This window comes from Staphylococcus sp. HMSC062H10, from assembly GCF_001836945.1.
Lineage (GTDB): Bacteria > Bacillota > Bacilli > Staphylococcales > Staphylococcaceae > Staphylococcus > Staphylococcus aureus.
Genome location: NZ_KV830972.1, coordinates 230,687 through 288,357 on the forward strand (window position 1 = coordinate 230,687; position 57,671 = coordinate 288,357).

70 protein-coding genes and 3 pseudogenes (2 of these 73 running past the window's edge) are annotated in these 57,671 nt (G+C 30.9%); 58 read left to right on the forward strand and 15 right to left on the reverse strand.

What is annotated here, in order from left to right:
- The 4 genes from HMPREF2658_RS03745 to hfq all read left to right on the forward strand — a co-directional run.
- Positions 1–729: the 3' end of a glycerol-3-phosphate dehydrogenase/oxidase gene (locus tag HMPREF2658_RS03745; RefSeq protein ID WP_001218594.1), read on the forward strand. It extends 945 nt beyond the left edge of the window; the window shows 729 of its 1,674 coding nt (coding positions 946–1,674); its start codon lies beyond the left edge, outside the window; its stop codon occupies positions 727–729.
- 149 nt (positions 730–878) lie between these two features.
- On the forward strand, positions 879–1,793 hold the full coding sequence (locus HMPREF2658_RS03750) for an alpha/beta fold hydrolase (RefSeq protein WP_070854205.1): 915 nt from the start codon (positions 879–881) through the stop codon (positions 1,791–1,793).
- 17 nt (positions 1,794–1,810) lie between these two features.
- Positions 1,811–2,746 carry a tRNA (adenosine(37)-N6)-dimethylallyltransferase MiaA gene (miaA, locus tag HMPREF2658_RS03755; protein WP_078152935.1) on the forward strand — a complete coding sequence of 312 codons (936 nt, stop codon included), beginning with the start codon at positions 1,811–1,813 and terminating at the stop codon, positions 2,744–2,746.
- Positions 2,747–2,760: 14 nt separating this feature from the next.
- Complete coding sequence (gene hfq / locus HMPREF2658_RS03760) at positions 2,761–2,994, forward strand: RNA chaperone Hfq (protein WP_000561355.1); 234 nt, start codon at positions 2,761–2,763, stop codon at positions 2,992–2,994.
- Positions 2,995–3,215: 221 nt separating this feature from the next.
- On the opposite strand, the gene HMPREF2658_RS03765 is transcribed toward hfq, so the two are convergent.
- A complete protein-coding gene (locus HMPREF2658_RS03765) occupies positions 3,216–3,692 on the reverse strand; it encodes a glutathione peroxidase (protein WP_000448081.1) in 477 nt (158 codons plus the stop codon).
- Between the two features lie 111 nt (positions 3,693–3,803).
- On the opposite strand from HMPREF2658_RS03765, the gene hflX reads away from it, so the two are divergent.
- The 4 genes from hflX (at position 3,804) to glnA (ending at position 8,270) form a co-directional block, all read left to right on the forward strand.
- Positions 3,804–5,042 (forward strand): GTPase HflX, encoded by a 1,239-nt coding sequence (gene hflX / locus HMPREF2658_RS03770; protein WP_000068609.1) that lies wholly within the window; start codon positions 3,804–3,806, stop codon positions 5,040–5,042.
- Positions 5,043–5,060: 18 nt separating this feature from the next.
- A complete protein-coding gene (locus HMPREF2658_RS03775) occupies positions 5,061–6,299 on the forward strand; it encodes a methionine gamma-lyase family protein (RefSeq protein ID WP_054194559.1) in 1,239 nt (412 codons plus the stop codon).
- Between the two features lie 243 nt (positions 6,300–6,542).
- Entirely contained in the window at positions 6,543–6,911 is a 369-nt protein-coding gene (locus tag HMPREF2658_RS03780; RefSeq protein WP_000624945.1) for a MerR family transcriptional regulator, read from the forward strand.
- An 18-nt stretch (positions 6,912–6,929) separates the two neighbouring features.
- On the forward strand, positions 6,930–8,270 hold the full coding sequence (gene glnA, locus HMPREF2658_RS03785; RefSeq protein ID WP_054194560.1) for a type I glutamate--ammonia ligase: 1,341 nt from the start codon (positions 6,930–6,932) through the stop codon (positions 8,268–8,270).
- A gap of 39 nt (positions 8,271–8,309) precedes the next feature.
- Here glnA and HMPREF2658_RS03790 read toward each other — a convergent pair whose 3' ends face one another.
- The 4 genes from HMPREF2658_RS03790 to HMPREF2658_RS03805 form a co-directional block, all read right to left on the reverse strand.
- Positions 8,310–9,017, reverse strand: a complete 708-nt coding sequence (locus tag HMPREF2658_RS03790; RefSeq protein ID WP_000146714.1) for a phage integrase SAM-like domain-containing protein — start codon at positions 9,015–9,017, stop codon at positions 8,310–8,312.
- A gap of 52 nt (positions 9,018–9,069) precedes the next feature.
- The gene (locus tag HMPREF2658_RS03795) at positions 9,070–9,765 is read right to left on the reverse strand and encodes an Ltp family lipoprotein (protein WP_001183755.1); all 696 of its coding nucleotides are present in this window, start codon (positions 9,763–9,765) and stop codon (positions 9,070–9,072) included.
- A gap of 11 nt (positions 9,766–9,776) precedes the next feature.
- Positions 9,777–10,160: a hypothetical protein gene (locus tag HMPREF2658_RS03800; RefSeq protein ID WP_000554409.1), complete on the reverse strand. Its 384-nt coding sequence runs from the start codon at positions 10,158–10,160 to the stop codon at positions 9,777–9,779.
- A 146-nt stretch (positions 10,161–10,306) separates the two neighbouring features.
- Positions 10,307–10,672, reverse strand: a complete 366-nt coding sequence (locus HMPREF2658_RS03805) for a helix-turn-helix domain-containing protein (RefSeq protein WP_001083979.1) — start codon at positions 10,670–10,672, stop codon at positions 10,307–10,309.
- 161 nt (positions 10,673–10,833) lie between these two features.
- Here HMPREF2658_RS03805 and HMPREF2658_RS03810 point away from each other — a divergent pair, with 161 nt between their 5' ends.
- The 24 genes and pseudogenes from HMPREF2658_RS03810 to HMPREF2658_RS14840 all read left to right on the forward strand — a co-directional run bounded on the left by HMPREF2658_RS03810 (position 10,834) and on the right by HMPREF2658_RS14840 (position 23,831).
- Complete coding sequence (locus HMPREF2658_RS03810) at positions 10,834–11,046, forward strand: DUF739 family protein (RefSeq protein WP_000842951.1); 213 nt, start codon at positions 10,834–10,836, stop codon at positions 11,044–11,046.
- A 47-nt stretch (positions 11,047–11,093) separates the two neighbouring features.
- Complete coding sequence (locus HMPREF2658_RS03815; protein WP_000789021.1) at positions 11,094–11,375, forward strand: hypothetical protein; 282 nt, start codon at positions 11,094–11,096, stop codon at positions 11,373–11,375.
- A 170-nt stretch (positions 11,376–11,545) separates the two neighbouring features.
- Positions 11,546–11,707, forward strand: coding sequence for a DUF1270 family protein (locus tag HMPREF2658_RS03820; RefSeq protein ID WP_000072840.1), 162 nt, complete (start codon positions 11,546–11,548; stop codon positions 11,705–11,707).
- A gap of 86 nt (positions 11,708–11,793) precedes the next feature.
- Entirely contained in the window at positions 11,794–12,111 is a 318-nt protein-coding gene (locus HMPREF2658_RS03825) for a DUF2482 family protein (protein WP_000786995.1), read from the forward strand.
- On the forward strand, positions 12,101–12,367 hold the full coding sequence (locus HMPREF2658_RS03830; RefSeq protein ID WP_000786635.1) for a hypothetical protein: 267 nt from the start codon (positions 12,101–12,103) through the stop codon (positions 12,365–12,367). The genes HMPREF2658_RS03825 and HMPREF2658_RS03830 overlap by 11 nt, the downstream gene beginning before the upstream one ends.
- Positions 12,368–12,371: 4 nt before the next feature.
- Positions 12,372–12,908 carry a host-nuclease inhibitor Gam family protein gene (locus tag HMPREF2658_RS03835; RefSeq protein ID WP_001004328.1) on the forward strand — a complete coding sequence of 179 codons (537 nt, stop codon included), beginning with the start codon at positions 12,372–12,374 and terminating at the stop codon, positions 12,906–12,908.
- On the forward strand, positions 12,909–13,688 hold the full coding sequence (locus tag HMPREF2658_RS03840; RefSeq protein WP_000818736.1) for an ATP-binding protein: 780 nt from the start codon (positions 12,909–12,911) through the stop codon (positions 13,686–13,688).
- A 26-nt stretch (positions 13,689–13,714) separates the two neighbouring features.
- Positions 13,715–14,263 (forward strand): hypothetical protein, encoded by a 549-nt coding sequence (locus tag HMPREF2658_RS03845; RefSeq protein ID WP_054194561.1) that lies wholly within the window; start codon positions 13,715–13,717, stop codon positions 14,261–14,263.
- Between the two features lie 13 nt (positions 14,264–14,276).
- Complete coding sequence (locus tag HMPREF2658_RS03850; protein ID WP_000929467.1) at positions 14,277–15,215, forward strand: DnaD domain protein; 939 nt, start codon at positions 14,277–14,279, stop codon at positions 15,213–15,215.
- Positions 15,216–15,506, forward strand: coding sequence for an SAV1978 family virulence-associated passenger protein (locus tag HMPREF2658_RS03855; RefSeq protein WP_000945229.1), 291 nt, complete (start codon positions 15,216–15,218; stop codon positions 15,504–15,506). It begins immediately after the preceding gene.
- A 14-nt stretch (positions 15,507–15,520) separates the two neighbouring features.
- The gene (locus tag HMPREF2658_RS03860) at positions 15,521–15,679 is read left to right on the forward strand and encodes a hypothetical protein (RefSeq protein ID WP_000714365.1); all 159 of its coding nucleotides are present in this window, start codon (positions 15,521–15,523) and stop codon (positions 15,677–15,679) included.
- Positions 15,680–15,684: 5 nt separating this feature from the next.
- Entirely contained in the window at positions 15,685–15,996 is a 312-nt protein-coding gene (locus tag HMPREF2658_RS03865) for a hypothetical protein (RefSeq protein ID WP_000860977.1), read from the forward strand.
- On the forward strand, positions 15,989–16,519 hold the full coding sequence (locus HMPREF2658_RS03870) for a MazG-like family protein (RefSeq protein WP_000185174.1): 531 nt from the start codon (positions 15,989–15,991) through the stop codon (positions 16,517–16,519). Before HMPREF2658_RS03865 ends, HMPREF2658_RS03870 begins: the two co-directional genes overlap by 8 nt.
- 141 nt (positions 16,520–16,660) lie before the next feature.
- Positions 16,661–16,756 (forward strand): annotated as a pseudogene (locus HMPREF2658_RS14570) (DUF1381 domain-containing protein); the annotation flags it as partial.
- A gap of 8 nt (positions 16,757–16,764) precedes the next feature.
- Positions 16,765–17,229, forward strand: coding sequence for a hypothetical protein (locus HMPREF2658_RS03875; RefSeq protein ID WP_000835356.1), 465 nt, complete (start codon positions 16,765–16,767; stop codon positions 17,227–17,229).
- 276 nt (positions 17,230–17,505) lie between these two features.
- The gene (locus HMPREF2658_RS03885; RefSeq protein ID WP_000653928.1) at positions 17,506–17,994 is read left to right on the forward strand and encodes a sigma factor-like helix-turn-helix DNA-binding protein; all 489 of its coding nucleotides are present in this window, start codon (positions 17,506–17,508) and stop codon (positions 17,992–17,994) included.
- 151 nt (positions 17,995–18,145) lie between these two features.
- Positions 18,146–18,574: a helix-turn-helix domain-containing protein gene (locus tag HMPREF2658_RS03890; RefSeq protein ID WP_000090969.1), complete on the forward strand. Its 429-nt coding sequence runs from the start codon at positions 18,146–18,148 to the stop codon at positions 18,572–18,574.
- A complete protein-coding gene (locus HMPREF2658_RS03895; RefSeq protein ID WP_070854206.1) occupies positions 18,561–19,835 on the forward strand; it encodes a PBSX family phage terminase large subunit in 1,275 nt (424 codons plus the stop codon). The genes HMPREF2658_RS03890 and HMPREF2658_RS03895 overlap by 14 nt, the downstream gene beginning before the upstream one ends.
- A gap of 12 nt (positions 19,836–19,847) precedes the next feature.
- Positions 19,848–21,295, forward strand: a pseudogene (locus HMPREF2658_RS03900) (phage portal protein).
- Positions 21,285–22,766: a minor capsid protein gene (locus tag HMPREF2658_RS14705; protein ID WP_001622381.1), complete on the forward strand. Its 1,482-nt coding sequence runs from the start codon at positions 21,285–21,287 to the stop codon at positions 22,764–22,766. The pseudogene HMPREF2658_RS03900 and the gene HMPREF2658_RS14705 overlap by 11 nt, the downstream one beginning before the upstream one ends.
- Positions 22,767–22,812: 46 nt before the next feature.
- The gene (locus HMPREF2658_RS14835; protein ID WP_001788720.1) at positions 22,813–22,944 is read left to right on the forward strand and encodes a hypothetical protein; all 132 of its coding nucleotides are present in this window, start codon (positions 22,813–22,815) and stop codon (positions 22,942–22,944) included.
- A 64-nt stretch (positions 22,945–23,008) separates the two neighbouring features.
- Positions 23,009–23,137, forward strand: a complete 129-nt coding sequence (locus tag HMPREF2658_RS03915; protein ID WP_031785399.1) for a hypothetical protein — start codon at positions 23,009–23,011, stop codon at positions 23,135–23,137.
- Positions 23,104–23,658 (forward strand): hypothetical protein, encoded by a 555-nt coding sequence (locus tag HMPREF2658_RS03920; RefSeq protein WP_054194562.1) that lies wholly within the window; start codon positions 23,104–23,106, stop codon positions 23,656–23,658. Before HMPREF2658_RS03915 ends, HMPREF2658_RS03920 begins: the two co-directional genes overlap by 34 nt.
- A gap of 50 nt (positions 23,659–23,708) precedes the next feature.
- Positions 23,709–23,831, forward strand: coding sequence for a hypothetical protein (locus tag HMPREF2658_RS14840; protein ID WP_000027069.1), 123 nt, complete (start codon positions 23,709–23,711; stop codon positions 23,829–23,831).
- Here the strand turns inward: HMPREF2658_RS14840 and HMPREF2658_RS14775 are convergent.
- Positions 23,818–23,964 carry a hypothetical protein gene (locus HMPREF2658_RS14775; RefSeq protein WP_000472580.1) on the reverse strand — a complete coding sequence of 49 codons (147 nt, stop codon included), beginning with the start codon at positions 23,962–23,964 and terminating at the stop codon, positions 23,818–23,820. The genes HMPREF2658_RS14840 and HMPREF2658_RS14775 overlap by 14 nt on opposite strands.
- A 412-nt stretch (positions 23,965–24,376) precedes the next feature.
- Complete coding sequence (locus HMPREF2658_RS03925; RefSeq protein WP_000622698.1) at positions 24,377–25,402, reverse strand: threonine aldolase family protein; 1,026 nt, start codon at positions 25,400–25,402, stop codon at positions 24,377–24,379.
- 269 nt (positions 25,403–25,671) lie between these two features.
- Between HMPREF2658_RS03925 and HMPREF2658_RS03930 the strand changes: the two genes are divergently transcribed.
- From HMPREF2658_RS03930 to HMPREF2658_RS03955, 6 genes and pseudogenes are all read left to right on the forward strand, one after another.
- The gene (locus tag HMPREF2658_RS03930; protein ID WP_000435070.1) at positions 25,672–25,869 is read left to right on the forward strand and encodes a hypothetical protein; all 198 of its coding nucleotides are present in this window, start codon (positions 25,672–25,674) and stop codon (positions 25,867–25,869) included.
- 56 nt (positions 25,870–25,925) lie between these two features.
- Entirely contained in the window at positions 25,926–27,407 is a 1,482-nt protein-coding gene (gene cls / locus HMPREF2658_RS03935) for a cardiolipin synthase (protein WP_001160618.1), read from the forward strand.
- A 171-nt stretch (positions 27,408–27,578) separates the two neighbouring features.
- Complete coding sequence (locus HMPREF2658_RS03940; RefSeq protein ID WP_001796717.1) at positions 27,579–28,481, forward strand: ABC transporter ATP-binding protein; 903 nt, start codon at positions 27,579–27,581, stop codon at positions 28,479–28,481.
- Positions 28,456–29,187, forward strand: a complete 732-nt coding sequence (locus tag HMPREF2658_RS03945; protein ID WP_070854209.1) for an ABC transporter permease — start codon at positions 28,456–28,458, stop codon at positions 29,185–29,187. The genes HMPREF2658_RS03940 and HMPREF2658_RS03945 overlap by 26 nt, the downstream gene beginning before the upstream one ends.
- A 3-nt stretch (positions 29,188–29,190) precedes the next feature.
- A pseudogene (locus tag HMPREF2658_RS03950) lies at positions 29,191–30,281 on the forward strand (sensor histidine kinase).
- Positions 30,278–30,880: a response regulator transcription factor gene (locus tag HMPREF2658_RS03955; protein ID WP_000623460.1), complete on the forward strand. Its 603-nt coding sequence runs from the start codon at positions 30,278–30,280 to the stop codon at positions 30,878–30,880. Before HMPREF2658_RS03950 ends, HMPREF2658_RS03955 begins: the two are co-directional and overlap by 4 nt.
- Before the next feature lie 112 nt (positions 30,881–30,992).
- Here the strand turns inward: HMPREF2658_RS03955 and HMPREF2658_RS03960 are convergent, their stop codons facing one another.
- The gene (locus HMPREF2658_RS03960) at positions 30,993–31,181 is read right to left on the reverse strand and encodes a hypothetical protein (RefSeq protein WP_001027140.1); all 189 of its coding nucleotides are present in this window, start codon (positions 31,179–31,181) and stop codon (positions 30,993–30,995) included.
- A gap of 138 nt (positions 31,182–31,319) precedes the next feature.
- On the opposite strand from HMPREF2658_RS03960, the gene HMPREF2658_RS03965 reads away from it, so the two are divergent.
- A complete protein-coding gene (locus HMPREF2658_RS03965) occupies positions 31,320–31,853 on the forward strand; it encodes a thermonuclease NucI (protein WP_000841351.1) in 534 nt (177 codons plus the stop codon).
- 142 nt (positions 31,854–31,995) lie between these two features.
- Here HMPREF2658_RS03965 and HMPREF2658_RS03970 read toward each other — a convergent pair whose 3' ends face one another.
- Entirely contained in the window at positions 31,996–32,850 is an 855-nt protein-coding gene (locus HMPREF2658_RS03970; RefSeq protein WP_000011823.1) for a hypothetical protein, read from the reverse strand.
- A gap of 330 nt (positions 32,851–33,180) precedes the next feature.
- Between HMPREF2658_RS03970 and HMPREF2658_RS03975 the strand changes: the two genes are divergently transcribed.
- Entirely contained in the window at positions 33,181–33,756 is a 576-nt protein-coding gene (locus tag HMPREF2658_RS03975; RefSeq protein WP_001803470.1) for a hypothetical protein, read from the forward strand.
- 53 nt (positions 33,757–33,809) lie between these two features.
- Here the strand turns inward: HMPREF2658_RS03975 and HMPREF2658_RS03980 are convergent, their stop codons facing one another.
- Entirely contained in the window at positions 33,810–35,192 is a 1,383-nt protein-coding gene (locus tag HMPREF2658_RS03980; protein ID WP_000868645.1) for an aspartate kinase, read from the reverse strand.
- A gap of 190 nt (positions 35,193–35,382) precedes the next feature.
- On the opposite strand from HMPREF2658_RS03980, the gene HMPREF2658_RS03985 reads away from it, so the two are divergent.
- From HMPREF2658_RS03985 to HMPREF2658_RS04000, 4 genes are read left to right on the forward strand one after another with little or no spacing between them, the layout of a single operon-like run.
- Positions 35,383–36,663, forward strand: a complete 1,281-nt coding sequence (locus tag HMPREF2658_RS03985) for a homoserine dehydrogenase (RefSeq protein ID WP_070854210.1) — start codon at positions 35,383–35,385, stop codon at positions 36,661–36,663.
- 5 nt (positions 36,664–36,668) lie between these two features.
- On the forward strand, positions 36,669–37,730 hold the full coding sequence (gene thrC / locus HMPREF2658_RS03990; protein ID WP_001255453.1) for a threonine synthase: 1,062 nt from the start codon (positions 36,669–36,671) through the stop codon (positions 37,728–37,730).
- A gap of 1 nt (position 37,731) precedes the next feature.
- Positions 37,732–38,646, forward strand: coding sequence for a homoserine kinase (thrB, locus tag HMPREF2658_RS03995; protein ID WP_000073173.1), 915 nt, complete (start codon positions 37,732–37,734; stop codon positions 38,644–38,646).
- A gap of 57 nt (positions 38,647–38,703) precedes the next feature.
- Positions 38,704–39,507 (forward strand): Cof-type HAD-IIB family hydrolase, encoded by an 804-nt coding sequence (locus HMPREF2658_RS04000; protein WP_070854211.1) that lies wholly within the window; start codon positions 38,704–38,706, stop codon positions 39,505–39,507.
- 291 nt (positions 39,508–39,798) lie between these two features.
- Here the strand turns inward: HMPREF2658_RS04000 and HMPREF2658_RS04005 are convergent, their stop codons facing one another.
- From HMPREF2658_RS04005 to HMPREF2658_RS04015, 3 genes are all read right to left on the reverse strand, one after another.
- On the reverse strand, positions 39,799–40,113 hold the full coding sequence (locus tag HMPREF2658_RS04005) for a hypothetical protein (RefSeq protein ID WP_000580201.1): 315 nt from the start codon (positions 40,111–40,113) through the stop codon (positions 39,799–39,801).
- Positions 40,088–40,192 (reverse strand): hypothetical protein, encoded by a 105-nt coding sequence (locus tag HMPREF2658_RS04010; RefSeq protein WP_001791424.1) that lies wholly within the window; start codon positions 40,190–40,192, stop codon positions 40,088–40,090. The genes HMPREF2658_RS04005 and HMPREF2658_RS04010 overlap by 26 nt, the downstream gene beginning before the upstream one ends.
- A 139-nt stretch (positions 40,193–40,331) precedes the next feature.
- Positions 40,332–41,786 (reverse strand): amino acid permease, encoded by a 1,455-nt coding sequence (locus tag HMPREF2658_RS04015; protein ID WP_000389946.1) that lies wholly within the window; start codon positions 41,784–41,786, stop codon positions 40,332–40,334.
- Positions 41,787–41,989: 203 nt separating this feature from the next.
- Between HMPREF2658_RS04015 and HMPREF2658_RS04020 the strand changes: the two genes are divergently transcribed.
- From HMPREF2658_RS04020 to HMPREF2658_RS04045, 5 genes are all read left to right on the forward strand, one after another.
- Positions 41,990–43,507: a catalase gene (locus tag HMPREF2658_RS04020; protein WP_000082546.1), complete on the forward strand. Its 1,518-nt coding sequence runs from the start codon at positions 41,990–41,992 to the stop codon at positions 43,505–43,507.
- A gap of 90 nt (positions 43,508–43,597) precedes the next feature.
- Complete coding sequence (gene rpmG / locus HMPREF2658_RS04025) at positions 43,598–43,747, forward strand: 50S ribosomal protein L33 (protein ID WP_001265708.1); 150 nt, start codon at positions 43,598–43,600, stop codon at positions 43,745–43,747.
- A gap of 452 nt (positions 43,748–44,199) precedes the next feature.
- The gene (gene rpsN / locus HMPREF2658_RS04030) at positions 44,200–44,469 is read left to right on the forward strand and encodes a 30S ribosomal protein S14 (RefSeq protein WP_001085655.1); all 270 of its coding nucleotides are present in this window, start codon (positions 44,200–44,202) and stop codon (positions 44,467–44,469) included.
- 156 nt (positions 44,470–44,625) lie between these two features.
- A complete protein-coding gene (gene guaC / locus HMPREF2658_RS04035) occupies positions 44,626–45,603 on the forward strand; it encodes a GMP reductase (protein WP_000688134.1) in 978 nt (325 codons plus the stop codon).
- Positions 45,604–45,624: 21 nt separating this feature from the next.
- Complete coding sequence (locus tag HMPREF2658_RS04045) at positions 45,625–46,641, forward strand: CAP domain-containing protein (RefSeq protein WP_169428106.1); 1,017 nt, start codon at positions 45,625–45,627, stop codon at positions 46,639–46,641.
- Positions 46,642–47,019: 378 nt separating this feature from the next.
- Here HMPREF2658_RS04045 and lexA read toward each other — a convergent pair whose 3' ends face one another.
- Entirely contained in the window at positions 47,020–47,643 is a 624-nt protein-coding gene (gene lexA / locus HMPREF2658_RS04050) for a transcriptional repressor LexA (protein ID WP_001208755.1), read from the reverse strand.
- A 142-nt stretch (positions 47,644–47,785) separates the two neighbouring features.
- Between lexA and sosA the strand changes: the two genes are divergently transcribed.
- From sosA to sbcC, 8 genes are all read left to right on the forward strand, one after another.
- On the forward strand, positions 47,786–48,019 hold the full coding sequence (gene sosA, locus HMPREF2658_RS04055) for a DNA damage-induced cell division inhibitor SosA (protein ID WP_000499648.1): 234 nt from the start codon (positions 47,786–47,788) through the stop codon (positions 48,017–48,019).
- Positions 48,020–48,154: 135 nt separating this feature from the next.
- A complete protein-coding gene (locus HMPREF2658_RS04060) occupies positions 48,155–48,394 on the forward strand; it encodes a DUF896 domain-containing protein (RefSeq protein ID WP_000071351.1) in 240 nt (79 codons plus the stop codon).
- A 120-nt stretch (positions 48,395–48,514) separates the two neighbouring features.
- Complete coding sequence (tkt, locus tag HMPREF2658_RS04065) at positions 48,515–50,503, forward strand: transketolase (RefSeq protein WP_000481440.1); 1,989 nt, start codon at positions 48,515–48,517, stop codon at positions 50,501–50,503.
- A gap of 277 nt (positions 50,504–50,780) precedes the next feature.
- Positions 50,781–51,023, forward strand: coding sequence for a YneF family protein (locus HMPREF2658_RS04070; protein WP_000246909.1), 243 nt, complete (start codon positions 50,781–50,783; stop codon positions 51,021–51,023).
- Positions 51,010–51,108 carry a hypothetical protein gene (locus HMPREF2658_RS04075; RefSeq protein WP_001789897.1) on the forward strand — a complete coding sequence of 33 codons (99 nt, stop codon included), beginning with the start codon at positions 51,010–51,012 and terminating at the stop codon, positions 51,106–51,108. Before HMPREF2658_RS04070 ends, HMPREF2658_RS04075 begins: the two co-directional genes overlap by 14 nt.
- Positions 51,109–51,201: 93 nt before the next feature.
- Entirely contained in the window at positions 51,202–51,669 is a 468-nt protein-coding gene (locus tag HMPREF2658_RS04080; protein WP_000966144.1) for a CcdC family protein, read from the forward strand.
- A gap of 123 nt (positions 51,670–51,792) precedes the next feature.
- Complete coding sequence (gene sbcD / locus HMPREF2658_RS04085) at positions 51,793–52,914, forward strand: exonuclease subunit SbcD (RefSeq protein ID WP_000691306.1); 1,122 nt, start codon at positions 51,793–51,795, stop codon at positions 52,912–52,914.
- Positions 52,915–52,917: 3 nt separating this feature from the next.
- Complete coding sequence (gene sbcC, locus HMPREF2658_RS04090; RefSeq protein ID WP_000803148.1) at positions 52,918–55,947, forward strand: exonuclease subunit SbcC; 3,030 nt, start codon at positions 52,918–52,920, stop codon at positions 55,945–55,947.
- A 70-nt stretch (positions 55,948–56,017) separates the two neighbouring features.
- Here sbcC and mscL read toward each other — a convergent pair whose 3' ends face one another.
- Positions 56,018–56,380, reverse strand: coding sequence for a large conductance mechanosensitive channel protein MscL (gene mscL / locus HMPREF2658_RS04095; protein WP_000910494.1), 363 nt, complete (start codon positions 56,378–56,380; stop codon positions 56,018–56,020).
- 203 nt (positions 56,381–56,583) lie between these two features.
- On the opposite strand from mscL, the gene HMPREF2658_RS04100 reads away from it, so the two are divergent.
- A protein-coding gene (locus tag HMPREF2658_RS04100) for a BCCT family transporter (RefSeq protein ID WP_001088978.1) crosses the window boundary here: on the forward strand, positions 56,584–57,671 show its 5' portion. It continues 559 nt past the right edge of the window; the window shows 1,088 of its 1,647 coding nt (coding positions 1–1,088); it begins with the start codon at positions 56,584–56,586; its stop codon lies beyond the right edge, outside the window.

A 57,671-nucleotide genomic window follows, 5' to 3' on the forward strand; every position in this document is an offset into this window, starting at 1 on the left:
TTAATCGATGCGATTAATTACATGTTCCCAAGTGTTAATGTTACAGATGAAGATATTGAATCAACATGGGCAGGAATTAGACCATTAATTTACGAAGAAGGCAAAGACCCTTCTGAAATCTCTCGTAAAGACGAAATTTGGGAAGGTAAATCTGGTTTATTAACAATTGCAGGTGGTAAATTAACGGGCTATCGTCACATGGCTCAAGACATCGTTGATTTAGTATCTAAACGCTTGAAAAAAGACTACGGTTTATCATTCAGTCCATGTAATACGAAAGGCCTTGCAATTTCAGGTGGAGATGTTGGAGGCAGTAAGAACTTTGATGCGTTTGTAGAGCAAAAAGTAGATGTAGCTAAAGGATTCGGCATTGATGAAGATGTTGCAAGACGTTTAGCATCTAAATATGGTTCAAATGTTGATGAATTGTTCAACATTGCGCAAACATCTCAATACCATGATAGCAAGTTACCATTAGAAATTTATGTAGAACTTGTTTATAGTATTCAACAAGAAATGGTATACAAACCTAACGATTTCTTAGTTCGTCGTTCTGGTAAAATGTACTTCAATATTAAAGATGTATTAGATTATAAAGATAGTATCATCGATATTATGGCTGATATGTTAGACTACTCACCAGCTCAAATTGAGGCTTATACCGAAGAAGTTGAGCAAGCAATTAAAGAAGCGCAACATGGAAATAATCAACCAGCAGTTAAAGAATAATTAATTTGTACAATCATAAACTGGTGTCCTGTTTTAAGGGCATCAGTTTTTTTGCATCTATTCAAAAGGACAATTGAAAGTATTTAATTCTATATGTATGATAATAATAAAAAGTGATTTTAAATAATTGTTATAAAAGGTGTGATACGATGGCTGAAAAACAATTTAAATTAACTGTACAAGATAACACGAATATTGAAGTTAAAGTGAATTTTACAGATGTAGATTCAAAAGGAATTATTCATATATTTCATGGTATGGCTGAACATATGGAACGTTACGATAAATTAGCACATGCACTTTCAAAGCATGGTTTCGATGTGATACGTCATAATCATCGAGGACATGGTATTAATATTGATGAATCAACAAGAGGGCATTACGATGATATGAAACGAGTTATCGGTGATGCCTTTGAAGTAGCGCAAACAGTGAGAGGCAATGTTGATAAGCCATATATTATAATTGGACACTCAATGGGATCCGTTATAGCTAGATTGTTTGTAGAAACATATCCGCAATATGTTGATGGTCTAATTTTAAGTGGTACTGGTATGTATCCATTATGGAAAGGATTACCAACCGTTAAGGTGTTACAACTGATTACAAAAATTTATGGTTCTGAGAAACGGGTTGAATGGGTTAACCAGTTAGTATCAAATAGTTTTAATAAAAAAATACGTCCATTACGTACACAAAGTGATTGGATTTCTAGTAATCCAACTGAAGTAGACAACTTTATTAAAGATCCATATAGTGGATTTAATGTGTCAAATCAATTATTATATCAAACAGCCTATTATATGCTACATACATCACAATTAAAAAATATAAAAGTGTTAAATCATGCCATGCCTATATTATTAGTTTCAGGATATGACGATCCTTTAGGTGATTATGGTAAAAGGATTTTAAAATTGGCGAATATATATAGAAAAGCCGGCATTAAAAATGTTAAAGTTAATCTTTATCATCATAAACGTCATGAAGTGTTATTTGAAAAAGATCATGACAAAATTTGGGAAGACTTGTTTAAATGGTTGAATCAATTTTATAAAAAATAAAGAAAGTGGAATTAAATATGAATAAAAATAAGCCTTTTATTGTAGTAATTGTGGGGCCAACTGCTTCAGGTAAAACAGAGCTTAGCATCGAACTCGCGAAGCGTATCAATGGTGAAATCATAAGCGGTGACTCTATGCAAGTCTACAAACATATGAATATTGGAACTGCAAAAGTAACACCTGAAGAAATGGATGGTATTCCACATCATTTAATTGATATCTTGAATCCTGATGATACATTTTCAGCATATGAATTCAAGCGATTAGCAGAAGATTTAATTACTGATATAACGAATAGAGGTAAAGTTCCAATCATAGCAGGTGGAACAGGCTTATATATTCAATCATTAATATATAATTATGAATTAGAAGATGAAACAGTTACACCTGCACAATTATCCGTAGTTAAACAAAAGTTATCTGCATTAGAACATTTAGATAATCAGCAACTACACGAATATTTAGCTCAATTTGACGAAGCTTCTGCCAAAAATATTCATCCAAACAATCGACAGAGAGTATTGCGCGCTATCGAATACTATTTTAAAACAAAAAAACTTTTAAGTAATCGTAAGAAAGTGCAACAATTTACTGAAAATTATGATACATTATTAATAGGGGTTGAAATGTCGCGTAAAACATTATATTCAAGAATAAATAAACGTGTTGATATTATGTTGGATCACGGATTATTTAGAGAAGTGCAACAACTTGTTGAACAAGGCTATGAATCTTGCCAAAGTATGCAAGCTATTGGATATAAAGAATTAATACCTGTGATTAACGGACAAATGATTTATGAAGATGCTGTCAATGATTTAAAGCAACATTCACGCCAATATGCAAAACGACAAATGACATGGTTCAAGAATAAAATGAGTGTTCATTGGTTAAATAAAGAAAATATGTCACTTCAAATGATGTTAGATGAGATTACAACCCAGATTAAGTAAAAGGAGTCCGACAGATGATTGCAAACGAAAACATCCAAGACAAAGCACTAGAGAATTTTAAAGCAAACCAAACTGAAGTAACTGTATTCTTTCTAAACGGTTTCCAAATGAAAGGTGTTATTGAAGAATTCGACAAGTATGTCGTAAGCTTAAATTCTCAAGGCAAACAACACTTGATTTACAAACATGCGATCAGCACTTATACAGTAGAAACTGAAGCTCAAGCATCTACTGAAAGTGAAGAATAAGTTGTAATCATATGGGCACGATTTAATGACTCGTGTACATAACGTTTGAAGTATGATAAATAGATATAGAAATAAAGTCATATGTGACATCAATTAAATGATGCTCAAATGACAAGATACAATAGAGGAATGTTTGTAATAAAAACGCTTCATATAAAGGTCGAGTCACTATATGATACGACTTTATATGAAGCGTTTTATTTGCTATGAGCTAGTATATTTTATAATAACTTTTCTATTTCTCTTTCGATTTGAACAGGTTTTTTTTGAGGTGCAAATCGTTTAACAACGTTACCTTCACGATCCACTAAAAACTTAGTGAAATTCCATTTGATTTTCTCATTAAAGAATCCATGTTGTGCCGCAGTCAAATATCTAAATAAAGGTAATTGTTGTTCCCCTTTTACGTCTATTTTTTGATGCATAGGGAAGGTAACACCATAGTTTAATTTACAGTTTTGAGCTGCTTCTTCGCCTGATCCAGGTTCTTGGCCACCAAATTGATTACAAGGGAAACCTAGAATTACAAACCCTTGATCTTTGTATTTCTCGTATAATGATTGCAAACCTTCGAATTGTGAAGTAAAGCCGCATTCGCTAGCTGTATTGACAATTAGCATAACGTCACCTTTATATGCATCTAATTTGTAAGTAACACCTTTATTTGTTTCTACTACAAAATCATAAATTGTCTCCATTGAATCATCCTTTCGATTTACTTAAAATGTACCATAAAATCGTGTAATAGTCTTTACTAAAACTCTATGATAGAATACTTTGAGTAGCATTTTATTAAGGAGATGTATAACATGGCTCAGCAACAAATTCATGATACTAAAAATAAACTAGAAAAAGCTGTCTTAGTCGGTGTACATGCTCAAGATGATAAGCAATTTAATTTTGAGTCAACGATGGAAGAATTATCATCATTATCAGAAACTTGCCAACTTGAAGTGTTGGGTCAAATTACTCAAAACAGAGATCGTGTAGATCGAAAATATTATGTTGGTAAAGGTAAAATTGAAGAAATTCAAGCATTTATTGAGTTCAAAGATATTGATGTAGTCATCACAAATGATGAATTAACGACTGCTCAATCCAAATCACTAAATGAAGCTTTAGGTGTAAAAATCATTGATAGAACCCAGTTGATTCTTGAAATATTTGCATTAAGAGCAAGAAGTAAAGAAGGTAAATTGCAAGTAGAGCTAGCACAACTTGATTATTTATTACCTAGATTCCAAGGCCATGGTAAAAGTCTTTCTCGTTTAGGTGGCGGTATTGGAACTAGAGGCCCTGGTGAAACGAAGTTAGAGATGGATCGTAGACATATTCGAACTCGTATGAATGAAATTAAACATCAATTGCGAACGGTAGAAGAACATCGCGAAAGATATCGAAATAAAAGAAATCAAAATCAGGTGTTTCAAGTAGCTTTAGTTGGTTATACAAATGCTGGTAAATCATCATGGTTTAATGTTTTAGCAAATGAAGAGACGTATGAAAAAGATCAATTATTTGCAACGTTAGATCCTAAAACACGACAAATTCAAATAAATGATGGATTTAATTTAATTATTTCAGATACTGTTGGTTTTATACAGAAACTACCTACGACGCTAATTGCAGCTTTTAAATCAACTTTAGAAGAGGCTAAAGGTGCAGATTTATTAGTACATGTCGTAGATAGTAGCCATCCTGAATACCGTACGCAGTATGACACAGTTAATGATTTAATCAAACAATTAGATATGAGTCATATTTCTCAAATAGTTATTTTTAATAAAAAGGACTTATGTGATCATGCATCAAATCGTCCAGCAAGTGATTTGCCTAATGTTTTTGTTTCATCTAAAAATGATGGTGATAAATTACTTGTTAAGACTTTATTTATTGATGAAATCAAAAGGCAATTAACTTATTATGATGAGGCAATTGCGACGAATAATGCAGATCGATTATATTTTCTAAAACAACATACATTAGTGACTGAACTTAAATATGATGAAATTGAAAATGTTTATCGTATAAAAGGGTTTAAAAAATAATAAAAGGACGAAATTCAAATGAAAGATATAAGTAAGATAGTAGCTGACGTCGAATCAACGTTAGCACCATATTTTAAAGAAATTGAAGAAACTGCATATATTAACCAAGAAAAAGTATTAAATGCATTTCATCATGTCAAAGCAACCGAAAGTGATCTACAAGGATCAACAGGATACGGGTATGATGATTTTGGACGTGACCATTTAGAAGAAATATATGCGCAGGCATTTAAAGCAGAAGATGCAATTGTTCGCCCACAAATTATTTCAGGTACGCATGCGATTACTATTGCATTACAAAGTTTATTAAAACATGGTGATGAATTAATTTATATAACGGGAAGTCCATATGACACTTTACTTGAAGTCATTGGTGTAAACGGAAATGGTATTGAAAGTTTAATGGAGCACGGCGTATCATATAAAGATATTGCACTTAAAGAAGGTAAGATCGATATTGAAAATGTGTTAGATGGGATTTCTGAGCGCACCAAAGTAATAGCGATTCAACGTTCGAAAGGCTATGATCAAAGACCTTCAATTCCTCTAGATGAAATTGAACAGGTGATTACTAGGTTGAAAGAAGTGCATCCTAATATTTTAATATTTGTGGATAACTGTTATGGGGAATTTGTTGAAAGACGTGAACCTATAGAATGTGGTGCCGATTTAATAGCAGGATCATTAATTAAAAACCCTGGCGGTGGTTTAGCTAAGATTGGTGGATACATTGCTGGTAGAAAAGATTTAATTGAACGATGTGGTTATAGATTGACAGCACCTGGTATTGGTAAAGAAGCGGGTGCATCATTAAATGCATTGCTTGAAATGTATCAAGGTTTCTTTTTAGCACCACACGTTGTCAGTCAGAGTCTTAAAGGTGCATTGTTTACTAGTTTATTTTTAGAAAAAATGAATATGAACACAACGCCGAAGTACTACGAAAAACGAACTGATTTAATTCAAACAGTTAAATTTAAAACGAAAGAACAAATGATTTCATTTTGTCAAAGTATTCAACACGCATCCCCAATTAATGCACATTTTAGTCCAGAACCGAGTTATATGCCTGGTTACGAAGATGATGTTATTATGGCAGCTGGTACGTTTATTCAAGGTTCATCGATTGAATTATCTACAGATGGACCTATTCGTCCTCCTTATGAAGCATATGTTCAAGGAGGATTAACATATGAACACGTTAAAATTGCTGTGACAAGAGCTGTTAATCAGTTGAAAGAACAAGGACTTATATAATAGATTAAATTTCACCCTAAATGATAATGTGTTTTGGGTGAAATTTTTTTACGAAGATTTATCAGATTATTTTTAAAAATTGAAAAAATATTTTAACTGTGGGTCGTTTTATGGCGTTTTAGAAGTCGAAATCGCAGTTATATCAATGTTTTAATCTTTATGTTAGAAAACCTGACATATTTTTGAAATCCTAAAAAAATTATGATAAGTTATTAACAAGTTCAAAAGTAGAGGAGAGGAACAATGATATCGAATGATGCAATCAGACGAAATATGGCTGTCTTCTCTATGAGTGTAGTAAGTAAGTTAACGGATTTAACGCCAAGGCAAATACGTTACTATGAAACACATGAACTCATCAAACCTGAAAGAACAGAAGGTCAAAAACGTCTGTTCTCACTCAATGATTTGGAAAGATTACTAGAAATTAAATCATTATTAGAAAAAGGATTTAATATCAAAGGGATTAAACAAATCATTTATGACTCACAAGAGCATTTAACAACAGATGAACAAGAGATAAGAAAAAAGATGATTGTAGATGCCACGCAAAAACCTATTGGAGAAACTTTGCCAATAAATCGTGGTGATTTATCCCGATTTATTAAATAAAATTTGGAGGATTTTAAAATGCCAAAACGTACTTTCACTAAAGACGACATTCGTAAATTTGCAGAAGAGGAAAATGTAAGATATTTAAGATTACAATTCACTGATATTTTAGGAACAATTAAAAATGTTGAAGTGCCTGTAAGCCAATTAGAAAAAGTACTTGATAACGAAATGATGTTTGACGGTTCTTCTATCGAAGGTTTCGTACGTATCGAAGAATCAGATATGTACTTACATCCAGATTTAGATACTTGGGTAATCTTCCCATGGACTGCTGGACAAGGTAAAGTTGCACGTTTAATTTGTGATGTTTATAAAACAGATGGTACACCATTTGAAGGGGATCCTCGTGCAAACTTAAAACGTGTATTAAAAGAAATGGAAGATTTAGGCTTTACAGACTTTAACCTAGGGCCTGAACCAGAATTCTTCTTGTTTAAGTTGGATGAAAAAGGGGAACCAACTTTAGAACTTAACGATGATGGTGGATATTTCGACTTAGCTCCAACTGATTTAGGTGAAAATTGCCGTCGTGATATTGTTCTAGAATTAGAGGATATGGGCTTCGATATTGAAGCAAGTCACCATGAAGTTGCACCGGGTCAACATGAAATCGACTTTAAATATGCGGATGCAGTTACAGCATGTGATAACATCCAAACATTTAAATTGGTTGTTAAAACAATTGCGCGTAAGCATAATTTACATGCAACATTCATGCCTAAACCATTATTTGGTGTGAACGGTAGCGGTATGCACTTTAATGTTTCATTATTCAAAGGTAAAGAAAATGCATTCTTTGATCCGAATACTGAAATGGGCTTAACAGAAACAGCTTACCAATTCACAGCTGGTGTACTTAAAAATGCACGTGGATTTACAGCGGTATGTAACCCATTAGTAAACTCATATAAACGTTTAGTTCCTGGTTATGAAGCACCATGTTATATTGCATGGAGCGGTAAAAACCGTTCACCATTAATCCGTGTACCATCTTCAAGAGGATTATCAACTCGTATTGAAGTACGTTCAGTAGATCCAGCTGCAAACCCATACATGGCGTTAGCTGCAATCTTAGAAGCTGGACTAGATGGTATTAAAAATAAATTAAAAGTTCCAGAGCCAGTTAACCAAAATATTTACGAAATGAATCGTGAAGAACGTGAAGCAGTAGGCATTCAAGACTTACCTTCAACAATTTACACAGCATTAAAAGCAATGCGTGAAAATGAAGTTATTAAAAAAGCATTAGGAAATCATATCTATAATCAATTTATTAATTCTAAATCAATAGAATGGGATTACTACAGAACTCAAGTATCTGAATGGGAAAGAGATCAGTACATGAAGCAATATTAATACGCTAAACAATTGATGGGAAATCAGTAATATCAAGGGCTAGAGCAATTTCGCTTTAGCTCTTTTTTGGTCATATGATTTATATATGTGCACAGTTTGATTTTTTAAATCAAAATCAGAAATACGTAAAGCCAAGGCTTCTCCAACTCTACAACCAAGCTCTATCGCTGTATAACAAACGAAATATTGATATATGTTTCTCTTTTTAATTAATTGTAAAAATTCTTTAACTTCATGAGCTTCTAACCATTCTATTGACTTTGGCGGTTTGTAATCAGGAATATTACAAATTAGACATGGATTATTAGATAATGCGCCTTGTAAAACAGCTTTTTCTATAACGTTATTTAGCAATTGGCGTGTTTGTTTTGCTGTACTTCTAGAATAATTTTCTGATTTCATCCAATTTAGAAATTGTTGATACATTATCGGTGTTATATCTTTAATATAAACGTTTTTAAAAAACTTTATTATCCTTCTTTTTGTATATATTTCATTCTGATATGTGCTATATGCAATATTGTTTAATCTAAAAGTAGCTAAATAAAGTTCAATCCATGCTTCTAGTGTAATATTATTATCAAGTAATACAAAGTTTTCTGTGTCTGCTTCTACACTAGCAGCCCATTTCCTAGCCTCTGATTTAGTATTGAATGTTTTAGTTATTGGTTTTCGCTCGTGTGTATATAAATCATAATAATTAACTCTAGCTTGATATTTATTACCTCGTTTTCTTATAGATGCCATATTGTTTACCTCCCTAAAATAAATGAAAGGGCAGGAATTCTGCCCAATTAAATTATTTGTCTAAGTGGTCGATTGCGTATTGTGCTTCTGAAGGTGTAAATCGTCCTCCGTATTCTGAAATTAATTGATCATAAATTTCTCTAGTAGACATATTCAAACTTTTGGCATATGATTTAGCACTTTCTAATGCGTTTTTATTATAGTCAGCTTTTAAATGATCTATTGCGTATTGCGCATCATCTTTAGAAAATTTGTTTCCGTATTCTGATGTTAATTGATGATATATGTTTTTCTTTGATGAATGTAAGTATTCTGAATAAAACTCAGCTTTTTTTAAAGCTGCTTTTTGGTCACGTGTTATACTGTCATCTATGCTAGAACTAGAGCTTGTAGTTGAACTATCAGATGTTCCTTTTGTAATCGTGTCAAACCATTCTTGATAATTACCATTTGTTTGTTCTTTTGCTTTTTCGTGATTCTCTTCATCTTTATCAGTGATACTGTCAGATTTATCGCTTTCACTACTTGAATCTAAATTCGCTACATAAGGTTTAATCATCTGAACTTGTCCAATATAAGTTATACTAGCTAAAGCAATAACCACTATAACTACAGTAATAATTGTCCTAACTAAAGACGGCCATTTGCTGAATTTCCACATTAAAAATAAGCCTAAAGGAAATAGGAATAAAAGTGATAAAACAATACACCACTCTTGTTTGTACCATGATGTTGATTCTTGTTGCATTTAAACGCCTCCTAAATAATTTCTTGATGAATACTTAACACATCGGTTTTGAACATATTGAGAAAATGTAAATCTGAGTACTTAACTTTATAGAAGTATATTGTTAGTAAGATGTCTGTTACAGGCACTTTAAAATAAGCGCTTAACTGAGGTATAGTTTTGCAGTCATGTAGATATATCGCTTGTTTAATTTGATTTAAGGGGATTAATAATTCAAAATCATGACAATGACAGTGATACAAAGACATGGGTTCTTTAATTTCACTCGGTGATGTAGATGATGATAAATTCTTATTAATATATAAATCATTACCTATAATCAGACATTCTAATTTATCCGGCATCTCAATATATTTAATCTTTATATCATCCATCAACTCCTTGTATTGATGCATAATTTCACTCCTTTATTAAATTTTGATTTATATTTCGGTTGTTATCATCTCCAATTAACAGAAGTTTAATTATGCATAATTTGATATATAAAAAAAGAAAGACGTAGTAATACTAATACAATGATTAGTAAAATGAGCGTCTTTCTTTATTTATCGCTATTTGAATTTGTATTTCTTTTACTTTTAATATATTCGATGAAGTTCACAATTTCTTTCATCTCTTCATCTGTGACATCATCTTTTATATGTGCTGCGATGATTTGTTCATTTTGATTTAAATGACGTTCCTCATCAGTAGGACGTTCAGATGAAACATCATAACCTAATAGCCAAGCTTCACTAACATTTAGAACTTTGGCAATAATGTAAATTTTATCTTGTTTGGCTTCATACTTGCCCTTAAGATAATCACTTATTGAATTTCTTCCAATACCTGTTAATCTTGAAAGTTCTGATTGTGACATATTCTTGGCAATTATAGCTTCACGTAATCTTTCTTTGAAACTGTTCACTTTTCTGAACACCTCCCATATTTATATTAGTACTTTTTGCTAATATTTACAACAATTTTTAACAAATTATGTTAAAAAAAGTATTAAAACTAGTTGACTTATTTTAACAACAATGATTTAATAAGTTTGTACAGAAAACCGAACATGAGGGAGGTGATATTATGAAAAGTACATTTGATTACAACTTACTAATGGACAGAATGAATGAATATAGATACAGTCAAAATTCATTAGCTAATGCTATACCTATTTCAAGAACATCGATAAATCACAAGTTGAAAGGTAAAAATTTATTTACACAATGGGAAATAAAAAGGATTTGTGAACTATTAGATATTCCGCCCAACAAAGTAGGGCAATATTTTTTAAAGTAAAAGTTCGGAAAACTGTACAATAGCTTTCGAATCACTGGAGGTCAACAATGAAAAATATATGTATTGAAATAAATAATGATTATTTAAACGGATTAGTACAAAAGAAAGTTGATGAAATCTTAAGTACATACAAGAGGCAAGTTGCAACTGTAGATATTAAAGATTTAGTGGAGATTACAGGTTTAAGTAAAGCAACGCTAATACAGAAGATAGTCTATGAACCTGAAATTGTAGCAGTGACAAGACGAGTAGGCACTAGAGTGTTATACCTTTATCCGCAAGTATTAGATGCTTATCAAACGTTAATCAATCGAATTGGAGGACATTAACCACATGAGTAATAGTCAATTATTCAAAAACGAAACAGAACGAGCTGATTGTATGAAAAAAATTCTAAATGATCAACTGAAAATAAAACTAGAGAACGAGAAAGTTATACAAATTAAGGATTTAAAAAGAATTTTAAAAACACATAATCGACGACTGAGGGAGGATGCGAATGTCTAACACATATAAAAGTTACATCATAGCAGTAATGTGTATAACAATTTTAGCAATTTGTTTAATGCCATTTTTGTACTTCACAACAGCATGGGTAATTGCTGCAAGTACTGGCATTGCAATATTCATTTTCTATGATGAGTATTTTTTTAGAGAATAAAAAAACTGATTGCTAACGGCAATTAGCAATCAGAAATTAAAAAACAATTAACAAATAAATTATATCAATATTGGGGGAAGACAACAATGAAAAATGAATTTAAAAACATGAGCAGACAAGAATTAAGAGATTTATTGGCTAAAAAGAATGGAGAATTGTTTGAATTAGTGAATGAAATCAATAAAGAAACTGAATTTGACGTTTTACTTTTTTCAACTGTAGGGGTTAGTAATGGACATACTACATCATCGTCACATTGTGCGCTTGGGGATATTGCAGGTCTTGCTAATTTATTGAATAACGAAAATGATTACCACGATATCGCAAATGTTATCGAAATGTATAAATTAAAAAAATTTTTAGGTATAGATGACGACAAGGATGATGACAACAATGAAGAATGATGCTAATGAAAAGATGTTTGTTCTATATCAACAATTATTTGATGAGTTTAAGAAAACAAATGAAAACTGCTTGTTGGAAATCGAACAGACATCAACCTCACAGATTATTATTAATTTTTTACATTATCACGATAGTTATAAAACAAATAATAAGTTGTTACAGATATTAGAAGTATATCCAGAGTCACATGAACGGATGAAGAACTATATTATATCGGTAATGCGTGGGCAGATATTAGTTAAGAAAGGTGTTTAGTTTTATGAATGAATTACAAGCACGAGAACTAGAAACATTTGAACAAGATGACCGGTTTCAAGTCACAGATTTAAATAGCGCTAACTGGGTTTTTAAAAAGTTAGACGCAATTACAACAAAAGAGAATGAAGTTAAGGAACTGGCAAACAGTGAAATCGAACGTATAAATTTATGGCGCGATAAAGAAATTGAGAAATTACAAAGTAATAAGGAATACCTTCAAAGTCTTGTGATTGAGTATTTCAGAATTGAAAAAGAGAAAGATAAAAAATTTAAGTTAAATACGCCATATGGCAAAGTAACCTCTCGAAAAGGGGCAAAAGTGATACAAGTTAGTAACGAAAACAAAGTTATTGAACAGCTTGAACAACGTGGACTGAATGACTATGTAAAATTGACAAAAAAACTTAGTCAATCAGAGATTAAGAAAGATTTCAATGTAACTGAAAATGGCACGTTGATTGATGTGAATGGCGAGATTTTAGAGGGCGTTAGAATTATCGAAAAACCAACATCTTACACAGTTAAGGTGGGAGAATAGATGGCTGAAAAAACTATTCAAGACGTCGATATTTTAAGGCAACTAGGTGTGAAAGATATCAGCAAACAAAATGCTAATAAGTTTTATAAATTCGCTATTTACGGAAGATTCGGGACTGGTAAAACTACATTTTTAACCAAAGATAATAATGCTTTAGTACTAGATATAAACGAAGATGGGACAACGGTAACTGAGGATGGTGCAGTTGTACAAATCAAAAACTATGAGCATTTTAGGACAGTAATTCAATTGTTACCAAAAGTTATAGAACAGCTTAGGGAAAATGGCAAACAAATCGATGTTGTAGTAATAGAGACTATTCAGAAGTTGAGAGATATTACGATTGAGAATGTCATGAAAGGTAAGATTAAAAAACCGACATTTAATGATTGGGGCGAGTGTGCTTCGCGAATTGTAAGTATTTATCGATATATTTCTAAATTACAAGAACAGTACCAATTTCATCTTGCTATAAGCGGGCATGAGGGCATCAATAAGGATAAAGATGATGAGGGTAGCACTATCAATCCAACAATCACGATAGAGGCACAAGATCAAATTAGAAAAGCAATTATTAGCCAATCTGACGTGTTAGCAAGAATGACAATTGAAGAGAATGAACAAGACGGCGAAAAATCCTATCAATATGTACTTAACGCAGAACCATCAGATTTATTTGAGACTAAGATAAGACATGCTAGCAATATAACAATTTCAAGTAAAAAATTCGTTAATCCTAGTATTAATGATGTAGTTCAAGCAATCAGAAATGGAAACTAGAAATTAACTAAAGGCGGTAAAAAATCATGAAAATTAGAGGTAGAGCACTATACATTCAAGAAACTAATCAAGAGGTATTCATGAAAGGCGGGGAGTTTTTAGGAGCTGGAGAATTCACAGTTAAAGTTGCAAATGTCGAGTTTAACGACAGAGAAAACAGATACTTCACAATTATTTTTGAAAACAACGAAGGTAAACAATACAAACACAACCAATTTGTCCCACCATTCCAACAAGATTTTCAAGAAAAACAATATATCGAGTTACTTAGTAGATTAGGAATTAAATTGAACTTACCTGATTTAACTTTTGACACTAATCAATTAATTAACAAAATCGGAACTATAGTGTTGAAAAATAAGTTTAACGAGGAACAAGGTAAATACTTTGTAAGACTTTCATATGTAAAAGTTTGGAATAAGGGCGATGAAGTAGTTAATAAACCAGAACCTAAAACTGATGAGATGAAACAAATAGAACAGCAAGTAAATGGGAAACAGACGCCAATGAGCCAGCAATCCAATCCATTCGTTAATGCACCTATAGAAATTAATGACGATGATTTACCGTTCTAATGAGGTGATTTAAATGGCTGGCTGGATAAAAATACATCGTAAAATTATAGACCATTGGATTTGGACAGATTCTAAGAGACTAAAATGGTGGATGGATTTATTACTATTAACCAATCATTCAGATAAAAAGGTAATGTTAGGTGGGAAATTAGTTGTTTTAAAGCGTGGTTCTTTTCATACATCAGAATTAAAATTATCTGAACGATGGAACGTATCTAGAAACACAGTTAGAAATTATTTGAATGCGTTAGAAAAAGACACCATGATAACCACTAAAAAGACAAAAAACGGAACAACTATAATAGTGCATAACTACGGTATTTATCAAGATAATGATGATTATAAAAAACAACAGACTGAACAACTAAGTGAACAACAGACTGAACAACTAAGTGAACAACAGTGTGAACAAAAGAATGAACAACAGAGTGAACAAAAGAAAGACAATAGACTGAACAGAACACTGAACAAGACTAAAGAATTAAAGAATATAAAGAATGATAAGAATGTGAAGAATATGAAGAAGGAGAAGAAGAATTATAAAGTCTTCGACTTCTTTCAAGAAAATGGATTTGGATTTATCACTCAGTATATTCTTGAAGACATAAATTATTATCTAGATGCTTTTTGTCAAGATTCGGATGAAATTTTGATTGCTGCACTGAAGATAGCTAAAGACAGAAATAAAGTTAATTGGGGTTACGCTAAAAGTATTTTAAATTCTTGGTTACAAATGAATTTAAGCAACTACGATCAAATTAAAGCTTATGAAGCTCAATATAAAGCCACGAAAAAAATGCAGAATAAGCAAAAACAAAATTATAAGTCTAAAGAAAAAACGCCAAGTTGGTTAACCAATCAAAATCAAAATACAGCTGTCCAAGTTGATGAAGAATTTGAAAAAGACAGGGCTGAATTTTTAAAAAAATTAAATGCTCATTGGGGTGATTAGGTGTTAAGACTAAATAATATTTGTGGCGATGCATCAGCAAATCGACAATATACGCTTAGAAAAAATAAAAGTCTGATTAAACAATTTTTCGACAGCAAACAATATTTATACCAAGCAGATAGAAAAGTTGCTCATGTTCATGTAGTGAATGACATATATCTTATTCACGGGCATCACAAAACGATGTTTAAAGGCGTGAAAAAGACATTCAATAATAAATTAGAATTTGCTAACTACATTGAAAGTAACGAATTGTATTTCGAAAAGGCAAAACAACTCAGTTTGTTTTAAGGAGGAACAGGAAGATGAAAAAATTTAATATTCAAATCACATACACTGGCATGATTGAAGAGACTATCGAGGCTGAAAGTTTAGACGAAGCAGAAAATGAGGCGCATGATATTGCGAGAATGGAAGTACCATTTGATTGTGATGAATATGAAATTAATGTAGAGGAGGAATAGGAATAATGAAAACATATCCAGCATTAGCATTTGAACATAAAGACGAATCAGGCGTATACATTGGTGAATTTGATGGGTGGTGCCAAGCTTTAGATGAGGCAATACTATTTGCAAATAAAGACGGAAGTAAACCGGATAAAAAGATAGCTAAAGAAATCTTTTTGAGGGAAGAAAAAAATTTGAGTGATATCTTAAAGGAACGTTACGGAGAAGATGCAATTCAAAATTACAGACCGAGTGAATGGTTTAAAACATGTAATTTAGTAGATGTTGAAATTAGTGAAGAAAAATTTAAGGAGTTGCTTAATAATGACTAATTCATTAACTATTGATGAATTAATTGGAAAAGTAGAACAATGGAGTGTTGACCGTAATATAAATCATGCAAGTCCCTTAAAGCAGTTTGATAAGTTGATCGAAGAACATGGAGAACTAGTACGAGGATTAAATAAACAAGATATGCAATTAATTAAAGATAGTATAGGTGACATGTTTGTTGTATTAATAATCATGATGCAACAAATTAAAGGCAATATTAAATTAGCGTTAAGCCTATCTGATTTCGGTGAAGGTGAGGTTAATACTTTAAATTATATTAAATCACTATTTTACTTAGGTGAAAAACTAGAAGATTTTATGTCTGATAATAATAATGGCAATTTGTTTAGTGAAATTCAAACTTTGATTACAAACATTACCTATTTACTTAAAGAAACGGCATATAAAAATAGTTCCGATTTAAGAACATGTTTAGCACTTGCCTATGATGAAATCAAAAACAGGAAAGGCAAAATGATTGATGGTAAATTCGTAAAAGACTCAGATTTAAAATGCGATTAAAATGCTACTAATATTTGATGAGGTGTTGCAAAAATGAAGTCAATAGAGTTTGCAAGTAACGTGCAAGTGATATAACCCCGAAATATAAGCAGAATTTAAGTGAAATGCAAGTAACGTGCAAGTGAAAGAGGTGTCGAGTAAGTGGCACAATACTTAGTCACAACATTCAAAGCTTCAACAGGACGTAAACATACATACATAACTAGAGCTAAGAGCAATCAAAGATTTAATGAGGTGTTGCAAAAGTGAAATCAATAGCAACCTTAGAAGCGGAACAGTATTTATATGATTCACTGATCATAGACAAAATGGGAGTGTGTGGATGTCATGAGGTAGTCATTGGGCGAAAGCCTCTCACACATGGGCATGAAATCGTGGACTTTTTAACCTATGATACTAAAAATATTTTTAGAGCATACGAAATTAAAGTATCAAAAGCAGATTTAAAGAGTTCAGCTAAATTGTCTTTTGTAGGTCATTATAATTATTTAGTTTTACCGAGAAACCTATATGAAGAAGTAAAATACACAGATTTGAGTTCAATTCTAAAACAAGAAAATGTAGGCATTGTCATTATAGGTGAGGGCATTATACGTAAATCCGGTAGAAAAACATTAACAATGGGAGATAACGTTATGCTCATGGATAGTTTGAACTGCGCGTTAAATAGAGAGAATGTAAAGATTAGAAGAGGAAAGAGGTTATCATGAATGATTTTATTGAACTTAACATTTATGATTTTGACAATAATTTTATTTTATACATGCAAATATATCGTTAATAAATATATCAGAATGATTGCAATTCTATTATTTACTGTTTGTTTAAGTCTCGCAATCACATTAGGATTTGGATTTAATTTTATCGAGTATATATTAACAATATTTTTAATAATTATATTTATCGAATTAATAGAACTCGATATTTATTTAAAACGTAATTAGCCATTAGACTTTTTATTAATGCTTACATCGAGGAGATACATCATGAAAGACTTGCTAATTGAATATAGGAAAACGAGACTTTGCGTACTCAATAAAATAAAATCACTTGAATATAAAGTAGATGAAGAGGATAAATTAAGTATTTACAAAGATATATTAAAAGACATTGATTATACAATTGAATGGTTAACATGTGGACACGAACCAGGCAATTATAACGCAATAGATAGAAGTCAATGCTATTTAGTAGATAATGATGTGATCAATAAGGCTTTTAGTGAATCAATGTATAAAAAGAATTCAGATATTGAATACAAAGATATAATTAATGATGTTAATAATAAAGTGAGCTACGCACTGATGAAGTTAACACCTAAAGAACTAGAGTGTTTTATTATGGTCAAATGTGAGGGGCTTACTTATAAAGAATCTGCTTGTTTATTAAATTTGAAAATAGGTAGTGTGCAAAACTATATTAAAAGAGCTGAAATTAAAATAAAAAATGAACTTGAAACAAATTTATTTATATAGTGATTTTTTGTCTTATGTTTGATACATATGTAGAAGATTAATTAATCTTTGTTTTGGTCTCCTCCAATTTTATTGCCTATCTGAGCTATGTCTTAGATAGGCTTTTTAAATTTAATTTTAAAGCAATTAGCGTAATGGTGTGTGATAATAGTTGGCTAGAATAGAACTTTATGAAAAGTTGGATATAGTAAATAAATTAGGTTTAGTAGAAGGTTGGAAGCGCGATGGTTTAACAGATGAGCAAATTGCTAGAAATTTAGGTGTTTCCAAACATACTTTAATTAAATGGAAAAAGAATATACCAGACTTTCTAGACGCCATAAAAAAGGGCAAAGAGGTATCAGATTATGAATTAGAGAATGCACTTCATAAAAGAGCGGTTGGCTATTATTACGAAGAAGAAACAGTTACTAATAAAGGCGAAGTAGTAAAAATCAAGAAATATGAACATGCTAATCCTACATCACTAATATTTGCTCTCAAAAATAGATTACCCCATAAATATAGAGATAAGGTTGAACAAGAAATTACAAATCGCAATATCGAAATAAACATAGGTGACTACGTTGACGACGATTAAGATTAATATTAAGGAACCAAATAAGGTATTTAATAAAAATATATTTGAAATTATCAATGATTACTCACATTTTACTGAAGTTCATTATGGTGGTGGATCCAGTGGTAAGTCACATGGAGTTGTACAAAAAGTAGTATTAAAAGCATTAAAAAAATGGAAATATCCTAGGAAAGTATTATGGCTTAGAAAAGTACAAGCAACTATTACTGATAGCTTATTTGAAGATGTGAGAAGTTGTTTGATTTCCTTCAAAATATGGGACTTATGCAAATGGAATAAAACCGACAATAAAGTAGTACTACCAAATGGCGCTACTTTTTTATTTAAAGGTTTAGATAATCCTGAGAAAATAAAGTCCATTAAAGCTGTTTCAGATATTGTGATGGAAGAAGCATCTGAATTTACATTAGATGATTATACACAATTAACATTACGTTTAAGGGAACGTAAACATGAGAGTAAACAAATATTTTTGATGTTTAACCCTGTTTCTAAATTAAATTGGGTTTATAAATACTTTTTTGCAAATGGTGTGCAAATGGAGGGGGTCTTGATTAGGCAATCAAGTTATAAGGATAATAAATTTTTGGACAAAATGACTAAGAATAATCTAGAAGAATTAGCGAACAGAAATCCAGCCTATTACAAAATATATACGTTAGGAGAGTTCGCTACATTAGATAAGTTAGTTTTTCCAAAATATGAAAAACGAATCATTAATACTGATAAAATTAGGCACTTACCATCTTATTTTGGTTTAGATTTTGGGTACATTAATGATCCTAGTGCATTGATACATTTGAAAATTGATATTGAAAATAAGAAGCTCTATATTATTTCAGAATATGTGAAAAAAGGAATGTTGAACGATGAAATAGCTAAACTTATTAAAAATTTAGGATTTAGTAAAGAAGTGATAAGTGCTGATTCAGCTGAACAAAAAAGTATAGCTGAGATTAGAAAGCATGGTATAGGAAGAATTAAACCTGCAATCAAAGGTAAAGATAGCATTATGGCCGGAATTCAATTTATTAGTCAATTTGAAATTATAGTTGATGAACGATGTTTTAAAACTATTGAAGAATTAGATAACTATACATGGAAAAAAGATAAAAATACCGGCGAATACTATAACGAACCTGTAGATACATATAATCATTGCATAGATGCGATTCGCTATTCTGTATGTAATTTAATTTTTAAAGATAAGAAAACTGAAAATAAAATAGATGATTTAACAAGGATTAGAAACATGTTCTAAGGAAGTGAACTGATGACGATTTACACCCAAGAAATTAACAACACAAAGTTCTCTAAAACAGCAAATAATGATTTTTTAATCAGTAATGTAGAACAGTTATTAAAAGAAGAAGTATTACTTAGTTTGATAAGTAAGCATAAAACTGAACAAGTACCAAGATTAGAAATGTTAGAAGATTATTATTTGAATAGGAATACAGATATTTTAACTGATAACCGAAGAATAAATGATTATAGTGATAAAGCTGACCATAGAGCAGTACATAATTATGCTAAGTATGTCACACGCTTTATAGTCGGTTATTTAACTGGTAATCCTATAACAATTACACATAAAGACGAAATCACAAATGAAAAATTAGTTGACCTTAATAAAATCAATGATGCAGATGCTACAAATAGTGATTTAGCTTTAAATCTATCTATTTATGGTCGAGCGTATGAAATTGTTTATAGAGATACTGATGATAAAGATACATTCAAATTATTAGATAGTAAAAGTACATTTGTTGTATATGACACTTCACTAGATAAAAATATGATAGCAGGTGTTAGATACTTTAATGTTAAAGATTTTGACAATACACCAATACAGAAAATTGAAATATATACAACAAATAAAATTTATTACATCGAAGTAAGAGGCGGTTCTTTCAATTCTATCGATGAAATACCTCATTACTATAATGATGTGCCAATCATTGAATATTTAAACGATCAATTTAAACAAGGTGACTTTGAAAATGTCATTTCTTTAATTGATTTGTATGATCAAGCACAATCAGATACTGCTAATTATATGACCGATTTAAATGATGCCATGTTAGCTATCGTTGGAAATATTGAAATAGATGGTGATGAAGCTAAGAAGTTTCGACAAGCTAATATGGTTCATGTCAAACCAAGTATCAATGTCAATGGTTCAGAAGGTAATGCAGATGTTAAGTACATTTATAAACAATATGATGTTAATGGCTCAGAAGCATATAAAACTAGATTACAAAAAGATATTCACAAATATACGAATACGCCTGATTTAAGTGATGAGAATTTCAGTGGAGTTCAATCTGGTGAATCAATGAAATATAAATTGTTTGGTTTAGAGCAAGTGAGAGCTATTAAAGAACGTCTGTTTAAAAAGGTTTAATGAAACGTTATAAACTATTATTCCATATTCTTAATTTAACTGGTGTACATAAGTATGATTATTCAACCATTGATATTACTTTTACTCCTAATTTACCTAAGTCTTTAAATGAATCAATTGAAGCTTTTAATTCATTAAATGGTGGAGTATCTGAACAAACCAGATTGAAATTGCTACCAATTATTGATAATCCATTTGAAGAAATCAAGAAAATGGAAGATGAACAGAATAAGGTAAAAAAAATTAGTGATAATTCATCATTTAAGGCACCATTTAGCCACGAAAATGAAATGACTGATATAAATGTCAGATAATTTAAAATATTGGCTAGAACGTGCTAAAAACGTCATGGACGCTGAATCTTTAGTTGATGCACAAGCAATAATTGAAATTGAACGTATCATTCTATTGATGTACGCTGAAATTACAAAAGAATTATTAGCCTTTTATGCAAAATATGCCAAAGATACTGGACTGAATATTCAAGAAGTTAAGAAAATGGCTGATTCATTTGATGTACTAGCATTTAGTAACAAAGCGAAACAATTTGTTGAGCGTAAAGATTTCAGTGAAGAGGCGAATCAATCGCTCAAACAATACAACTTAACGATGAAAATCTCTAGAGAAAAACTGTTAAAGCAGCAGCTAGATTTGATTGTGAAAGATACTAGTTTAAACCTTCAAAATAAAATTGAGGATAAGTTAAGTGACGCAGTTAATAGAGAAGTAAAGAGACAAGCACATATTCTAGGTGAACATGTTCAAATTGATGACACTGAAGTGAAAGCAGTTGTTAATAGTAATTTCAAAGGTGCTAAATGGTCTACTAGATTATGGAATGATATGGAACTTGTTCAAAAGGAAGTTGAGAGGGTAACAAGTCATGTCGTTATTCGAGGTCGACATCCTAATGAATTTGTTTCTGAGTTTAAAAAGCAAACCAATTCTACTTCTTATAACGCCAGTAGATTGTTAGTAACCGAATCAGCACGTGTACAAACAGAATCACAAAAGATAGCTTATCTTAAAGATTTAGGCGAAGATGGCGAATATAAATATGTTGCAAAAATAGATAGTAAAACATCTAAATTATGTCATTCACTTAACGGAAAAATATTTAAAGTTAAAGATATGATACCAGGTGTGAATGCGCCACCTATGCATCCTTGGTGTAGAAGTACCACAGTGCCACATGTCGGCAATTGGCGAGACAAGTTCTTTAAAGAGCGTGAAGGTAAATATCAAGTAGAAGATGACACAACCAAAGATGAATTACAACAAGCTAAAGTATTAGGAAAGAAAATATATATTACTGATCAAGCAATTGATAAAGTCAGATATGTTGATATTCCAACACATACCAAAGAAGAAAATCAATTTATACAAGAACAACATAAAGCCTTGCTTAAAGATGCCAAAGAAAACAATGATAGCAATGAAGTAGCTTATTTATTAAAAGATGGTAAAGTTACAAAAGTATATGGTGATCAAGATAGTGTATCTTTTGCACCAGGGGAAAAAGCAACAGAATTGTTATTTAACAGTAAACCTAATACAATTATTATGTTACATAATCATCCTGGGCAGTCTAGTTTTTCTCTTACAGACTTGTATTTATTTATATTTAATAATTCTATTAAAACACTGACAATTGTTACAAATAAAGGTCAAACAAAGTACTTAACTAAGACAAAAGAATATTGCAAATCAACTTGTATTGATTGTATTAAAAAATATAATAAAAATAAGAATATAAAAAATTCAATCATAAGGATATTGATATGATTCTAAAGAGATTATATAATAGTGGTAACATAATATATAAAGTTAGGTGATTAAAATGTATTTTGCACAGTTAGATGGTGAAATAACTAATAAACAGTCACAAGAATTATTGGATAAAGAATACAAGAAAGCAATAGAATTAGAAAATAAGAATAAAGAACAAAAATTAGAAAAATAGCATCCTTTCTACACAGATAAAGAGAAAGTGGTGCTATTTTTATACATTTTTTTAACCTTCCAATGTGAAGGTTATTTTTTATTGTCCAAAACGTGCTGATGACATTTTAAAAGCAAGTATGGAATATCAGTCGACAGACTATAAACGGAGGTATATCTCATGGAAAAAAATGAAAGTAATATTACCGATGTAACTCAGAACGAAGAGCAACTAGACAACAGTGATGAACAATCACAACGGAATGAGAAAACATTTTCTCAAGAGGAAGTATCACAATTGATTAAAGAGCGTATAGCTAGAGAACGCAAAAAATCAGATGAACGTAATAAAGATGCCAAAGAAAACAATAATAGCAATGAAGTAGGTTATTTATTAAAAGATGGTAAAGTTATAAAAGTATATGGCGATCAAGATAATGTATCTTTTGTGCCAGGGGAAAAAGCAACCGAATTGTTACTTGACAGTAAACCGAATTCAATTGTTATGTTACATAACCATCCTGGACAGTCAGGATTTTCATTGAATGACTTAGAGATGTTTATTGAAAATAAATCTATCCGAACATTGACTATTGTTACTAACTATACTGTAGTAAAATATATAAGTAAAACTCCATTATATAATCAGTCTCAAGTTTATAAAATAATGAAAGATATAAAACAATCTATAACTATAAGAAATAATGAAGCGATAGTTGATAATATTCTAAAGTAACTTTATAATAAAAGAAATATAAAACGAAGTACAAATAGGAGTAATACATTATGTCAATTCAACATTTAGATGGTTACATTTCTATAGAAGATTTTTTTAAGCATATGGAAGAATTATCGAAGAAAGAAGAATTAGAAAAAGAGATTAATCAATCAAAGTCTAAATATCAATAGCATCCTTTCTAGACAGATAAAGAGAAAGTGGTGCTATTTTTTGTGCTTTTTTAACAACTAAGGATACAAGACACTTACCTTCAACAATATCCTCATCTAAACCTATCGATTTCCTAAGCTCAATTTTAAACACAAAGTTTATTTGTAAAGATGCACACCTATAAAAATCTTAATCATCGAAAAGTCACAAACATCTCCATATTAAAAACTTAAATAGTGCATTTCATTTAAACTAAACATAGATATTCTTACAAATATATACTTAGTAATTCGATTGTTAATACATCACTTTCATAAAATAACTATAACCATCATAATACTTCTCAAATCTCGTCAAATTAAAGTAAATACATTACAAATTAACATTTTTAAATATATAAAATAAAACAAGATACTCAATAATCTGTAGTACCTTGTTTTGGAATAATGTAATTTTATATCATCAACGGCTACAAATGAGCAGTTTCATATATAAATAAACACAACTACTCAACTGATCTTGATTAATTAATAAATGATTTGCCAGATGACATATAACAGCATTATTAAATTAATTCTAATAGTTTATTTAAATTTTCTTCGGTTGTCGCCCAACTGGTTGCGAATCTAACAACACGATGTTGATCATCGTATTTTTCCCAAACAGCAAATTTAACTTTTTGTTCTAACTCTGCTATTTTCTCGTTACTTAAAATAAAAAATTGTTGATTGGTTGGAGAATCAAAGTAAAGACGATAGCCTTTATTTATAAACCCGTCTTTCATCTTATTTGCCATTTCGATAGCATGTCTGCTTATATTAAAATATAAATTATCCGTAAATAATTCTAAAAATTGTATGCCTGTTAACCGTCCTTTTGCTAAAAGTGCACCGTGATGTTTGATTCGAGTGGTAAATTGTTTCGGTTCATTATTCTTTGTAAAAACAATTGCTTCTCCGCATAATGCACCTATCTTCGTACCACCTATATAAAATACATCACAATATTTAGCGATGTCTTTAATAGTCATATCTGATTGATCACTCATCAATCCATACCCTAATCGTGCACCATCCATAAATAATGGAAGTTGATATTGCTTACATACTTTGCATAACTCTTCCAATTCTGATTTAGAGTATAAAGTGCCATATTCTGTAGGATGAGAAATATATACCATTCCTGGGAATACCATATGGTCCTTTTTAAAATCACTTTTAAATGTCTCCATGTAAGTTTCAACATCTGAAGCACTTACTTTTCCTTCCTTAGAGGGTATAGTAATTACTTTATGTCCACTATATTCAATTGCACCGCCCTCATGCACAGCAACATGACCAGTGTCTGCTGAAATGACCCCTTCGTAACTTTCTAACATTGAATTAATAACAACCTGATTGGTTTGTGTTCCACCTACTAAAAAACGAATTGTAGCATTTGGACAGTCAATTGTATCTTTAATCTTCTCAATTGCCTGAGCTGTGAATTGATCAAAGCCATATCCCGAAGCTTGTACAAGATTTGTATCTACTAATCGTTTTAATACTTTTTCATGAGCACCTTCTAAATAATCATTTTCGAATGAAATCACTACATTTCCCCCTAAAACTAATATCAACATTTTAATAAGATAAACCAATTTCAAAACTAGTTCGATATTTAAAATGTATTATGAATGGTTAAAGTTTGTATCGCGTTATCGCGAAGTTGAATAAATATATTATACATCAAACAATACATTATGAAAATTAATTAATTTTTTATCATAATTACTTTGCGTGCCGAAACACATATATTAATGATTGAATTTTACTGTTAAAAGTTCTATGATTTAGGAAATAGAGAAAAGAGGGGATTTAAATGGAACAAATTAAACTTAAAACTTTTACAGCTGAGACTTTAGAATTATTAGAATCAAATATCAACGAATTTTTAGGCTCTGAAGAAGCTGCAAATTTGAAATTAGTAAATATTACAATAAAAGAAATTGAGGAAAGAACATTTCCAAATAATGAAGAAGAGTTTAATGCAATATTAACTCTATCTGTAAATAAATAATCTGGAACGAAAGGTACAAAAGGTTTTTGTGCCTTTCTTTATAGGAGAAATAAACTATGCAATTTTCATTTTCAAATGATTTAGGAACACTTTTTACCATTATTTTAGCAATTACCTTTATCATTAATTTGGTTCTAGCGTTTATTATTATTTTTTTAGAAAGAAATAGACGTACAGCCAGTTCAACATGGGCGTGGTTATTTGTACTTTTTGTATTACCATTAATTGGTTTTATCCTTTATCTATTTTTTGGAAGAACGGTTTCTGCGCGTAAACTAAATAAAAATAATGGGAACGTGTTAACAGATTTTGATGCGCTTTTAAAGCAGCAAATTGAAAGCTTTGATAAAGGTAATTATGGTACAGATAATAAACAAGTTCAAAAGCACCATGATTTGGTACGTATGTTGTTAATGGATCAAGATGGCTTTTTAACTGAAAATAATAAAATTGATCATTTTATTGATGGAAATGATTTATATGATCAAGTTTTACAAGATATTAAAAATGCTAAAGAATACATCCATTTAGAGTATTATACATTCGCTCTAGATGGCTTAGGCCAAAGAATTTTAAAAGCGTTAGAAGAGAAATTGAAACAAGGTCTAGAAGTGAAAATTTTATATGATGACGTTGGTTCAAAGAAAGTTAAGATGGCTAATTTTGATCATTTTAAATCGTTAGGTGGAGAAGTTGAAGCATTTTTTGCTTCTAAATTACCGTTATTGAATTTCAGAATGAATAATAGAAATCATAGAAAAATCATCGTAATCGATGGTCAACTAGGTTATGTCGGAGGATTTAACATTGGTGATGAATATCTAGGTTTAGGAAAATTAGGGTATTGGAGAGATACGCATTTACGTATACAAGGGGATGCGGTTGATGCACTGCAGTTGCGATTTATTTTAGACTGGAATTCGCAAGCACATCGACCTCAATTTGAATATGATGAAAAATATTTTCCTAAAAAGAATAAATCATTCGGTAATGCGCCAATCCAGATTGCTGCAAGTGGTCCCGCCAGTGACTGGCATCAAATTGAATATGGTTATACAAAAATGATTATGAGCGCTAAGAAGTCGGTATATTTGCAATCGCCTTATTTCATTCCGGATAACTCATATGTAAATGCCATTAAAATTGCAGCTAAATCAGGGGTAGATGTTCATCTAATGATTCCATGTAAGCCAGATCATCCTTTAGTTTATTGGGCGACATTTTCAAATGCTTCTGACTTATTATCCAGTGGTGTTAAAATTTATACGTATGAAAATGGATTTATTCATTCTAAAATGTGTTTAATTGATGATGAAATCGTATCAGTGGGCACAGCAAATATGGACTTTAGAAGTTTTGAATTAAATTTTGAGGTAAATGCCTTTGTATATGATGAAAATCTTGCTAAAGATTTAAGAGCGGCTTATGAACATGATATTACAAAATCAAAACAACTTACTGAAGAATCTTATGCTAATAGACCATTGTCTGTTAAGTTTAAAGAATCGTTAGCTAAATTAGTTTCGCCAATTTTATAAAGAATAATTTCAAGTCTCATTTTAATGAGGCTTTTTTTATTTCTATAATTAATTACTATAATAATATTATGTGAACTATTGAAGTGACAAATGTCATTTTGAACCAATGACAAAGTATCCTATTTTAAATCGAATAAATTTACTAATCTTAAATTAATAAAATATTAAGAGGTGGTTCATTTGATTCAAATATCTAATATTAATAAATCATTTAAGAAAAAGCGTGTTTTAAAAAACATTTCATTTGATATTGAAAAAGGTACATGTATCGCATTAATCGGAAAAAATGGTGCTGGAAAATCAACATTAGTTGATATTTTAAGCAATAAAATAATTGCTGATGATGGCGTGATTTTGGATAAAGACAAATTATTGCAAAGTGAAAATCGCAGTATAATGTTTCAAAAAACGATGTTTTCAGATCAATTGAAGGTAATTGAAATTATCAAATTATATCAATCATTTTATGAAAATCCATTAACATTGGACGTAATAATAGAACTAACAAAGTTTAATTCTAATCAATTGAATCAATTTGCAAATAAATTATCTGGAGGTCAACAACGATTACTTGATTTTGTAATATCTTTAATAGGACAACCACAGCTTATTTTGTTAGATGAACCAACGTCAAATATGGATATTGAAATGAGAGAATATTTTTGGTCAATAATAGCTAAGTTAAAAGAAGAAAATCGGACGATTCTTTATACATCGCACTATATAGAAGAAGTAGAGCGCATGTCCGACAAAATTATTTTGATAGAAAATGGAGAAATCAAACTAAATGATGATACGTCACATATTAAAGTAAATCAGCAATCTGAGATTACCCTATCGGGTGAGTATCTATCAAAGTTAAAACAAGAAGCAAATGAATTAAAAATACTAAAGAATCATAATGGTACGATTAAAATTCTTACTTCAAATGTAAATGATACTATTTTATATCTACTGCAACATCATATTAATTTAAATGATATTGAAATACATAAAGTATCTATTATCGATACTTACTTTAACAATAAAAAGCAAAGGGGTTCTATATATGGTCCTAAATTACTTGAAATTTGAGTTTAAAGTTTTGTTTCGTAAAAAAACTGCTTTATTTTTATCAATATTTTTCCCAGCAATATTTTATATCTTGTTTACTTCAATATTAGATTTACCAAGCGATGTCAAACTTAGATTCTATAAAGAATACATGTATAGTATGACGGTTTATAGTTTGATAAGTTTTAGTTTAATGGCGTTTCCAATAGATATTATTAATGAAAAACAAAATGGATGGCGTCAAAAATTAATGGCGACACCATTAACACCTGCTAGTTACTATATTTCTAAAATAGTTAAAACAATGGCACAATTTGCAATTGCAATTATAGTGATTTTTATGATAGGACATTTTTATAAAGGTGTTACACTAAGTATAAGTCAATGGATAGAATCAGGTGTATTGTTATGGCTAGGTGCATCATTATTGATAACTTTTGGTGTATTATTTTCGTTGATTAATGATATTCAGAAAGCAAGTGCTTTAGGTAATATCGTGACAATCGGATTAGCGGTGCTGGGCGGATTATGGTTTCTAGTTAATACATTTCCAAATTGGCTTCAACATATTGCTCATGTTTTACCAAGTTATCATTTGCGCAAGTTAGGTTTAGACATTGTTTCAAATCATCATATTGATTTAAGATCATTTGGCATACTAATTTTATATGCTGTAGGTAGTTTAATAGTGGTATATTGTATTAGACATTTTAAAAGGGCGGAATAAAATATGAAATTTTTAAAAGATACTTCAATTGCTGAAATATCGTCTATACTTTATCTGATTTTTCCTATTGCCGGTATATTTTTTAATGAAGTGTATGGTCCCAAATGGTTGTATATTATATCAGTCATTGTCTTTTCGTTGTCGTATCTTATATTAGTTATAGTAAATAAAAGACTTAATACATTAATGTTTTACATTTTGTTGATTATTCATTATTTTATTATTTGTTATTTTGTTTTCAGTGTACATCCAATGCTAAGTTTGTTTTTCTTTTATAGTGCTTTTGCCATTCCATTTACTTTTAAAAATAATGTTAAAAAAATGGCAACTAATCTTTTCATATTAACGATGATTATATGTTTAACAATTACTTACTTAGTACATAACGACTATTTTGTTGCAATGACGATTTATTATGTTGTTATTTTGTTAATCGTGTTTGATAATTTAAAAAAGTGAAAGATCGTGAATATAAAAAAGAAATAGAAGAAAAAAATCGATATATTAATACGTTAATAACTGAACAAGAGCGTCATAGAATAGGTCAAGATTTACATGATACGCTTGGTCATGTGTTTGCAAGTTTATCATTAAAATCAGAATTAGCTTATAAAATTATTGATTCTGATACTGAAAATGCAAAAGCTGAATTGTTAGCGATTAATAAGTTGTCGCGGGAATCATTAAACAAAGTTCGCGAAATTATCGATGATATAAGATTACCATCATTTATTGAAGAAATTGAGAGTATCTGTAAAATTTTAAAAGATGCTGACATTCAGTTTACGTTTGAAAATAAAGAATTGGCACAATTATTGAGTCCTACAAAACAATCCATTTTAGTAATGATTGCTCGTGAAGCGATAAACAATGTGATTAAGCATGCAAATGCTTCAAAAGTTCATGGTCAATTACGAGCTATGAATGAACATAAATTACAGTTCATTATACAGGATAATGGAGAAGGTATTGACAGCGGCTGTGAAATAAAGAGTATTTCACAACGAGTACAACATTTAAATGGAACATTAGAAGTTGAATCGAATAAAGGTACTAAATTAATTATCGAAATGCCTACAGGGGGAATAGCATGATTTCTATAATTATTGCAGAAGATCAAAATATGTTACGACAGGCAATGGTTCAATTAATTAAACTACATGGTGATTTTGAAATTTTAGCCGATGTAGATAATGGTCTCGATGCAATAAAAATTATTGAGGCACACCATCCTGATGTAGTTATTTTAGATATTGAAATGTCAGGCATGACTGGACTTGAAGTTTTAGCAGAAATTAGAAAGAAGCATTTGAATATTAAAGTGATTATTGTAACAACTTTTAAAAGGCCGGGGTATTTTGAAAAAGCTGTTGCAAATGATGTGGATGCATATGTTTTAAAAGAACGTTCTATAGAAGAATTAGTGGAAACAATTTATAAAGTGTATAACGGTAAGAAAGAATATAGTGCTTCTCTTATGACTTCATTTTTCACAGATAAAAACCCATTAACACCAAAAGAACAAATTGTATTAAGGGAAATCGGCAATGGTTTAAGTAGTAAAGAAATAAGTGAAAAATTATTTTTGACAGATGGAACAGTTAGAAATTATACATCTGTTATAATTGATAAATTATTTGCAGATAATCGTTTTGATGCTTGGAAAAAGGCGAATGAAAAAGGCTGGATCTAAATATAATCAAAAAAGTATTGAGTGTTTTGATTTAAGAGACTTTGAAAGTGAGTCAATAATCAAAATCTTACTCAATACTTTTATTTTGGTACTCGCAAGTTAGATTTGTTAACTAATTTTTTCGTTTATTATAAAACGAAACAATCAGGTAAACGATAAAGCCTGCAAAGATACCCAATAAAATAGATAGTACTGCCGTCACTATTAATGGTAATTTGAAAAATATTTGTAGGAAAATACCAATGATAATTGCGATAATTACTGCAATTAATGTGACTGTATTTTCATTTGAAATGTTCATTCATTTTCACTCCTTAACAATAACATTATATCATGCTATAGCTTTCCAAAATATTGAAATATGTAGATATGGCTATTGACGATATTTCTTAACTTTTATATGATTAATCGGAATGAAAAAAGAGAAGTAGGTGGCAAAATGAAGTCAAATAAATCGCTTGCTATGATTGTGGTAGCCATCATTATTGTAGGTGTATTAGCATTTCAATTTATGAATCATACGGGTCCTTTTAAAAAGGGAACAAATCATGAAACTGTACAAGATTTAAATGGTAAAGATAAAGTACATGTTCAAAGAGTTGTAGATGGTGATACATTTATTGCAAATCAAAATGGTAAAGAAATTAAAGTTAGGCTTATAGGGGTTGATACGCCAGAAACGGTGAAACCGAATACGCCTGTACAACCATTTGGCAAAGAAGCATCAAATTATAGTAAGAAGACATTAACAAATCAAGATGTTTATTTAGAATATGATAAAGAAAAACAAGATCGCTATGGTAGAACATTGGCGTATGTATGGATAAGTAAAGATCGTATGTACAATAAGGAATTAGTGGAAAAGGGACTTGCTAGAGAGAAGTATTTTTCACCAAATGGCAAATATAGAAATGTATTTATAGAAGCACAAAATAAAGCTAAACAACAGAAATTAAATATTTGGAGTAAATAATTAAATAGGTGATTATATATATTAAAGTAAAATATACTTGAAGCATCGATTTATTATTATCATAAATTTATATATAGAAATAATTTAAAGGCATAATAACCATAGTGCGTATCGAGCGTAATGGATTATTATGCCTTTGATTTTACTTGAATATAGCTGTGATTTGATCAACCTGTTCTTTATTTAAAGGGTGTTTAGATAGCTCTATGGCTTCGCTAATAATACGTCGTAACGAAGATTTTGTTGAAACTGTATCAACATATTTATCTCTTTCTTCAGAGCCTTGAATGATATTAACTGTACCATCACTAAAGTAAATAACACCGGTACTTTGGACTTTAAAGTTAAAGTTTTGTTCAATATGATCCTTTAATGCTTTAGCATTATTTGCTGCTAATTGATACGGATCATAATCATAAAAATCATAAATAACACGATTTGGTTGAACTGTTTCTGTAAAAGTATAGATAGACTTTCTTGATGAATTAAACTGATCATGATATTGCTGGCTAATGTAATGACCGACAACTTTTTCAATATTACTATTGCTTATTTCTGTATCATGCTCATCAGGTACATCAAAGTGATAAAATGTTTTTTCACCCCAGCTTTTTACATCAACGTTTATTAAACCGATATCTGAAACAATGATAAAATCAAATGAACGTGCATACTCGAAAAACGGATGTTTAGTAGCTAAATTGCTTGTAACGATAATATCGTAATATTTTAATTTACCATTTTCGAGATAGCTATCTAAAATCTTGCGTAATTCTCTTTTAGCATTTTTGTATGCATGGTGGCCAACATCATTATTAGAACTCAGCATTTGACTTCTTAATTCAGCATTTTCTGCACTTAATGCTTTGTTCTTTTTAATAAGTTGCTTTCTTGCATAAACTTCGGTATCTATTTTACTATTACTATACCTTTGATTTAAAACTAATATACCAATTAATGCTACAATGATAATGATAAGTACAACATAAAAAGACATTTTTTCACCAATCCTTTTTGACTTCTTTAACTTTGTATACAATAATAATTAATAAAGATTAATTGTTATTCAATTTCCCACATTTTTATTAGTTGATTTTAGTTCATCATTGTTATAATCAAATTATAAACTGACAGATATTGATGTTCAATGAATATGACGTGAAAGATTCGTGAATTCAAGTTTATGTCGAATTTATGTTATAACGGTCATTTAAATGACAGAATTAGGTCACTCATAGTATTTTGAAGATTGAATTCATTAATTTTAAAATGTATAATGATATTTGTGAAAGCGCTTGCTTAGGAGGTGTATTTGAGAGTGAATGAAATGAATGCTAAAGAACAATTAGTGGACAATTTAATGAAAACATCATCGCAATTATTTAAATTTCACGGTGAAGTTGCCATGCAGCTTTTCTTAAATGATGAATTAAAATTACCTTCTATTGTTGAAATATGCGTGGAACGTAAGCGTTTAAGTGATATTGTGAAAGTTATTCCGCAATCATATGCGTTACTATACATAGATAAGCAAGATCAAGCAATAGCTAAAGAAGATTTATCACTTTCAAAAATTGCAAAAGTTTATGTGCAATATGATGATACAACAATAATGAGTATTTTCGTTTATGATGTTGTAAATGATGAATGGATTTTTAGATTGGATCCGAATATACGTATACCTAAGAGTAACATTTACTTCCATAGTTTAAATTGGGATGTGGATTATATTAAACCGGAGATTGTTCTAATGTATGATCTAATGCAACACCATCAGTATCATCATTATTCCAATTATAAACGTGTCATAGATGCATTAAGCTACTATCAATTTTTTATTTTAAAATTTGTAGTAGGTGAGCAACGTATTAAGGATGCAATCCAGAGAACAATAAATAATTAAGAAAAAGCAATTCATAACGCAGTTGAATACATGTGTTACGAATTGCTTTTATATTAGTTTTTATCACACAAGTTTTTTAATGCAACCCCGTGATAGCAAAACTCATATGTAGATAATACAGCTTTTTCAGCATCATCTACATGAATTCCAAACATCATCGAGATTTCCGAAGCACCTTGGTTAATCATTTTTAAGTTAATTTTTGATTCAGCTAAGGCATGTGTAATTTTATTTGCAGTACCGATGACTTTATTCATTCCTTCACCGACAATCATTAAAATTGCTAAATCATGCTCAATACTTAACTCATCAACATCACATTTTTGACGAATTTCATTTAATACTTTTGTTTCTTTATTTTGAATTTGTTTTGAACGCATAACGATACTGATAGTATCAATACCTGAAGGCATATGATCAAATGAAATATTATTATCCTCTAAGACACCTAATATCTTTCTAGTAAAGCCGACTTGTCTATTCATTAAATACTTTTTGATATTAATGACAGTAAAATCTTTATCACAACTTATACCGCTAATCACATTTTTCGCATTTATTTCTCTATCATGCACTATAAATGTACCCTTATCTTGAGGGCGGTTCGTATTTTTAATCACCACAGGGATGCGATCTTTATAAAGTGGTTGTAAGGCTTCATCATGGAAAACACTAAAACCAGCATAAGATAATTCACGCATTTCTCGATAAGTGATTTCTTCGATTAATTCAGGATCTTTGATGATATTTGGATTAGCTTTATAAATACCAGACACATCGGTGAAATTTTCATAAATTGTGGCTCTAACACCACTTGATATGATGGCGCCAGTTATATCTGATCCACCACGTGGAAATGTAACTATATATCCTTCATGAGATACGCCAAAAAATCCTGGGATAATTAGTTTTTCATCATAATCTCTTAATTTTTTAATTTCAGAGTAAGCACTATCTAATATTTGTGCTTCTTGTGGGACGTCAGTAACAAAAATACCCGCTTCCTTCGGTGATATATATTTTGTTGGTATACCTTGACTATTATTATATAAAGCTATCAATTGCGCATTAAAATCTTCACCACAAGAAAGTAATGCATCTAATAGTCTCTTCGGTTCATTTTTTAATTGATTAATATAATGTTCCAAAGTCACATCTATCGTCCGTAAAATACTTTCATCCATTTGCAATTCTTTTACAATATCATCATAACGCTGAATAATTTCTCTTTTTTTATCATGATAATCAAGATGATTAATGACCTTTTCATATAATCTGATTAACAAATCAGTTGTTTTAATATCATTATCATGTCTTTTACCTGGAGCAGAAACGATAACAATCTTTCGCTCTGGATCAGAATTAACAATATTTAAAACCTTTTTAATTTGAGTAGCATTGGAGACGGAGCTACCACCGAATTTGGAAACTTTCATAGTGCATGCCAACCTTTCTAAAAAATCAGAAAATTGTATTCAGTTTTGTAAGTAAGAATGATATTATGTATTTATATTTTGAATATTACGAACTTTACAAAAATAAAGAATAATTCTATACTATACTATCATCTAGTGTTTTTCAATAATACATTTGTTTTTCTCAAAAGCACAAACGGAGGTACATAAAATGAAAAAATTAAATATAGCATTATTAGGATTAGGTACTGTCGGATCTGGTGTTGTTAAAATCATCGAAGAGAACCGACAGCAAATTCAAGATACATTAAATAAAGATATTGTCATAAAGCATATTCTTGTTCGAGATAAATCTAAAAAGAGACCGCTAAATATTAGCCAATATCATTTAACTGAAGATGTTAATGAAATTTTAAATGATGATTCATTAGATATTATCGTTGAAGTCATGGGAGGAATTGAACCAACTGTAGATTGGTTAAGAACAGCACTTAAAAATAAAAAACATGTTATTACCGCAAATAAAGATTTATTAGCAGTACATCTTAAACTTTTAGAAGATTTAGCAGAAGAAAATGGTGTAGCTTTAAAGTTTGAAGCGAGTGTAGCAGGTGGTATTCCGATCGTAAATGCCATAAATAATGGTTTGAATGCGAATAATATTTCAAAATTTATGGGAATTTTAAATGGTACCTCTAATTTTATTTTATCTAAAATGACCAAAGAGCAAACGACATTTGAGGAAGCACTTGATGAAGCGAAAAGACTTGGTTTTGCTGAAGCGGATCCAACTGATGATGTAGAAGGGGTAGATGCAGCGCGTAAAGTTGTCATTACATCATATTTATCATTTAACCAAGTCATTAAATTAAACGACGTTAAACGAAGAGGAATTAGTGGTGTAACTTTAACTGATATTAATGTAGCCGATCAACTGGGGTATAAAATTAAATTGATTGGTAAGGGAATATATGAAAATGGCAAAGTTAATGCATCAGTAGAACCAACGTTAATTGATAAAAAGCATCAATTAGCAGCTGTAGAGGATGAATATAACGCGATTTATGTCATTGGTGATGCCGTTGGTGACACGATGTTTTATGGAAAAGGAGCAGGCAGTTTAGCAACAGGTAGTGCCGTTGTCAGTGATTTATTGAATGTAGCATTATTCTTTGAAGCAGATTTACACACATTGCCACCACATTTTGAATTAAAGACAGATAAAACAAGGGAAATGATGGATTCTGATGCAGAAATTAATATTAAAGAAAAATCCAATTTCTTTGTAGTAGTAAATCAGGTCAAAGGTTCATTTGAAAATTTTGAAAATGAGTTAAAGGCAATATTACCATTCCACCGATCATTAAGAGTTGCAAATTACGATAATCAAGCATATGCCGCTGTTATAGTTGGATTGGAATCATCACCGGAAGAATTAATCACTAAGCATGGATACGAAGTTGACAAAGTATACCCAGTAGAAGGAGTTTAATTATAATGAGAAGATGGCAAGGATTAGTAGAAGAGTTTAAAGCACATTTACCAGTAAATGAAAATACACCAAAATTAACATTGAATGAGGGAAATACACCACTCATTCATTGTGAAAATATGTCTGAAATACTAGGTATAGATTTATATGTGAAGTATGAAGGTGCCAATCCGACAGGTTCATTTAAAGATCGCGGTATGGTAATGGCTGTGACAAAAGCAAAAGAGCAAGGTAAGAAAATTGTAATATGCGCTTCGACTGGAAATACATCAGCGTCTGCAGCAGCATATGCAGCGAGAGCAGGTTTAAAAGCTATCGTCGTAATACCAGAAGGTAAAATTGCATTAGGTAAATTGTCGCAAGCAGTAATGTATGGTGCAGAAATTGTTTCTATTGAAGGAAACTTTGATGAAGCTTTAGAAATTGTAAAAGAAATTGCAAAAAGTGGCGAAATCGAGCTTGTAAACTCTGTCAATCCATTTAGAATCGAAGGGCAAAAGACAGGCTCATTTGAAATTGTGCAACAATTAGACGGTGAAGCACCTGATATTTTAGCGATTCCTGTAGGTAATGCAGGTAATATTACTGCATATTGGAAAGGCTTTAAAGAATATCATGAAGCTAAAGGATCACAATTGCCGAAAATGTTTGGCTTCCAAGCTGAAGGCGCATCACCAATTGTTCAAAATAAAGTCATTAAAAATCCTGAAACGATTGCAACTGCTATTCGAATTGGTAATCCTGCTAGTTGGGATAAAGCGACTAATGCTCTTAAAGAATCAAATGGATTAATAGATAGTGTTACTGATGATGAAATTCTAGAAGCATATCAGTTAATGACAACTAAAGAAGGTGTCTTTAGTGAACCAGCAAGTAATGCTTCTATTGCAGGTTTAATTAAATTGCATAGACAAGGTAAATTACCTCAAGGTAAAAAAGTAGTTGCGATTTTAACTGGTAATGGATTAAAAGATCCTGATACTGCTATTTCACTACTAGATAATCCGATAAAGCCATTGCCAAATGATAAAGATAGCATTATCGATTATATTAAAGGAGCTTTATAACATGTCGAATGTTTTGGAGTTAACAATTCCTGCATCAACAGCCAACCTTGGAGTTGGCTTTGATTCTATAGGTATGGCTTTAGATAAATTTTTGCATCTGTCTGTAAAGGAAACATCAGGGATAAAATGGGAATATATTTTCCATGATGATGCATCGAAGCAATTGCCTACTGACGAAACAAACTTTATTTATCATGTGGCACAACAAGTTGCTGCTAAATATAGTGTTGACTTGCCTAATTTATGTATCGAAATGAGAAGTGATATTCCATTGGCAAGAGGATTAGGTTCGTCAGCTTCTGCTTTAGTAGGAGCTATATATATCGCAAATTATTTTGGTGATATCCAACTGTCTAAACATGAGGTATTACAATTAGCGACTGAAATCGAAGGACATCCTGATAATGTTGCGCCGACCATTTATGGTGGTTTAATCGCTGGATATTATAATGATGTCACGAAAGAAACGTCAGTTGCACATATCGACATACCAGACGTGGATGTGATTGTAACGATACCAACTTATGAACTAAAAACAGAAGCATCAAGACGTGCTTTACCACAAAAGTTAACTCATAGTGAAGCGGTTAAAAGTAGTGCAATTAGTAATACAATGATTTGTGCATTAGCACAGCACAATTATGAATTAGCAGGTAAGCTCATGCAACAAGATGGCTTTCATGAACCGTATCGTCAGCATTTAATTGCTGAATTTGATGAAGTGAAAACAATTGCTAGTCAACATAATGCCTATGCAACTGTAATTAGTGGTGCTGGACCAACTATTTTAATATTTAGTCGCAAAGAAAATAGTGGCGAATTAGTTCGCGCTTTAAATAGAAATGTAGTTACATGTCATTCTGAATTAGTGGATATTAATGTTAGTGGTGTTAAAGAACGAATTGTATACCAATAGACACTTTATATTGTAAAATAGTATTGAATGTGAAATAGAGAGGAGATTTAATGCGATATGACAAATTATAAAGTTGTCGTTTTAGACATGGATGACACATTGCTAAATTCAGATAATGTGATATCAGAAGAAACTGCAAATTATTTAACAGCAATTCAAGATGAAGGATATTATGTTGTTTTAGCATCTGGTAGACCTACTGAAGGTATGATTCCAACTGCTAGAGATTTAAAATTACCTGAACATCATAGCTTTATTATTAGTTATAACGGCAGTAAAACGATTAAAATGACTAATGAAGAAGTAGAAGTAAGTAAATCGATTGGTAAGCAGGATTTCGATGAAATTGTAGATTATTGTCGAGATAGAGGATTTTTCGTTCTTACATATCATGATGGTCAAATTATTTACGACAGCGAACATGAATATATGAATATTGAAGCGGAATTAACTGGTTTACCGATGAAACGTGTTGATGATATCAAAGCATATATTCAAGATAATGTTCCTAAGGTCATGGGTGTAGATTATGTATCGAATATTACAGAAGCTAGAATTGATTTGAATGGTGTGTTCAACGATAATGTAGATGCTACGACAAGTAAGCCATTCTTCTTAGAATTTATGGCCAAAGATGTTTCAAAAGGAAATGCAATTAAAGCGTTATGTCAAAAATTGGGATATTCGGTGGATCAAGTCATTGCTTTTGGTGATAGTATGAATGATAAATCAATGTTTGAAGTTGCAGGTCTAGCTATTGCTATGGGGAATGCATCAGATGAACTTAAGCAATATGCAGATGAAATTACGTTGGACCATAATGAAAATGGTATTCCACATGCGCTCAAAAAATTGTTATAAATTTTAAAATAAGCCTTAACACATGATATTTGAATAAGATATCTTGTGTTAAGGCTTTTTATTCATGTGAAAATGACTTCAGTTATACTATGAAGAATTTGAAATACATATTTTAGATTAGTAATGATATCAAACGAATAGAGTAGATGTATATTTTTAAAATAAATCAAGTATTAATTAGTCACGGAAGGTAGATAAATAAATTTGAATCATTCTGAATAATAACGAATGTATTAAAAATGCAGTGACAATCTAACATTAATTGTTAAAATCACTGCAAGCATCTTGATTTTATTTAGCTGTTTGTGTCCAGTCATGCTTCCCTCTGAAACGTTTTACATGAGCATATATTTGGTCAGCAGTATAATCTAAATTTGTATAAACTGTAATACTGAACGCTGATTGGTTTTCAGCAAATGATTCTTCGGAAAATAATTCCTTTAAGTGCGTAAATAAATCATTCATTTGTTTATGGTTTAAACCGGGATATTCCCTTAAAGTTCTCTTTAATAATTGTCCGTTCTTTTCTTCTAATGCTTGAACTACAATAACAAATCTCTCATCTTGCTTTAGTACATCATCAAATAAATTTGTTTGTCCAATCATTGAATTTCACCCCTGAAAAGTTATTGTTATCTATATTATACACGATATGCAAAATATCTAAAATAAAGAATGGTAACATGGTCATAATAAAATATAAACAGTCTACTAGTTAATACACTTTATACTAGAAAAAGATATTAAAGTATATCTACTTTACACCATTAAAAAAGCGGCAAATGCTATAGATAATCTAAAGCATCTGCCGTGTGGGAATTTATTTATTTTTGATTGTCATAATCGTGTGGTTTTAAATTAATTGTTTCTAGCTTTACAAATTTTGTTTTGTGAATGATTTTATGAATAAAGTAAATCAACGCTAGAATGATTAAAGGTAAAAAGTTTTTAAAAGCATTTAACCATTGATCTTTTAAAATATATTCAACTGAACCACCAAATAGCAAGAATAATAGCGTAGCGATGACAATGATTGGTCCTAATGGATAAAAAGGTGCTTTATATGGTAGGACCTTATTAGGATCTTGACCTTGTTTTTTAATAGCTTGTCGCAATCGTATTTGTGACCAAATGCTTGATCCCCAAACAACTATAATCATTGAACCAATAATTTCAAGTAAATTAAAAACGGCATTTGAATTAAAGTTTGCATAAATAATAACAATAACAACGACTGCATATGTAGTTAATAATGCTCTTAATGGTAACTTTGTTGTCTTGTTTAATTTACTTAAAAATTTAGGTGCTTTTTTGTCTGAACTTAAGGAATACAACATTCTGCCTGTTGTATACACACCTGAATTTGCAGCGGATAATAATGAAGTTAATATAACTGCATTGATTACTGATGCTGCAAAGGCTATGCCTACTCTATCGAATACAATTGTAAATGGACTTTGACTTATTGAACTACTTGCTCTTAATAATGATGGATCTGTGTACGGAATAATTGCACCAATGACTGCAATTGATAATACATAGAATAAAAGTATACGCCAAAACACTTGTTTAATTGCTTTAGGCATAGACTTTTTAGGATCATCTGATTCGCCAGCAGTTACTGCTACTACTTCAGTACCACCAACTGAGAATCCAGCGACTAATAATACGCCTAGGAAACCAGAGATACCACCAACAAACGGTGCTTGGCCTTTTGTATAGTTTTCAAATCCATATGCATGACCACCTAAGATACCGAAAATCATTAAAAAGCCAAAAATAACGAATACGATGATTGTTAACACTTTAATTAATGATAACCAAAACTCAGTTTCTCCAAATGATTTTACAGAAAAAATGTTTAATAATAGTAAAATTGTAATAAAGATTAAGCTCCAAGTAATGGGGTGGAAAAATTTAAATGTGTCCCAGAAATAAAGCACATTTGACGCTACTATGACATCAACACTTGTAACTAATGACCACAATGCCCAATACAACCATCCCATGGTAAAGCCTAGAGATGAGTCAATAAAGCGTGTTGAATAAGAGCTGAATGAACCTGATACTGGATAAAATGTTGCCAACTCTCCAATTGATGCCATTAAGAAATATAGCATGACACCAATAACAAGATAAGCGAGTATAGCGCCTCCAGGACCAGCTTGAGAAATGATATTACCAGTAGCTACAAATAGACCAGTCCCAATTGCACCACCTATAGCAATCATGGAAATGTGTCTTGAGTTAAGACTACGGTTCATTTTATTATCTTCCATATTTAGTCTCCCATCTATTTAAATATACCCATTATTGTAAGCTTTTTAAGTGTACTATTCAATAACTATTTAGTACTGTAAAGCGAAAAAATTAAAATTTTCTGATTTTTTAATCATCTTGAGCATGTTTAATTGTAATTCTGATGGGGTTAAATTATAATATGTATTAAATTATAATTATTATAAATTGTGGAGGGATGACTATGTCACAACAAGACAAAAAGTTAACTGGTGTTTTTGGGCATCCAGTATCAGATCGAGAAAATAGTATGACAGCGGGACCTAGGGGACCACTATTAATGCAAGATATTTACTTTTTAGAGCAAATGTCTCAATTTGATAGAGAAGTAATACCAGAACGTCGAATGCATGCCAAAGGTTCTGGTGCATTTGGGACATTTACTGTAACTAAAGATATAACAAAATATACGAATGCTAAAATATTCTCTGAAATAGGTAAGCAAACCGAAATGTTTGCCCGTTTTTCTACTGTAGCAGGAGAACGTGGTGCTGCTGATGCGGAGCGTGACATTCGAGGATTTGCGTTAAAGTTCTACACTGAAGAAGGAAACTGGGATTTAGTAGGGAATAACACACCAGTATTCTTCTTTAGAGATCCAAAGTTATTTGTTAGTTTAAATCGTGCGGTGAAACGAGATCCTAGAACAAATATGAGAGATGCACAAAATAACTGGGATTTCTGGACGGGGCTTCCAGAAGCATTGCACCAAGTAACGATCTTAATGTCAGATAGAGGGATTCCTAAAGATTTACGTCATATGCATGGGTTCGGTTCACACACATACTCTATGTATAATGATTCTGGTGAACGTGTTTGGGTTAAATTCCATTTTAGAACGCAACAAGGTATTGAAAACTTAACTGATGAAGAAGCTGCTGAAATTATAGCTACAGATCGCGATTCATCTCAACGCGATTTATTCGAAGCCATTGAAAAAGGTGATTATCCAAAATGGACAATGTATATTCAAGTAATGACTGAGGAACAAGCTAAAAACCATAAAGATAATCCATTTGATTTAACAAAAGTATGGTATCACGATGAGTATCCCCTAATTGAAGTTGGAGAGTTTGAATTAAATAGAAATCCAGATAATTACTTTATGGATGTTGAACAAGCTGCTTTTGCACCAACTAATATTATTCCAGGATTGGATTTTTCTCCAGACAAAATGCTGCAAGGGCGTTTATTCTCATATGGCGATGCGCAAAGATATCGATTAGGAGTTAATCATTGGCAGATTCCTGTAAACCAACCTAAAGGTGTTGGTATTGAAAATCTTTGTCCTTTTAGTAGAGATGGTCAAATGCGTGTAGTTGACAATAACCAAGGTGGAGGAACACATTATTATCCAAATAACCATGGTAAATTTGATTCTCAACCTGAATATAAAAAGCCACCATTCCCAACTGATGGATACGGCTATGAATATAATCAACGTCAAGATGATGATAATTATTTTGAACAACCAGGTAAATTGTTTAGATTACAATCAGAGGACGCTAAAGAAAGAATTTTCACAAATACAGCAAATGCAATGGAAGGCGTAACGGATGATGTTAAACGACGTCATATTCGTCATTGTTACAAAGCTGACCCAGAATATGGTAAAGGTGTTGCAAAAGCATTAGGTATTGATATAAATTCTATTGATCTTGAAACTGAAAATGATGAAACATACGAAAACTTTGAAAAATAAATTTGATATGTAGTTTCTATATTGCGTAGTTGAGCAGTTTATGATATCATAATAAATCGTAAAGATTCCTAACAAGAGAGGGTGTTTAACGTGCGCGTAAACGTAACATTAGCATGCACAGAATGTGGCGATCGTAACTATATCACTACTAAAAATAAACGTAATAATCCTGAGCGTATTGAAATGAAAAAATATTGCCCAAGATTAAACAAATATACGTTACATCGTGAAACTAAGTAATTCTTATCATTCAAATACGACGATTTGAAAATAAAGCGGGCTTACCTATTATATTGGGGAGCTCGCTTTTTTATGAAATTTCTGTAAAGAGTGATTAATGAATTGAGTTTCATCGATAGATCAATATATGATTGTATTAGTTGTTACTTTATTAAAATTTGAGAATATTTATAGAAGGAAATAGATTACTGATTTTATGAAGTCACTTTGTTAGCGAATGCTTGAAAGAGTATTTAATATAGTAGAATTTAAAATTTCAAAGCGGAATTTAATAAGTACGAAGTAATTCTGGATATGTTTTATAAATGTTCGACAATACATTTTAATGTTAAATATGATGGTTTAGAAATGATTTAACAAAGAAATGAAACTTTACTGTTGAATTATGTGAGGATTGTGTTATTATATAAATCGTAATAATTACGATTTGATAAAAAGTGAGGTAACTATATATGGCTAAGAAATCTAAAATAGCAAAAGAGAGAAAAAGAGAAGAGTTAGTAAATAAATATTACGAATTACGTAAAGAGTTAAAAGCAAAAGGTGATTACGAAGCGTTAAGAAAATTACCAAGAGATTCATCACCTACACGTTTAACTAGAAGATGTAAAGTAACTGGAAGACCTAGAGGTGTATTACGTAAATTTGAAATGTCTCGTATTGCGTTTAGAGAACATGCACACAAAGGACAAATTCCAGGTGTTAAAAAATCGAGTTGGTAAAATCAAATTTCGTACTTTAGCCCATTTACAATATCAATAAAACAATGTACAGTATATACGAATGCTATAAACTGAATGTTTTCTCAAATTAATAAGGAAACATTCGGTTTTTAATTTGCATTTAAAAATAATTAGTTTTTAAAGGGGCTATTTAAAGTGAAAATATTTGATTACGAAGATATTCAATTAATACCTAATAAATGCATAGTTGAAAGTAGGTCTGAATGTGATACAACTATCCAATTTGGTCCGAAAAAATTCAAGCTACCTGTAGTTCCTGCAAATATGCAAACAGTTATGAATGAGAAATTAGCGAAATGGTTTGCTGAAAATGATTACTTTTATATCATGCATCGTTTTGATGAAAAAGCAAGAATACCTTTTATAAAACATATGCAAAATTCAGGCTTATTTGCATCTATTTCAGTTGGTGTAAAGAAAGCGGAATTTGATTTTATTGAAAAGTTAGCTCAAGAAAAATTAATCCCCGAATATATTACAATAGATATTGCGCATGGTCACTCAGATTCAGTGATAAACATGATTAAACATATAAAAACCCATATACCTGATAGTTTTGTTATTGCTGGTAATGTTGGTACGCCAGAAGGTGTTAGAGAATTAGAAAATGCTGGTGCTGATGCTACCAAAGTCGGTATAGGTCCAGGTAGAGTTTGTATTACAAAGATTAAAACAGGTTTTGGTACTGGTGGTTGGCAGTTAGCGGCATTAAACATATGTAGTAAAGCAGCTCGTAAACCTTTGATTGCCGATGGTGGTATAAGAACGCATGGCGACATCGCTAAGTCAATTAGATTTGGTGCATCAATGGTCATGATTGGTTCATTATTTGCGGCACACGAAGAATCACCTGGTGAAACTGTAGAACTTGATGGTAAACAGTATAAAGAATATTTTGGTAGTGCATCTGAATTTCAAAAAGGCGAACATAAAAATGTAGAAGGTAAAAAAATGTTTGTAGAGCATAAGGGTTCATTAATGAATACCTTAAAAGAAATGCAACAAGATTTACAAAGCTCAATTTCATATGCCGGTGGAAAAGACTTGAAATCATTACGTACTGTAGATTATGTTATTGTTAGAAACTCTATTTTCAACGGTGATAGAGATTAATATTTATAGTAGGTGATGTAAATTAAAAAATTCATAGTAACTGTTGTTGCGTTTTTATCAATTATTATCATTGCGCCAATAACAGAATTTAAACCATTCATTCATTTACAAAATGAAGTAAGGCAATATATTGACATTCACATCAATAAAGAAACAATTTCTGCGGAAAATAAATTGGATACGCCGAAGAAACAACAATTTGCCTTTAACAATATACAAATGAACATGTCGAAGTCAGATGTTGAGAAAACATTGAATAAACCAAAAAGAGTTACATTTAATGAATATGGCACGAAGTGGTATACGTATTATGATGGTGATTACAATAATTTTATAATGGTAAGTTACATTAAAGATAAAGTAAATGCGTTATATACAAATCAAAATATCATCACTTCAAAATCAAAAATTAAATACAATACACCGAAATCGGTTGTAAGGCAAAGATTAGGCGAACCAGAAACAGAGATTGTTAAAGGTAGAGTGCGTTACGAACAAAATAATAAAGAATATGATGTTTTCCATAAAAATCACATTTATACGACGGTATTTTATGATAAGCATCGACGTAATAATGTAACAGCTGTTTTACAAGTAAGTGATGCTATGGAAAATAGATTAAAAGAACAATATGGAGCACCTTCGAAATCGCTTGCAGATAGTTTTGAACTACAAAATTTTGATTTAGTTAATGCTGAAAGAAAACAACATCAATTATCTACATTGAAGTATTCTAAACAGAATTCTGAAACTGCTCGTAAGCATAGTAAAGATATGGCCAAAAATCATTATTTTGATCATACAAATTTAAAAGGTCAATCACCATTTGATCGATTGAAAAAAGATGGTATTACATTTAACTCAGCCGGAGAGAATTTAGCATATGGTCAAGTTAGTAGTATCTATGCACATCAAGGATTAATGAATTCTATTGGTCACAGAAAAAATATTTTAAATGATACGTTTAAAATATTAGGTGTTGGTGTTGATTTTAATGATGAAAAACAACCTTTTTGGACAGAAAATTATACTGGTTAATGTTTTTGGCATGAGATTAAAGGGTAATGTTTGTCTGTAAGGAAGTAGATAAACATGATGACAACAGATAAACCAAAAGATGCGGATATACTTGAACGCGTCAAAGATATACTTAATAAAAAAGAAAGAAAAAATAATAATGGCTCGCTCCTGTAAATTATTACGGGGGCGAGTTTTAATTTGTGTAACATTTTGCAGGAATCTGTAATTCAAAATTTATATTAAAGAATGAGATTATCTAACAATTCGCAATTTCTGTTTGAACTGAATTTAGATTAGAATAAATAAAACCTCTTGAAAACGAAACTTTTTCAAGAGGTCCAAAATTTATAAAAATGAGGGCTTAACAATTACGATAATATATAACGGTTTAAAATATTACATTTCGCGGTACAAACCAATTACTTTCCCAATTACAGCAACATTGTCGAGGTAAATTGGCTCCATTGTACTATTTTCAGGTTGTAATCGATAACGATTTTTTTCTTTATAGAAGCGTTTGACAGTTGCCTCATCTTCCTCAGTCATAGCAACAATAATGTCTCCATTTTCTGCTATGGTTTGACTGCGAACAATTACTTTGTCTCCGTCTAATATACCAGCCTCAATCATACTGTCGCCTACGACGTTTAATATGAATATGTCGCTATTGTGTGTCGATGTTAAGTGTTCAGGTAATGGAAAATATTCTTCAATATTTTCTACTGCGGTAATAGGAACACCTGCTGTGACTTTACCAATAACTGGCACATGAATCGTTTCTTCCATATTAATATTATCATTTGTTTGATCACTTACAATTTCTATAGCGCGTGGTTTCGTTGGATCTCTTCTTATATAGCCTTTTTCTTCAAGACGTGAAAGGTGACCATGAACAGTTGAACTGGATGCTAAGCCAACTGCTTCTCCAATTTCTCGAACACTAGGCGGATAACCTTTCATTTGAACAACTTGTTTAATATAGTTATATATTTCGCTTTGTCGTTTTGTTAATTCTCTCATATATAGGCACTCCCTAAATTTATTTAAATACAGTATATCATTAATTCACAACCAAAACAAACATTTGTTCGTTAAAATATTGACACAGAACATAAGTTCTGATAAATTACTAATACAAACAAATGTTCTAGGAGTGGAAATGATGTTTTACAATAAATATAAAAACGTATCAACATATATCATCATATTTTTAGTTTCAAGTGCAGCCTTTGCAATATTCTTGTTAAGTGCGAACATTAGTGCTCACTCGGAACAAGTGTACGAAATGACTGACCATCAAATTAAGAACAATACGATAAATAAAGAATACGAACATAAAGACCCTACAAACGATAGCGAACAAAGAGATGGGAAAGTGTTCGCTTTAATAAATTGATACATTGTCACAACGTTATTTTGCCTATTTTTGCGAAATAGCGTTTTTTATTACTTTTTTGCTGATCTTAAATTTGTTATATTTTGTTAAAGTATTATAATGATTGAATAAACAAATTGAAGGTAGGTTTTTTAATTGAGTAATTCTGATTTGAATATCGAAAGAATTAACGAGTTAGCTAAAAAGAAAAAAGAAGTAGGATTAACTCAAGAAGAAGCAAAGGAGCAAACAGCCTTAAGAAAAGCTTATCTTGAGAGTTTTAGAAAAGGGTTTAAACAACAAATTGAAAATACTAAAGTAATTGATCCAGAAGGTAATGATGTAACACCTGAAAAAATTAAAGAGATACAACAAAAAAGAGATAATAAAAATTAAAACACAAATCTGTAAAGAATTTTCTGACATTATAACTTGAAATAAGTATTTTACTTATCTTTTTATTTTAAAATAAGTTATAATGTATTTGATAAAATTGAAGAAGGGAAGATACACAAGATGTTTAATGAAAAAGATCAATTAGCTGTTGATACGCTACGTGCACTAAGTATCGACACAATCGAAAAAGCGAATTCTGGTCATCCAGGATTACCTATGGGAGCTGCCCCAATGGCTTACACTTTGTGGACACGTCATCTGAATTTTAATCCACAATCTAAAGATTACTTCAATAGAGACCGTTTCGTATTATCTGCAGGGCATGGTTCAGCACTATTGTATAGCTTGTTACATGTTTCTGGTAGTTTAGAATTAGAAGAATTAAAGCAATTTAGACAATGGGGTTCTAAAACACCAGGTCATCCTGAATACAGACATACAGATGGTGTAGAAGTTACTACTGGACCACTTGGACAAGGTTTTGCTATGTCAGTTGGATTAGCTTTAGCAGAAGATCACCTAGCAGGGAAATTTAATAAAGAAGGATATAATGTTGTAGATCATTACACATATGTATTAGCTTCTGACGGTGATTTAATGGAAGGTATTTCGCATGAAGCAGCTTCATTTGCTGGACATAATAAATTAAGTAAATTAGTTGTTTTATACGATTCAAATGATATTTCATTAGATGGCGAATTAAACAAAGCTTTTTCTGAAAACACAAAAGCTCGTTTTGAAGCATATGGTTGGAATTACTTACTAGTTAAAGATGGTAATGATTTAGAAGAAATTGATAAAGCGATTACTACAGCTAAATCTCAAGAAGGACCAACGATTATTGAAGTTAAAACAACAATCGGATTTGGTTCACCTAATAAAGCAGGAACTAATGGTGTTCATGGGGCACCTTTAGGTGAAGATGAAAGAAAATTAACATTCGAAAATTACGGTTTAGATCCTGAAAAACGTTTTAATGTTTCAGAAGAAGTATACGAAATTTTCCAAAATACTATGTTAAAACGTGCTAATGAAGATGAATCTCGATGGAATTCATTATTAGAAAAATATGCAGAAACATATCCTGAATTAGCAGAAGAATTTAAATTAGCGATTAGTGGTAAATTGCCTAAAAATTATAAGGATGAATTACCACGTTTTGAACTTGGTCATAATGGTGCATCTCGTGCTGATTCTGGTACTGTTATTCAAGCAATCAGTAAAACTGTCCCTTCATTCTTTGGTGGATCAGCAGACCTTGCTGGTTCAAACAAATCCAATGTAAATGATGCAACAGATTATAGTTCTGAAACACCTGAAGGTAAAAATGTGTGGTTTGGTGTACGTGAATTTGCTATGGGTGCTGCTGTAAATGGTATGGCTGCACATGGAGGTTTACATCCATATGGTGCAACATTCTTCGTATTTAGTGATTATTTAAAACCAGCATTACGTTTATCATCAATTATGGGATTAAATGCAACGTTCATCTTCACACATGATTCAATTGCAGTAGGTGAAGATGGTCCTACTCATGAACCAATTGAACAATTAGCTGGATTAAGAGCTATTCCAAATATGAATGTTATCCGTCCTGCTGATGGTAATGAAACAAGAATAGCATGGGAAGTTGCCTTAGAATCTGAATCTACACCTACTTCATTAGTATTGACACGTCAAAACTTACCGGTTTTAGATGTACCAGAAGATGTAGTTGAAGAAGGCGTTCGAAAAGGTGCCTATACAGTTTATGGCTCTGAAGAGACACCAGAATTCCTATTATTAGCTTCAGGTTCAGAAGTTAGTCTTGCAGTTGAAGCTGCTAAAGATCTTGAAAAACAAGGTAAATCAGTGCGTGTTGTTTCAATGCCTAACTGGAATGCATTTGAACAACAATCTGAAGAATATAAAGAATCAGTTATTCCATCAAGCGTAACAAAACGTGTTGCGATTGAAATGGCTTCACCGCTTGGATGGCATAAATATGTAGGTACTGCAGGTAAAGTTATTGCTATTGACGGCTTTGGCGCAAGTGCACCTGGCGATCTAGTAGTTGAAAAATATGGCTTTACAAAAGAAAATATCTTAAACCAAGTTATGAGCTTATAAGAATAATTTATAAAGCGAGTATATTTAGAAGTCTAGGATGCATAATCTTAGGCTTCTTTTAAAGTGTTGAAATTTAGAGTATAGCACTCAAACTACATCATAAGTGATAAGTTTTGAAAATATACTATTTCAGATTAATCTTTAAAACCTCTGTTATAACAGCATGATTTTTGATATTATTTTTAGTATCGATATTAAAATACTTGAATAAACTAGTTCTTGAAATAATGTGATGAATTTAGTAAAATTCAGTAGGATAAAGAAAGCGGGTGAAACAATGGCAACTTGGTTAGCAATTATTTTTATAGTAGCTGCATTAATTTTAGGTTTAATTGGAGGTTTCCTTTTAGCTAGAAAATATATGATGGACTACTTGAAGAAAAACCCACCAATCAACGAAGAAATGCTTCGTATGATGATGATGCAAATGGGTCAAAAACCTTCTCAGAAGAAAATTAATCAAATGATGACGATGATGAATAAAAATATGGATCAAAATATGAAGAGTGCGAAAAAGTAAATTCGCAATTGATAGAGGCTATTTTCCAGATATGGAAATGGCCTCTTTTTATAATCAAATTAATAAGAATAAATATGTTTATTAAAATTAAAGTTAACAAAATGACGAATAGACTGAGAAATGCTATAATTCATTTTGTATGATTTACAGAGAGTTTATTTAACGAGAAGGTGTCTGCGTGCTCTATTTAATATTTTCAATCATTGTAGCTTTATTTATGGGAACTATAGTTATAGTTATTCGTATGAAAGCTCAAAATTATCCGGTAAATGAGAAAAAAATAGTTTTGCCACCGTTTTTTATGGCGACTGGTGCATTGATGTACGTCGTTCCATATTTTAGGCTAACAGGATCGGAAATGCTAGAAGCCTTTATAATTGGTTTGCTTTTTTCTACAGTTCTAATTTGGACTTCTCGATTTGAAGTCAAAGGTACAGAAATTTATATGAAACGATCTAAAGCATTTCCAGTTATTTTGATTTCATTACTTGTCATTCGTACTGTGATGAAAATATTCATTAGTAATGAAATAGATCCTGGAGAATTAGGCGGCATGTTCTTTTTATTAGCATTCTGTATGATTGTTCCTTGGAGAGCAGCAATGCTATATAAATACAAAAAACTAAAGAAAACATTAATCAATTAATTACTTTCAAAACCACTTGTGATCGACTTTTAAATCAGTCAATGAGTGGTTTTAATTTTACTTGAAAAGGTGAAATGATTATATTAAAATAAAAGCGAACAAATGTTCTATATGGAGGCAGTAATGAAAATTATACATACAGCAGACTGGCACTTAGGGAAAATATTAAATGGCAAACAGCTTTTAGAAGATCAAGCGTATATTTTAGATATGTTCGTAGAAAAAATGAAAGAAGAAGAACCTGATATCATTGTGATAGCTGGAGATTTATATGACACAACATATCCAAGTAAAGATGCAATCATGTTATTAGAACAAGCGATTGGAAAGCTAAATTTAGAACTACGTATACCAATAATTATGATTAGCGGAAATCACGATGGTAAAGAGAGATTAAACTATGGGGCGAGTTGGTTTGAACATAACCAGTTATTTATAAGAACAGATTTTACATCGATTAATTCACCAATAGAGATAAATGGGGTTAATTTTTATACACTCCCTTATGCTACTGTGAGCGAAATGAAACACTATTTTGAAGATGACACCATTGAAACGCATCAACAGGGAATTACGCGCTGTATTGAAACAATAGCACCGACAATTGATGAAGATGCCGTCAATATTTTAATTAGTCATCTGACTGTTCAAGGTGGAAAGACATCTGATTCTGAAAGACCATTAACTATTGGAACGGTTGAATCAGTTCAGAAAGGTGTTTTTGATATATTTGATTATGTCATGCTAGGTCACTTGCATCATCCATTTAGTATAGAGGACGACAAAATTAAATATAGTGGCTCCTTATTGCAGTATTCATTTTCGGAAGCGGGTCAAGCTAAAGGGTATAGACGTGTAACAATTAACGATGGCATTATTAACGATGTATTTATTCCTCTTAAGCCGCTTAGACAATTGGAAATTATCTCAGGCGAATATAATGATGTTATTAATGAAAAAGTTCATGTGAAAAATAAAGATAATTATTTACATTTTAAACTTAAAAATATGTCTCATATTACTGATCCAATGATGAGTTTAAAACAAATTTATCCTAATACTTTAGCGCTGACGAATGAAACTTTTAATTACAATGAAGAAAATAATGCTATAGAAATAAGTGAAAAAGATGACATGTCAATCATCGAAATGTTTTATAAACATATAACTGATGAAGAATTATCGGATATCCAATCTAAAAAGATAAAAAATATTTTAGAAAACGAATTGAGAAAGGAGGATTAATGAATGAAACCATTACATTTAAAGTTGAATAATTTCGGCCCCTTTTTAAAAGAAGAAATTGATTTTTCTAAAATTGATAATAATGAATTGTTTTTAATAAGTGGTAAGACTGGATCGGGCAAAACAATGATTTTTGATGCAATGACTTATGCCTTGTTTGGTAAAGCATCAACTGAACAAAGAGAAGAAAATGATTTGAGAAGTCATTTCGCTGATGGCAAACAGCCGATGTCAGTAACGTTTGAATTTCAATTAAATCATCGAATTTATAAAGTGCATAGACAAGGCCCTTATATCAAAGAAGGTAATACAACAAAAACGAACGCTAAATTTGATGTATTTGAGATGGTGGATGGCAAGTATGAAATTAGAGAAAGTAAAGTAATTTCAGGTACCCAATTCATTATTGAATTATTAGGAGTAAATGCAGATCAATTCCGACAATTGTTTATTTTGCCTCAAGGTGAATTCAAACGCTTTTTAATATCAAACAGTCGTGAAAAGCAAGGGATATTAAGAACACTGTTTGACAGTGAAAAATTTGAAGCTATACGAGAAATATTAAAAGAAGAAGTAAAAAAAGAAAAAGCTCAAATCGAGAATAGATATCAACAAATTGACCTTTTATGGCAAGAAATTGAATCATTTGATGATGACAAAATAAAAGGCTTATTAGAGGTTGCCACTCAACAGATAGACAAAGTGATTGAAAATATACCACTATTACAAGCTAGGTCGAAAGAAATACTAGCATTTGTAAATGAAAGTAAAGAAACTGCTATTAAAGAATATGAAATAATAGAAAAGAAAACACTAGAAAATAATATATTAAAAGATAATATTAAACAACTCAACAAAAATAAAATTGATTTCGTTCAATTGAAAGAGCAACAACCTGAAATAGAGGAAATTGAAGCTAAGTTAAAGTTGTTACAAGATATTACAAACCTATTGAATTATATTGAAAATAGAGAAAAAATTGAAACTAAAATTGCTAATAGCAAAAAAGATATTTCTGAAACCAATAATAAAATATTGAATCTTGAGTGTGATAAGCGAAACATAGACAAAGAGAAAAGAATGTTAGAAGAAAACGAAGATTTAATTGAAAGTAAAATCTCTTTTATTGATAAAACTAGAGTGTTATTTAACGATATTAATAAGTTTCAACAAAGTTATCTCAATATTGAACGCTTGAGAACTGAGGGAGAACAATTAGATGATGAATTAAATAGTCTAATTAAAGGTTTAGAAAAGGTCGAAGATTCAATAGGTAATAACGAAAGTAATTACGAGAAAATTATCGAACTAAATAATGCAATAACTAACATAAATAATGAAATTAATGTAATTAAAGAAAATGAAAAAGCTAAAGCTGAATTAGATAAACTATTAGGTAGTAAGCAAGAGTTAGAGAATCAAATTAATGAAGAAAAAACTATATTGAAGAATCTCGAAATAAAATTAGATCGCTACGATAAATCAAAATTGGACTTAAATGATAAAGAAAGCTTTATAAGTGAAATTAAATCTGCTGTAAAGATTGGAGATCAATGTCCGATATGTGGTAATGAAATTCAGGATTTAGGGCATCATATTGATTTTGACAGTATTGCTAAACGTCAAAATGAAATTAAAGAAATTGAAGCAAATATCCACGCTATAAAATCGAATATTGCTGTGCATAATTCTGAAATTAAATTTGTTAATGAAAAAATATCGAATATTAATATTAAAACGCAAAGTGATTTTTCACTCGAAGTATTGAATAAGCGTCTGCTAGAAAATGAAAATGCATTGAGTAATCAAAGAGATCTTAATAAATTTATAGAACAAATGAAAGAAGAAAAAGATAATCTAACGTTGCAAATTCATAATAAACAATTGCGTCTAAATAAAAATGAATCTGAGTTGAAATTATGTCGAGATCTCATCACTGAATTTGAAACACTCTCGAAATATAATAATATCACTAATTTTGAAGTGGATTATAAGAAGTATATTCAAGATGTGAATCAACATCAAGAACACTCAAAGGAGATTGAAGATAAGTTAATACAATTGTCTCAAAGAAAGTTAATTGAGCAAAATAATCTAAATCACTATGAAAATCAACTAGAAACTTACAATAATGACTTAGAATTGAATGAACAATCTATTGAAATGGAAATGTCGAGGCTGAATTTAACTGACGACAATGATATAAATGAAATAATAGCCTGGAGGGGCGAGCAAGAGGAGTTAGAGCAGAAAAGGGATACTTATAAAAAGCGTTATCATGAATTTGAAATGGAAATAGCTAGGTTAGAATCATTAACCAAGGATAAAGAGTTATTGGACTCTGATAAATTAAAAGATGAATATGAACTAAAAAAAGGAAAGATGAATACACTGATAGATGAATACTCTGCTGTTCATTATCAATGTCAAAATAATATTAATAAAACACAAACTATAGTTTCGCATATTAATTACTTAAATCAAGAATTGAAGGATCAACAAGAAATATTTCAATTGGCTGAGATTGTCAGTGGTAAGAACAACAAAAATCTTACATTGGAAAACTTTGTCTTAATTTACTATTTAGATCAAATTATTGCTCAAGCAAATCTGAGATTAGCAACAATGTCAGATAATCGATACCAACTAATTAGGAGAGAAGCGGTTTCTCATGGTCTTAGTGGCCTAGAAATTGATGTATTTGATTTGCATTCAAATAAGTCTAGACATATTAGCTCGTTATCAGGTGGAGAAACTTTCCAATCGTCGCTTGCATTAGCTTTAGGGTTAAGCGAAATTGTACAGCAGCAATCAGGAGGTATTTCACTAGAATCAATATTTATTGATGAAGGATTCGGTACATTAGATCAAGAAACGCTTGAAACAGCGTTAGACACTTTGTTAAATCTTAAATCGACTGGTAGAATGGTTGGGATTATTTCACATGTGAGCGAATTGAAAAATAGAATACCTTTAGTTTTAGAAGTGAAATCAGATCAATATCAGAGTTCAACAAGATTCAAAAGAAATTAAAACATAAAAAATAGAGATGGTACTTTGGAATGTATAGAACAACCTTAGCCCATCTCTTTTTATTTAAAAATTATTTTTTCTCACGTAATAAATCTCTAATTTCTGTAAGTAATACAACATTTTCTTCTACAACTGCTTCTTCTTCGACTTCTTCTTTCTTCATTAACGTATTTGCAATTTTAACAAAGACGAATAAAGCGAATGCGATAATAATAAAGTCAATTACAGATTGGATAAATAGGCCGTATTTAATCCCCCAGAATGACCATTCTTGAGCAAAATCTACTGATCCGAAAATTTTACCGATTAAAGGCATAATTATATTTTCTACTAATGAAGTTATAATCTTGTTGAAGGCTGCACCCATCACTACAGCGATAGCTAAATCTAAGACGTTACCTTTTAAGGCGAACTCTTTGAACTCTTTTAACATTACACTCAACCTCTCTTTTTTAAATGTAACCTCAATTATACAACAAATAAAAAAATTAGAAAATAGATTATTCAAGAAAATTTGATTATCGTAAAGACCTTTGTTATCCTATAAAGGTGCGTGAGTAAATGAATAAAATGTTTAGATAATGTTTTTATTCTACTACATAAAATTAAATATAGAATTGAAGGGAGTAATTAATTATGAATTCTTCTTCACCAGAGAATCCAAATGGAAAGAAGTATTCACCAGTGTTCATCTATAGTGCTATTGTTGTTGCTATAGTCGTATTACTTGGTGCATTTTTACCTGAACAATTCAACTATGTTACCAATAATATTAAAATGTGGATTACAGAAAAGTTAGGTTGGTATTATCTTATTCTTACTACGATTATCGTGTTCTTCTGTATATTCCTTATTTTTAGTCCTATTGGAAAACTTAAACTAGGTAAACCAAATGACAAACCTGAGTTTAATACAATTTCATGGTTTGCTATGTTGTTTAGTGCTGGTATGGGGATAGGCTTGGTATTTTATGGTGCAGCTGAACCGATGGCGCACTTTGCTACACCACCTACAGCAGATCCCAAAACTACTGAAGCTTATACGGAAGCTCTACGTTCAACATTTTTCCATTGGGGATTCCATGCTTGGGCAGTTTATGGTGTTGTTGCGTTAGCGTTGGCATATTCGCAATTCCGTAAAGGTGAACCAGGTTTATTATCTAGAACTTTACGTCCTCTTTTAGGTGATAAAGTAGAAGGGCCTATTGGTATTTTTATTGACGTTTTATCTGTATTTGCGACAATCGTTGGGGTAGCCGTTTCGTTAGGTATGGGTGCTCTACAAATTAATGGTGGTTTACATTACTTGTTCAATGTTCCAAACAATACGTTTGTACAAGCGATTATCATCATTGTTGTTACTATCTTATTTATAGCAAGTGCATGGTCTGGATTAAGTAAAGGTATTCAATACTTAAGTAACTTGAACATCGGTTTAGGTACTATTTTAATGGTAGCTGCTTTAATTGTTGGACCAACTGTTCTTATTTTAAATATGTTAACTAGCTCTACGGGTAGTTTACTAAACACATTCTTGTTTAATAGCTTTGATACAGCTGCTTTAAATCCTCAAAAACGTGAATGGATGTCTTCATGGACACTTTATTACTGGGGTTGGTGGTTAAGTTGGAGCCCATTCGTTGGAGTGTTTATTGCACGAGTTTCAAAAGGACGATCAATTAGAGAGTTCATTTCTGGTGTCTTGCTAGTTCCAGCAATTGTTAG

Excerpts from the sequence above, each read along its gene's own strand:
- HMPREF2658_RS03790 (WP_000146714.1), bottom strand. The coding sequence starts at position 9,017 with ATGGCATCTATAAGAAAACGAGGTAATAAATATCAAGCTAGAGTTAAT.
- HMPREF2658_RS03970 (WP_000011823.1), bottom strand. The coding sequence starts at position 32,850 with ATGTCTTTTTATGTTGTACTTATCATTATCATTGTAGCATTAATTGGT.
- glnA (WP_054194560.1), top strand. The coding sequence starts at position 6,930 with ATGCCAAAACGTACTTTCACTAAAGACGACATTCGTAAATTTGCAGAA.
- HMPREF2658_RS03820 (WP_000072840.1), top strand. The coding sequence starts at position 11,546 with ATGTCTAACACATATAAAAGTTACATCATAGCAGTAATGTGTATAACA.
- HMPREF2658_RS03850 (WP_000929467.1), top strand. The coding sequence starts at position 14,277 with ATGGCTGGCTGGATAAAAATACATCGTAAAATTATAGACCATTGGATT.
- lexA (WP_001208755.1), bottom strand. The coding sequence starts at position 47,643 with ATGAGAGAATTAACAAAACGACAAAGCGAAATATATAACTATATTAAA.
- hfq (WP_000561355.1), top strand. The coding sequence starts at position 2,761 with ATGATTGCAAACGAAAACATCCAAGACAAAGCACTAGAGAATTTTAAA.
- HMPREF2658_RS14840 (WP_000027069.1), top strand. The coding sequence starts at position 23,709 with ATGTCAATTCAACATTTAGATGGTTACATTTCTATAGAAGATTTTTTT.
- HMPREF2658_RS04070 (WP_000246909.1), top strand. The coding sequence starts at position 50,781 with ATGGCAACTTGGTTAGCAATTATTTTTATAGTAGCTGCATTAATTTTA.
- rpsN (WP_001085655.1), top strand. The coding sequence starts at position 44,200 with ATGGCTAAGAAATCTAAAATAGCAAAAGAGAGAAAAAGAGAAGAGTTA.
- HMPREF2658_RS03815 (WP_000789021.1), top strand. The coding sequence starts at position 11,094 with ATGAAAAATATATGTATTGAAATAAATAATGATTATTTAAACGGATTA.
- hflX (WP_000068609.1), top strand. The coding sequence starts at position 3,804 with ATGGCTCAGCAACAAATTCATGATACTAAAAATAAACTAGAAAAAGCT.
- HMPREF2658_RS03825 (WP_000786995.1), top strand. The coding sequence starts at position 11,794 with ATGAAAAATGAATTTAAAAACATGAGCAGACAAGAATTAAGAGATTTA.
- HMPREF2658_RS03860 (WP_000714365.1), top strand. The coding sequence starts at position 15,521 with ATGAAAAAATTTAATATTCAAATCACATACACTGGCATGATTGAAGAG.
- sbcD (WP_000691306.1), top strand. The coding sequence starts at position 51,793 with ATGAAAATTATACATACAGCAGACTGGCACTTAGGGAAAATATTAAAT.
- HMPREF2658_RS03750 (WP_070854205.1), top strand. The coding sequence starts at position 879 with ATGGCTGAAAAACAATTTAAATTAACTGTACAAGATAACACGAATATT.
- HMPREF2658_RS03765 (WP_000448081.1), bottom strand. The coding sequence starts at position 3,692 with ATGGAGACAATTTATGATTTTGTAGTAGAAACAAATAAAGGTGTTACT.
- HMPREF2658_RS03795 (WP_001183755.1), bottom strand. The coding sequence starts at position 9,765 with ATGCAACAAGAATCAACATCATGGTACAAACAAGAGTGGTGTATTGTT.
- mscL (WP_000910494.1), bottom strand. The coding sequence starts at position 56,380 with ATGTTAAAAGAGTTCAAAGAGTTCGCCTTAAAAGGTAACGTCTTAGAT.
- HMPREF2658_RS03840 (WP_000818736.1), top strand. The coding sequence starts at position 12,909 with ATGGCTGAAAAAACTATTCAAGACGTCGATATTTTAAGGCAACTAGGT.
- HMPREF2658_RS04010 (WP_001791424.1), bottom strand. The coding sequence starts at position 40,192 with ATGTTACCATTCTTTATTTTAGATATTTTGCATATCGTGTATAATATA.
- HMPREF2658_RS03845 (WP_054194561.1), top strand. The coding sequence starts at position 13,715 with ATGAAAATTAGAGGTAGAGCACTATACATTCAAGAAACTAATCAAGAG.
- HMPREF2658_RS03930 (WP_000435070.1), top strand. The coding sequence starts at position 25,672 with ATGGAACAAATTAAACTTAAAACTTTTACAGCTGAGACTTTAGAATTA.
- HMPREF2658_RS14705 (WP_001622381.1), top strand. The coding sequence starts at position 21,285 with ATGTCAGATAATTTAAAATATTGGCTAGAACGTGCTAAAAACGTCATG.
- HMPREF2658_RS03955 (WP_000623460.1), top strand. The coding sequence starts at position 30,278 with ATGATTTCTATAATTATTGCAGAAGATCAAAATATGTTACGACAGGCA.
- tkt (WP_000481440.1), top strand. The coding sequence starts at position 48,515 with ATGTTTAATGAAAAAGATCAATTAGCTGTTGATACGCTACGTGCACTA.
- HMPREF2658_RS03800 (WP_000554409.1), bottom strand. The coding sequence starts at position 10,160 with ATGCATCAATACAAGGAGTTGATGGATGATATAAAGATTAAATATATT.
- miaA (WP_078152935.1), top strand. The coding sequence starts at position 1,811 with ATGAATAAAAATAAGCCTTTTATTGTAGTAATTGTGGGGCCAACTGCT.
- HMPREF2658_RS03980 (WP_000868645.1), bottom strand. The coding sequence starts at position 35,192 with ATGAAAGTTTCCAAATTCGGTGGTAGCTCCGTCTCCAATGCTACTCAA.
- HMPREF2658_RS03810 (WP_000842951.1), top strand. The coding sequence starts at position 10,834 with ATGAAAAGTACATTTGATTACAACTTACTAATGGACAGAATGAATGAA.
- HMPREF2658_RS03920 (WP_054194562.1), top strand. The coding sequence starts at position 23,104 with ATGGAAAAAAATGAAAGTAATATTACCGATGTAACTCAGAACGAAGAG.
- HMPREF2658_RS03885 (WP_000653928.1), top strand. The coding sequence starts at position 17,506 with ATGAAAGACTTGCTAATTGAATATAGGAAAACGAGACTTTGCGTACTC.
- HMPREF2658_RS04015 (WP_000389946.1), bottom strand. The coding sequence starts at position 41,786 with ATGGAAGATAATAAAATGAACCGTAGTCTTAACTCAAGACACATTTCC.
- sbcC (WP_000803148.1), top strand. The coding sequence starts at position 52,918 with ATGAAACCATTACATTTAAAGTTGAATAATTTCGGCCCCTTTTTAAAA.
- HMPREF2658_RS03835 (WP_001004328.1), top strand. The coding sequence starts at position 12,372 with ATGAATGAATTACAAGCACGAGAACTAGAAACATTTGAACAAGATGAC.
- HMPREF2658_RS03945 (WP_070854209.1), top strand. The coding sequence starts at position 28,456 with ATGGTCCTAAATTACTTGAAATTTGAGTTTAAAGTTTTGTTTCGTAAA.
- cls (WP_001160618.1), top strand. The coding sequence starts at position 25,926 with ATGCAATTTTCATTTTCAAATGATTTAGGAACACTTTTTACCATTATT.
- HMPREF2658_RS03975 (WP_001803470.1), top strand. The coding sequence starts at position 33,181 with ATGAATGCTAAAGAACAATTAGTGGACAATTTAATGAAAACATCATCG.
- HMPREF2658_RS03830 (WP_000786635.1), top strand. The coding sequence starts at position 12,101 with ATGAAGAATGATGCTAATGAAAAGATGTTTGTTCTATATCAACAATTA.
- HMPREF2658_RS03985 (WP_070854210.1), top strand. The coding sequence starts at position 35,383 with ATGAAAAAATTAAATATAGCATTATTAGGATTAGGTACTGTCGGATCT.
- thrB (WP_000073173.1), top strand. The coding sequence starts at position 37,732 with ATGTCGAATGTTTTGGAGTTAACAATTCCTGCATCAACAGCCAACCTT.
- HMPREF2658_RS03780 (WP_000624945.1), top strand. The coding sequence starts at position 6,543 with ATGATATCGAATGATGCAATCAGACGAAATATGGCTGTCTTCTCTATG.
- HMPREF2658_RS03960 (WP_001027140.1), bottom strand. The coding sequence starts at position 31,181 with ATGAACATTTCAAATGAAAATACAGTCACATTAATTGCAGTAATTATC.
- HMPREF2658_RS03870 (WP_000185174.1), top strand. The coding sequence starts at position 15,989 with ATGACTAATTCATTAACTATTGATGAATTAATTGGAAAAGTAGAACAA.
- HMPREF2658_RS03965 (WP_000841351.1), top strand. The coding sequence starts at position 31,320 with ATGAAGTCAAATAAATCGCTTGCTATGATTGTGGTAGCCATCATTATT.
- HMPREF2658_RS04020 (WP_000082546.1), top strand. The coding sequence starts at position 41,990 with ATGTCACAACAAGACAAAAAGTTAACTGGTGTTTTTGGGCATCCAGTA.
- HMPREF2658_RS04005 (WP_000580201.1), bottom strand. The coding sequence starts at position 40,113 with ATGATTGGACAAACAAATTTATTTGATGATGTACTAAAGCAAGATGAG.
- HMPREF2658_RS03775 (WP_054194559.1), top strand. The coding sequence starts at position 5,061 with ATGAAAGATATAAGTAAGATAGTAGCTGACGTCGAATCAACGTTAGCA.
- HMPREF2658_RS04000 (WP_070854211.1), top strand. The coding sequence starts at position 38,704 with ATGACAAATTATAAAGTTGTCGTTTTAGACATGGATGACACATTGCTA.
- HMPREF2658_RS03865 (WP_000860977.1), top strand. The coding sequence starts at position 15,685 with ATGAAAACATATCCAGCATTAGCATTTGAACATAAAGACGAATCAGGC.
- thrC (WP_001255453.1), top strand. The coding sequence starts at position 36,669 with ATGAGAAGATGGCAAGGATTAGTAGAAGAGTTTAAAGCACATTTACCA.
- sosA (WP_000499648.1), top strand. The coding sequence starts at position 47,786 with ATGTTTTACAATAAATATAAAAACGTATCAACATATATCATCATATTT.